Source organism: Clostridium sp. YIM B02569 (genome assembly GCF_022320765.1).
In the GTDB taxonomy this organism is placed as follows: domain Bacteria; phylum Bacillota; class Clostridia; order Clostridiales; family Clostridiaceae; genus Clostridium; species Clostridium beijerinckii.
On sequence record NZ_JAKJJX010000035.1, the window covers coordinates 1 to 57,671 of the forward strand.

Sequence of the window (57,671 nt, forward strand, 5' to 3'; positions counted from 1 at the left end):
ATCAAACTCTCAATAAAAAGTTTAATCTTAGCTTACTCAAATAAAAATTGCTGGTTTACTTAAATGTATTTATGTTATTCTGTTCAATTTTCAAAGACCAATTTTTCCTTCTAAATCCTGTTATTATAAGACTTACAAGTTTCTGTCGTTTCTGACAGCTTAGTCAGTATATCATCGCTTTCAGACTTTGTCAACAACCCTTTTTAAAACTTTTCAAACATTTTTTCTTAGATGTTTTATTAGCTTTAAGTTATTGAATTTTATAATCTTCAGCAACGAATTAAATCATACCATCGCTATTTAATATTGTCAACATTTTTCACAAAACTTATAATTTTACAATTCAAGTATCTTATAAACTTGAGTTGTTTTTGCTTATATGTCTTAGTGACGTGTTTTATCTTAACATCTTTAATTTAACTTACTTTTTAAATTATTCCCCAATTTTATAAAATTATTTATACTTTTCGCTATCATACTTGAGTATACTAATTTTTACCTATATTGATACACTAGTCTCAGTTGTTACATGATTGAAATAGCCATACTAAACTTTATATCCTGAAAGACGTCTTCATAAATTATATAACAAATAACATTTTAGTTTATAAACAACATCGCTTGCAACTTTAAAAGCTAGTATATTGAAATTTTATTTCCATAAACTATGATCTGATGGAATTAGATTCTATTACTATAACTTAAACTTGAAATTTGTTTTAACCCTGTACTGATTAATATTAATATAACAATCCACGCAATTATTGTAAGAATTCCTTGTATTATTGGAAGATTACTCGTATTACTTATTGGCATATCCCAAACCGCATGTAACGCAACAGCGATAATAAAATATTTAAGAAATTTTATATTTGTTATATATTTAAATTTTAGCCTATTATCTTCCTTTACCATAACTAAAGCAGCTCCATACATTGCTGCCCAGACAATATGACCTCCAAATGCTAAAATTCCTCTAGTATATATTATCCTCATCATTGTAGGTATTTGAAATCCATAAGCAAACGCATATCCAGCCGTTTCAAAAACTGCAAATCCTGCCCCCACTGCTGCACCTAGCAAAAGCCCATTTAAAATATATTTTTCCTTACTTCCTCTTAAAAAATACGCAACAACAATGAATTTAGCAGATTCTTCAATAATTCCTATCATTATTGATCCAATGTAATCTACATTTCTAACATACACTACTCTACTTAGAATCATTGTTATTAACAAAGAAAAAACACCTCCAAAAAAGAATATTTTTACTACATCAAATATATTAATATTTCTTGGAGCATTTACCTCCCAAAAGAAAATAAGTAATGAAAACGGAATTATCAAAGCACCTATAAATATAATTCCTGGATAAGCTAATATATTCTCGAAAATTTTTAACAGCGCTACTAATCCAGCAAAAGTTATTGCAAATAGAAAAAAAACTCTTGAAAACAGCCAAGGCTTAGGCCACTTTGAACATATCTCGCCTTCCTTAGGAGATGTTTTTGCTGTTCCGCAAATAAATGTATTTTCTCTCTCTTCTGGTGTGTGCTTTTTAAATACATTAACAACTAGATCTCTCAATCTTAATTCTACTTTCCCGCTTCCTCCCGCTATTTTGTTTAACTCGCTCAAAAAACTATCATTTCCATTATTAGTTTCTTCTTTAGCTCTTATATAATTTTCATCACTATCAAGATTTAGTCCGCATGAACTACAAGACTTTGAATTATTGGCAGTTTTTTTCTTGCAATTTGGACATTCCTTAGTGTTTTTTTCCATACATCTATCCTCCTTCAATCTGGTTCTAATTATTTTTCCCAATATTTTTTTTGTAATTCAAATTTTCTGATTACATACCCAACCTATCCCCTAATAAGTATAAAAATAATTTCTACATCCTTTAACACTTGCTAAATATCATAAATTAATTAATTCATTTTTTATGAATTAATTTATAACTCACCCATAAATTCTTTGTTACATAGAAATTTAATTATTTCTAGTATATATACTCTTCATTATTTCCTTCGCATGTAACTATTTTTTCGATAATTTCTCCCTCTACAAGATCTATATTCGTCTTTCCTATATATCCAAATTTACATTTATTAAGCTTAATAAAATCCATAGCTCTATGAAACGTCGAATGATTCATATATTGGGTATAAAAAAATATGTAATCAGCTGTATTTAAAATTCTTATATCAAAGTTTTCGTTGAAACCATTTAACATTCTTATTTCTGGATATTTTATTCTGAATCGCCTTCTCCATTCCTTATCTCCGCCAATTATAATAATTTTTTTGCTGATAGTATATTTCTCTAATCTTTTGTTAGAATCCGAAATTCTGTGATTAGTATCAGAATTAAACTCATATTCTTTTAAATATTCTAAATCCAATTTTAAAATCTTTTCTTCATTTAATTTGTTCTCAAGAATTCTAATTTGATCTTCCTTCTTCTTTATTTCTAATTTATATATGCTATCTAGCTTGCTTAATTCAGACTTCAATCTCTTTTCATACATTAACTTTTCCTTGTTAAAATAATCAAGTTTATTTTTTAAGCTAATGTTTTCTTTTTTAACTTCAATCATCTGCTCCTCTAATATGCTTAATTTATAGCTACTTGACTCCTCCATATTATTAAAATATAAGTTTCTTGCCTTCTTATACTCATTAATAAGTGATTGCATAAATATTCCACTAATAATAGAAAATAAAATTATGTCTGAGTCTTCATTTTTTACTATCCTCACATAAGGCAGTATAATTTTCTCAATACAAATAAATTGCGAGTCTTCAAACATACTCTCTATATTAATCCCATTCATTATAAACAAATCCTCTAAAATTTCTCCTAACTTTCTAACACCTTCATTATTATGTCTCAAGATATCTTTAAAATTATATATCTTCCCAAACTTTTGCTTTATTAGCAACTTAACTTCCTTTATTTTATTCTTATAATTTTCAATCTCCATTTCAATATTTCGATTTATAAAATTTTTAGATTCAAACTCCTCAATATCGTTTAGAATAGAAATTACGAACCCTTGATCTACTATTTCTGGTGAAATATAAATAGCAAAATATAGATATACTGCCGCATCAAATTTTGCTTCTATATTTCTAGTTATTAAATCCATTTTCATGTACCTATTTTTCAATATTTTCTTATCATGCTTTTTTACAGCATTATATATAATTGGATAATGCTTTCTAAGAACTTTAATAATTTTGCTTCTTACTGTACTATCCGTTTCCCCTTCTATAAGTACCCCAACAATCCTACGTGAATATATTTCTTGTTCAATATTTGCTTGCTTTATAGTAGTATAGTTTATACAAGTGTCATTTATAGCCGCATTATAATATTTCAATCTATCCTCATAATATATTTTATCAATATCTTTTCTCATTTCTTTGCTTCTCGTTAGACTTATACTTATATTAGCAAATATATAATTTCTTATAATGTTACTATCAATATTTAAATGTTCAGAAATAATTTTTGAAAAAGAATTTACATTTATCTTTCTATTATTACGTACTTCAATATCCACTATTTTTTCCCCCTGCATTTAATACTGAATCTAGAATCTAAATCCTAATACCCATCATAATTATTTATTACCACAATATAATCACTTTCTCCAATCTTTGAAAACTGAAAATTAAGATTCAATTTTGTTAAATCTTCCTCTAACCAATTTGGAATATGACTGCAGGCTATTATTAGTTCATTAAAATTTCTTTTATTTAGAAATGGCTTCAAAGCTTGCTTAGACGTAATACCTATATTATCCTTCTGCAAATTCTTAAGATTTAATATATAACGCCCACATTCCCCATTACCTAATGAGATAATAAATTGCCTATTATTACTTATATCTGAATGATTTATAAATTTACTTACTTTCTCCTCCTCTTTTTCCTGTTCTAATATATACTCCAAAAAACATATTGGATTTCCATCCATATTCCACAAACTCAATCCCATTTTATCTAATGTAGTATGCACTAAATCCGAAAAATTCTTAGCAACGAAAACTTTGCATTTTCCTAGTTCCTGCGCAATATTTAAAACTTCTAAATAAATTTCTTTACTATCCTTTGTATAACAAAATTCAAATACTAATTCTTTAACCACTCTCCATTCATTTCCATGCTTTGAAAAAACCTTAATAAATTTGGTTTTCTCATATTCAGTAACCTCTCCAAAATCATTTACACAAACTGCTATTTCATTAACCATAAATACCTCCATATTTATAACTTGATTTCTGTAAATTCTTTTGTAATAAATTTTATTTTTAGTTACAAAAGAATTTGATCTTTTTAATTAACAGAAAGAACAAAATCGCAGGCGACTGTGGAGCCTGAGATTTTTTCACGCATCTGCCTTTTCGAACGCATGTGAGAAAAATTTGGCAGGCGAATAAGATTTCTTTTTTATTCTTTTTAAAATACAAGAACTAATCAATCAACTTTTTTTAAATTATCCACAAATTTTATTGGAATATAATTTTCTCAAGGAATAAAAAAAGCCTAATTCATATACTTTTTTAGTATAAAAATTAGACTTCATAGCCATTTTGAAAGAATTAATTTATCTTTATTTTTTACAGCTTTGATTTAGATAGCTATTTAATAACATTATTATATATTTTAAAATTACATTTTTCAATAAGCCTTTGCTATTATTTAATCTAGTAAAAATAGACCTTTTATATTTTAAGGATTTAAACTATACATAACTCAATTCAACATATCTTGAATATAAGCTTCCTGGAATTATTTCTTTATATATATCCTTTAATCCTGAATAAATTGCCAAATCATCAAGATCTACATTACATAAACACATAATGCAATAATCTATATCAAATAATTTACAATAAATATCTGTCATTCTCATCCCGTTTCTTTTATAAAAGTCAATTCTTCTTTTCCTAATAATTTTCTCGCTTTCATTAGGTCCGCATTCTACTCTCTCTACTTCTACTATAATTCCATCATAATTTCTAAAATGCTCCTGTAGTATATTTAAAAATTCACTTCCAATTCCTTCATCTCTATGTTCTTTACATACCGCATAGTAATCAATTAACAAATATGATTTTGATGAAGCTAAAAGTGCGTATGCTAGAAGTTCATTATTATTATACAAACCTATACATATGTAATTTTTTCTTTTATTAAGTTTCTGTATTACATCAAGAGGCTTTAATTCCCCATACGGAAAATCTTTTATCATATGTTCATTATAGATAATTTCAATATCTTCATTATTTAGTTCTTTTAGATTCATTTTCGTTCATCCTATCATTATCTTATTTTCTCAAAACTATTTCTCTAATTATAACATATTTTTTCTATTCTCAAATTCTTACTATTCAAAAAAATAATTACAATATGAACCACTTGTGGTAATATATAATTATTTCAAAAAGGATGGTGTTATTATGAAAACTGGAATTGAATTGATAAAAGATATTGATGAATGTATTTTAGAAAAGGGAGATGTTGCGTTCTGGTGGCTTGGACAGTTGGGATATGCTATTAAGATAGCTGAAACTACTATCTATTTAGATGCATTTCTATCTGATTGGCCTAATAGAAATATTCCTCCACTATTAAAGCCAGAGGAAATTGTAAATGCAGATTTTATAATTGGCACTCATGATCATTCTGACCATATTGATCGAGATGTATGGCACCAATTATCTATTAGTTCGCCCAGCGCAAAATTTGTAGTTCCAAAGCTTCTTATCACTGAGCTTTCAGATGACTTAAAAATACCTAAAAATAGATTTATAGGTCTGGATGATGGATTATCCTTTTCAGAAAAAGATTTAAAAATATCCGCAATTCCTTCAGCTCATGAGTTCTTAGATCAAGATTCGTCTGGGCATTATCCATACTTAGGTTATATAATTGAGGGAAATGGATGTACTGTATACCATTCTGGTGATACCTGTATGTATGATGGTATCTTCTCAAAATTAAGGCAGTGGGATAACTTTGACATTATGTTTCTTCCTATCAATGGGCGAGATGCTAAAAGATATAGGGAAAATTTAATAGGAAATATAACTTATCAAGAAGCAGTTGATTTAGCTGGAACTATTAGGCCGAATTGGGTCGTTCCAGGGCACTATGAAATGTTTGATGATAATAGCGAAAATCCTATATTGTTCTATGATTATCTTAATGCAAAATATCCTGGAATTAAATGCTGGATTGGAGACCATGGTGAGATGGTTAAAATAAGTAAAGCAAATAGATGAGCAAATAGCCTCACTAATTTTCTAAATAGCGATAAACAATTAGTATATATCCCAACAATTATTATTAATTAATTGCTGGGATATAATTTTTTGTCATATAAAACCTAGTGAATCTATTGTAAATTCAAAAATATCCTTATTACTTCATACTTAATCTTAAACAATAATATTAACAGGTTCGTTCTTAATAAAAGCTTCTATATTATTTGCTAATAAATTTATAAGCCTTTGCCTAGACTCAAAACATTTCCAACCTATATGTGGAGTAAGAATGACATTTTCCATGTTAAAAAGTGGATTATTTAATTCTGGAGGTTCTGGATCTTGAACGTCAAGTGCTGCACCTGCAATCTTTTTATTATTCAAAGCTTCAATTAAATCAGTTTCCTTTATAATGGCTCCTCTAGATGTATTTATAATAAATGATGACGGTTTCATAAGATCTAATCTAGACTTATCAATAAGATACCTTGTTTCTGTTGTAAGTGGACAATGTATTGTAACAAAATCACTTTCTTTTAAAAGTTCTTCAAGACTGACAAATTTGATATTTGAATCTCCTAAATCTTTATAGCTTCTACTGTATACAAGTATTTTCATCCCCAATGCTTTAGCCACATTTATGACTTGTATTCCTATAGATCCAGCGCCTATAATTCCAAGTGTTTTATTTTGTATTTCTATATGAGGAACCTGAAGATATTTAGTAAAATTACTGTAATTTTTATTTTCAATCATTCTTTGCTGTTGCGCTAATGATGAACTTAAATTTAGAATAAATGTAATTACTAGTTGTGCAACCGCTTCGCTGCTGTATCCTGGTACATTGCATACAGATATACCTTTTTCTCTTGCTGCTATAATGTCAATATTATTATATCCAGTACCAGCCTCACAAATTAATTTAACACTGGATGGAAACTTTTCTATTAACTCCTTGTTAATTGTAAGTTCCTTTGTAATTACAATATTTTGTTCTTTTACCCGTTCTAAGATTTTATCATTGCTGCTATCTTCATATTTAGTCACTTTACCTAAATTATCTAGCGATGAAAAATCAAGTTGTCCATCAAAGTTTATTCTGCTTGCATTAAGAAACACAATTTTATTCATTTTATCCTCCTACTTCTCTTTTTCACTTTTTATAGCGTGAAAGTATTAAGTAATATTACTCTACAATATTATAACATTTTAAATGTTAACTTTATCCTATTAATTAAAATTTAATAATATTTCATCTCTCTTAAAAAATAGATGTTTTTTCTGCGTTTTTTATTTCAAGAATTAACATAAATATTTCGATAAATCTATTCATTCTAAATTTTTATTAGCTAAGAACTTTTAATAATAAAAAACATATTCATAGGGAAATATATTTTTGGAGGTGATCATTATGCAAATAAAAGATGTAATGTCAAAAGATATAGTGAGTTTAAATTCAGAAGATTCTATTGAAAGAGCTGCTCAAATGATGAGACAATTTGACGTGGGCGCAATACCTGTTTGTGATAACTCAAACAAATTAGTTGGAATGATTACAGATAGAGATATTGCTTTGGATTGCGTAGCATCAGGTGCAAGTGCAGACCAACAAAAGATATGTGATTATATGACTTCAAATCCTGTTACAGGAAGTCCTGATATGGATGTTCATGATGCAGTAAGACTAATGAGCAGACATCAAATAAGAAGATTACCTATTGTAGAAAATAACAGTGTTATCGGTATCGTTTCTCTTGGTGATATTTCACAAGAACCAAATCTACAGGATAATGCTGAGGTTGCTCTTAAAAATATTTCAGAACCTGGAACAAACAATCATATATAAATGTTATATCAGTAAAAAATAGTACAATTATACTTTTTTTAATTGTAAATATAAAAACAATTTCATGATGTTTATGCCATGAAATTGTTTTTATTTAATGTTATAAAAATTAATTATTATCAATATCTAATATTGTCTTCAACAAAACATTTGCACCCTTTAAACAGTTTTCAAGTGGTGTAAATTCTTTTTCGCAATGACTGTGCCCCTTTTCACTTGGAACAAAGATCATTGTAGTTGGAATGATATCTGTAATAAATTGTGCATCATGTCCCGGACCACTATACATTCTTTTTGTTGAATATCCAAATTCTTTTGCATTTTTTTCAACATAATCTACAAAGTCAGAATAAAAATGAACTGTATTTCTTGACCAAGCTTTTTCATAACTTGTTTCACATTTTTCAACAACTTTAGGAATAGCCTTAATTATTTCAAGAACTTGATTAATTACTTCTGGATCTTGATGCCTTGCATCCAAAGTGAATTTAACATAATCAGGAATTACTGTATGGATATTTGGATGGGCTGAAATCTTTCCTGTTGTATATACTAGCTTACTATCAAGCTTGTCTAGTTCATCATGAAGATATTGAATAGTTTTTACAGCCGCATATAGAGCATCTTTTCTATATTTCATTGGAGTTGTTCCAGCATGATCTGCTTGACCTTTAAATGTAAATTCATAATTTATCATTCCACAAACACCTTCAACTACCCCTATATCAATTTTTTCATCTTCTAAAACAGGTCCTTGTTCAACATGTAATTCAACTAGTGCCCTGTATTTTTCTGGATTCATTCGATTTTCTATTTTTCCCATATATCCACTAGCTTCTAATGCTTCCTTAAATGTAACTCCTTCAGTATCCTTAGATGCTAACATAACATCTTTATCAAATTTTCCTGTAATAACACCTGATGACATCATTGCTGGTTCAAAGCGTGCTCCTTCTTCATTAGTCCATATAACAACTGTGATTGGATGTTTATGAGCTATTTTTTCAGTTACTATAGTTTCTGCAACTTCTAATCCAGTAAGAACTCCCAAAATACCATCATAATTACCACCTTGTTTAACTGAATCAGCATGAGATCCCATCATAATAGCAGGTAACTTTTCCTCTCCAGGAATGGTTGCGTATATGTTCGCCATATCGTCGGTTTTTATTTCCATACCAAGTGCTTTACATCTTTTGCAAAATTCTTCTCTTGCTTCTAAAGCAGCAGGTGATAAAGACAACCTTGTGATTCCTCCTTTACCTGTATCTCCGAATTTACTAAATGTTGTGATTTTGTCTTGAAGCCTTTCTTTATTACAAGTTAACATATGAATATCCCCCTTTAAATTTAGTATAGTAATTATTTTTTCACTCTCTTTCCTGGTTCTACTGCTCTTACAGGACATACAGTACTGCATAATTGACAGCCTACACATTTATCTACTAACAAGATTGGCATTCTTGTATTTATGTCCACCTTAATTGCTTGATGCCCACCATCATAACATGATAAGTAACATCGTCCACATCCTATGCACTTTTGCCTATCAAACCTTGGATAACAAATACTGTCTCTATCAAGTTTATCTGTTGGCACAATATTAGGTAAAGCACTACCAACAATTTCAGATATATTTTTATATCCTTGTGAACTTAAGTACAATTTCATCCCATTAATTAAATCATCGATAATTCTATAGCCATATTGCATTACAGACGTTGTTATTTGCAAATTTTCACATCCTAAGGCCATAAATTCAGCTGCATCTTTCCATGTTTCGATACCGCCCATCCCACTTATTGGCGCATCTTTTAGTTCTTCACGAGCTTTCATATCATGAATAAAGCGTAAAGCAATTGGTTTTACTGCTTTTCCTGAGTATCCTCCTACACTAGTCTTACCTTCAACATTAGGTTCTGATTCAAAGCTTTCTAAGTTTAGATTCATAATACTCTTAATTGTATTAATTGCTGCAATACCTGTTGCTCCTGCCTCCATTGCAGCCATTGCTGGTATTTCCATATTTCCAATATTAGGTGTCATCTTTGCAAGTATAGGTAAATTTGTTCCCTTTCTAGTGGCTTTAGTATATAGTGCTACCAAATCTGGATTTTGTCCAACATCTGAACCTACGCCTTTACTAGTCATATGAGGGCATGAGAAATTACATTCAATAATATCTGCTCCTGCCTCTGTCATTAGCTTGGCCAATTTAGTCCATTCTTCTTCGTTTTGCCCCATGATTGATGCAACAATAATTTTGCTTGGATAGTCTTTTTTCAATCTTTTTAAAAATTCTATATTCTCTTCCAATGTGTGATCCGAAATCTGCTCTATATTTTTAAAGCCAACAAATGGAACACTTTCTTTACTTAAAGCAGTAAACCTCGGTGAAACTTCTTTTGGTACAAACATACCAATAGTCTTAAATGCTACACCTGCCCAGCCCATTTCAAATGCTTTAGCTACCATTTCATAATTGCTTCCAACTACTGATGATGAAAGGAAAAATGGATTTTCACACTTCACCCCACAGAAGTCTATTGCTAAATCAACTTCATTTTCTTTAACTCTAGATTCAGTTGATATTGCTTTCATAACTTTGTCAATTGGTACTGATTCATTAATTTTTCCTTTTAAGCAAGCCTTCTTACATGGCTTTTCTTCACATGTGTCACAAGGAAGTAGATTGGGCAGTTTATTTACTGCCCCAGCCTTATTTTCAAACCTTAAAGAACGGATAATAGTATCCACTTCAAGGGAGTGGGGACAAACTTTGCGACAAGGTGCTTCATCACACAACAAACACCCTGACACATATTCATTTGTTGAAATATCTTTATAAAATAAACTACTCATTTCCATTCCTCCTAAATTATCGCTTATCTGATGTTTAGCCACTATAACTATCATTATTCTTAATCTGTAGATAACAGTATCACAATCCTAGATAACTTGAACTACAGTCCAGGCACTAAATATCACCTAAGCCAAGTTCCTATTTACTTTCTTCCTACTCGTTTCACAAATTGTCCAAATCCTGCTTTTCCAACGAATTCACCATTATCATAAACTAAATTCCCACGCACATAGGTTTGAACTGGATATCCATGAAGAGTTTTTCCTTCCCAAATTGTATGATCATAATCTGAATGCATATTCTCTACCGAAATTGTGAAGTCTTTATTTGGATCATAAATTACAATGTCTGCATCTTTTCCAACTGTTAGAGAACCTTTTTCTGTACATCCAAATATTTTAGCTGGATTAAATGAACATAATTCTACCGCTCTATTAAAAGTTATTTTTCCTTCATTTGCTGCTGAAAGCATATATGGATATAAATTTTCTACACCTGCACACCCATTTGGAATCTTCGTAAAATCATCTTTCCCCCAGTCCTTTTCATAGCTTTGGAATGGGCAGTGATCTGTAGCTACAGTATCAATATCTCCTGATTTAATAGCTTTCCAAAGTGCATCTTGACTTTCTTGCCCTTTCATTGGTGGTGAACATACAAAATTTCTGCCATCTTCTCTTTTATAAACATCGCACGTAAATTCCAAATATTGTGGGCATGTTTCAACATATATATCATGACCTTCTCTTTTGGCTTCAATAGCAGTTTCTAATCCTTCCTTGTCTGCCATATGAACTAAATATAGTGGGGCTCCTATGGATTTAGCTAAATGCACTGCCCTTTTATCTGCCTCAGCTTCAACAAATTCTGGTCTGCTTAAGTAGTGATACCATGCTGAAGTTTTTCCTTCTTTTAAGAAGTTTTCAATATTTAAATCAATCAAATCGGGATTTTCAGCATGGATGTTTGTCATCGCCCCAGTTTCTTTAGCCTTCAATAGTATTTTCACTAAAGTCGCATCATCCACCATCATGCCTTCTTTTTTATAAACTAAGAAACATTTAAAACTAGGTACTCCATATTCAACTGCATCTTCAAATTCATCTAAGATAGTTCCTTCATTTAAATCAGTTATGATACAATGAAATGCATAATCTACGCACGCCTCTGGATCACACATTTCTTTTCTGGTTTCAATAGTTTCAATTATTCCGTTGCCTTTTCTTTGCATTGGATAATCAAATACTGTTGTAACACCTCCGCAAGCAGCTGCCCGTGTTCCGGCAAGATAGCTATCAGCTGAAACAGTCCCTCCAAACGGCATAGCTAAATGAGTATGTGCGTCTATGGCCCCTGGTAATATTAACTTACCTTTAGCATCTACAACACTTGCACCTTCTTCTGAAAAACCTGTTCCAATCGCTACAATCTTTCCATCTTTTACAGCAAGGTCAGCTGCATAAGATTCTAATGGTGTTACAATAGTTCCATTCTTAATAATTAAATCCATAAGTATTCTCCTCCCATTTATATATATCCTTAATATCTAAATAACTAATTTAGTTAATAATTTTCTCTTTCATACTTCTGCTTTTTGTTGTACTTTTGACTTAAGCCTATTAATGTATTTGGATTTTTAACAAATTATTTATTTTGTGATAAATTACTTTCTTAAATAAAATTTTTGTTATATAAATTTTAAGATGATTCTGTGTGGATTTAACCACACATGAATCAATTTTTATCATATTATTTTGTTGCTTCTTCCCAATACTTTGAAGTGAATGTTGTATCGTCTACCACTGGAGTTTTAGCTAAATCTTTATTATAAAGTTTTAAGAAATCCCCTGTTTGCTTAATTGCATTCATATCTATTTGTCCAATTTTTGAAGTATCAAATCCTTGAGGTGCTACAAGTTTAGCAACTTCTTTCGCCATATAAACTTGGTGATCTAATGAAACTGATTTATCTACATCATAAACTGTTTTTCCTGCTGCTTCTGGATCTTGGACTGCATCTTTCCACCCCTTTATAGATGCCTTTAAGAAACGAACTAATAAATCTTTATTCTTACCTGCCCATTCAGAGTTTACAAATAAACAATCTTCCATCATTGCAACACTTTCATTGTTCATATCAATTACATTTAAATCCTCTTTCTTCATGCCGCCTTCAAGTAATAAACCAAATTCGTTATAAGTCATTGCTGATGCTGCATCAACTGATCCTTCTTTTAATTGATCCATTGTAAAGTCTTGTTGTACAAGTTTTAGGTCTTTTTCTTTATCTAAATTGTATTTTGAAAGTAGTGCAAGAAGTTCATATTCATTGCCACCAAACCAGTTACCTACTTTCTTACCAGCTAAATCTTTTGGCGAATTAATACCTTTTTCTTTTTTGGATACTAATAACATACCTGATTTTTGAAATACTTGAGCGATTTCTTGTAAATCATACCCTTGAGCTTGGTAAGTCATTAAACTTGAAACCCAAGTTACCCCTATATTGGCTACACCATTATAAACATTTTGTTCTGGAATAATGTCACTTCCTCCTGGAAGAATTTGAATATCTATTCCTTCATCTTTATAGTACCCTTTTGCTGCTGCTACGTAATATCCCATAAATTGTGATTGCGGAAGCCATTTTAATTGAAGTGTTACTTTTTCTAACTCCCCATCCTTCTTTGTAGTATCCTCTGATTTAGTTGCATCTTTCGCTGTTGTTTCTGATGTTTTTGATCCACATCCTATAAGCATCGTCCCCATCATTAATACAGCTAACCCTAAAGCTAATAACTTCTTTTTCATAATAAATTCCTCCTTATTAAATAAATATTATTTATCTTATACATGCCATCTGTGTGTTCTCTTGAAGTTCTAAGAGATATCGGTGACTTTCAACTTTGCTTATAAAGCAAATAGTATATTAGGTTGAACTAAACTTTTCTATTTTAAAGTTGGTATTATCTTTGTGACGCATGCCATTTTATGGTTCTACGTTCTATTAATAAAATAATTAAGTATAAAACAATCCCAACTAATGCTGCCATTACTATATAGGACCACCCCATGGCCATCATTCCTTTTCTTAAATTATCTTTAATTCCAAAACCAATACCTGAAGTTGATGCTGCAAAGTATTCACTTATCATAGCCGCCATTATTGCTGCTGCCACATTAATTTTTAATGCAGTTAAAACACTCGGAAGACAATTAGGTAAACGAAGCTTGAAAAATATAATTTTTTCTGGTGCTGCATATGACTCTAATAAATCTTTTGCAAATGGTTTTAAATCATTTAATCCCCTATAGGAGTTAATTGCCATAGCTGCCATACATACAACCGTTACAACACCAACTTTTTGTGCAAAACCACTTGTAAACCAACGATTCATAATGGGCGATAATGCAACTATTGGAATTGCATTAAATGCTGCTATTACACTAAGTCCTGTATATCCCCACTTTGGAAACTGCGTAGCTATCACTGCGACAATAAATCCAATTATGCATCCTAAAGCAAGTCCTACCAATGCCCCTGAAACTGTAATCATCGTGTCAGTTAGAGCTTTAGAAAAATTGTCACTTAAAGTTTTAATAATTTGTGATGGTACTGGTAATTGAAAGGGCTTAAAACCTAATGCATCATGAATGATACCAACTTGCCATGCGATTATTATTAATATCCCAAAACCTAAAGGCCATAAAACATTTTTAATTTTTTCATTCATAAAATTACCTCCCTATGTAGTCTGCTTTCTCCAAGGCATACAAATTTTTTCGAATAGTATTACTATAAAATAACTCAAAATCCCCATTAAAGCGCTGGTAACTACTGATCCCCAGAATACATCTTTTGTTCCTGAGTATAACGAGTATAAAAGTTTCACTCCAATTCCGCCGCTTGAACCTAACATGTCAACTAATATAGATGCTGTTATTGACATTGGTGCCGCTATTTTTAAACCAGCAAATAAATATGGCATTGAATATGGAATCATAAGCTTATAATATATGCTTTTCTTTTTTGCAGCATATGAGTATAGCAATTCTTTTTTATCGCTTTCTACACTATTTAATCCGCTAAGCATATTTACTGAAACTGGGAAAAATGTGATATATGCTGCAATTACTATCCTAGAAGTATTCATATCCCTGACTAAAGTAAAGATTATAGGAGCTAACCCGAGTACAGGTATCATTTGTGATATTATTAAATAAGGTAATGATATTTTTTCTGCTATTTTCGATAAACTCATAATTATTGCTAAAACAAATCCTATTGCAGCTCCAAGTGCAAACCCAAATACAGCTCTTGAAAAAGTAAGTCCAGCCGCGCTCATTAAATCAGTGAAATTTTCTGCTATTGATATGATGACACTATGTGGATAAGGAAGTTTTGCTCCAGCCATTGGATCATGCATCACTCGTTCTAGAAAGAAAGCTACTAATTCCCAAGCTATAAAAATTCCTATAGCCCAAACTAGATTAACTTTATATTTCTCTTTCCTGCTAATCATAATCATACCCCCTCAAAACTATTTCTTATTTTGGTTATATAATCATAAAATTGTTTTGACTGTTTTGACTCCATATTTCTTGGTCTTGGTATGTCAATATCAATCACAGCAGAAACACGTCCTGGATGTGGAGATAAAACCACAACTTTATCCGATAAAAATACTGCTTCTGAAATATTATGGGTTACAAAAACTACTGTCTTTTTGGTCTTTGTCCATATTTCTAAAAGATCTTCATGAAGCTTTTCACGTGTAAATTCATCTAAAGCTGAGAATGGTTCATCCATAAGAAGTATTTCCGGATTAATGGCTAATGCTCTTGCTATACCAACCCTTTGCTGCATCCCTCCACTTAATTCATAAGGATAATGCGTACCAAAGTTAGTAAGTCCAACTAGATCAAGCATTTCCGTAACTCTTGAAGTACGATCCTGCTTCTTCATTCCTAGAAGCTCCATTGGCATACAAACATTTCTTCTTACTGTTCTCCAATCGTATAGAACTGGATTCTGAAATACTATGCCATATTTCTTTTGAAGTCTTATTTCTCTTGGGCTTTGTCCTCGTACTATCACTTTTCCTGAAGAAGGTTGCAATAGATCAGCTATAATACGAAGTAATGTTGTCTTTCCACAACCAGAAGGACCTAGTAATGAAATAAATTCTCCTTCTTTGATTTCTAAATTAACATTCTTAAGCGCTGTTACTGGTTCTCCACCATTCTTATCTTGGTAAACCATACTTAAATCTTCAATTTTAATTTCTACTTTTTCTTCTTTCGTCCTAAAAACATTTCTGCTTTCAAATTCTGTATCTATTTCATTTAACATACTCATTGATTTACGCCTCCTTTTAAACAAAAAACGGTACAAAACTATTTGTTTTGCACCGTTGCAATCACTTCATATTCACCATAACTTACTGTATATAATTAATAAGTCTTCCTTTTTAACTTCTTTTATAGTATTTGATGGACTTCCACTGTTCATGGCATCTTGCGCCATCTTATCTACGACTTTATTGAATTCTTCTTTATTAATTCCATACTCTTTTAAAGTTGGTATTTCACATATGTTACATAACTCTGTTAATTTTTCTAGAAAAGCTTCTGCTGCTTCCTTATCACTTTTCTTATCGTCTGCTGCATTAATTGCTCTACCTATTTCACCAAAACGTTCATAGCTTCCATCTAAAACATAAGATAAGCATTCCTTTATAAGCATAGCATTTGAAATTCCGTGAGCAACATGAAAATTAGCTCCAATTGGTCTGCTCATGCCATGTACCAAGGTAACTGAAGAATTATTTATACATACGCCAGCTTCATATGCAGCAATAGCCATTTCTTCTCTAGCCTTTTTATTTTCACCATCTTTATAAACCAATGGCAAAAACTCAAAAATTCTTTTGATTGCAGATAATGCAAAGGTATCTGTTAAGGAATTTGCTTTTCTTGATGTATAAGCTTCTACCGCATGAGTTAGGGCATCCATTCCTGTTGCCGCTGTTACGCTTTTAGGTGATGTCATTGAGAATTTGGAATCAATCACTGCCAAATCAGGTAGTAATGCTTCTCCCTTTAGAAGCATTTTTATATTCCTCTTTGAATCTGTAATAACCGTAAATTTGGTAGCTTCTGAACCTGTCCCTGCTGTAGTTGGAATCAAAACCAATGGTGGAAAATCTCCTTCAATTGTTTTTCCCATGTAATCAGATATTGAACCTTCTAATTTTGTCATAGCAGCAATTGCTTTACCGCTATCTAATGGACTCCCTCCTCCGATGGCAATACAGAAATCACATTCAGCATTTTTATAAACTTTTACGCCACTTTCAATCATTATATCAGTAGGCTCTCCAATGATATCATTGAAAATTTCATATCCAATTCCCCAATTATTTAAACAGTCTGTCAAAACTTTAACTGTTCCAATTCTAGTTACATTTTTTCCAGATACAATAAATGCTTTTTTTCCAAAGGATTTTATCAAATTTTCACTTGATTCTAATGCATTATCTCCAATAATCGTACGTCCTGGTAAACTAAATTCATATGCCATTTTCTCACCTCATCTAGATAAATTGTTTGTCTACAATTCCAAGTACTTCGTCTAATTTAGCTAGTTCCTCTTCTAACTGCTCCTTTGTAATTATTAATGGAGGAGCAACAAGTATCATGTTCTCATGAGTATATGTCATAAACTTTCTTTCCTTTAATAATCCTAGAATTTTCCCCATAACTCCTTCCGGATCCTTTCCATATGGTACTAAGGGTTCCTTGCTTCCTTTATCCTTTACTAATTCTACTGCTGAAAATAATCCAATATATCTCACATCTCCAACTGATGGGTGAAAAGCTTTCATCTCTTCTAGTTTTTCACCAAGTACACTACCTACTTCGTTAACATTTTTTAGTATACCTGCTTCTTCATAATAGTTTATACACGCTACACCTGCTGCACACGCTAGGGGATGTCCACTATAAGTTAGTCCGCAAGATAATAAATTATCATCAAAGTAAGCTGCTATTTCTTTACTTACTACAACTCCACCAAGTTGAACATATCCACAAGTAACACCTTTTGCAAAAGTTACTATATCTGGTTTTACATCAAAATTCTCAAAACCAAACATTCTACCTGTTCTGCCCCAGCCTGTCATAACTTCATCACAAATCATTAAGATTTTAAATTCATCACATAAAGCTCTAACTCCTGGAAGATATCCTCTTGGCGGAATGATAACTCCATTTGAACCTGTTATAGTCTCTAAAACTATTGCAGCTACGCTATCAGGTCCTTCATAAATTATTTGTTCTCTTAGCTTGGCCAAGTAATATTTTGTTGCGGCTTCTTCTGATTCGAATTCTATTGGTTCTCTATAAATATATGGATCAAAGAATTTTACGAACCCTGGAATACCAGGTTCTAATTGATATCTTCTAGGTTCACCAGTTAAATTACCAGCACCAAACGAAGATCCGTGGTAACTTCTATAACGACTGAACACCTTTGTCTTACCTGTAAACATTCTTGCTATCTTTACAGCATTCTCATTTGATTCTGCACCTGCATTTGTAAAAAATACCTTCCCCATATTATCAGGCATTAATTCAATGATCTTCTTTGCAAGCTTGGCTCTAGATTCAGCTCCATAAGATGGCCCTACAAAACAATATTTATCTACTTGTTCTTTTATTGCATCTCCAATCGCTTTATTTCCAAAACCTAAATTCATATTAACAAGTTGTGACGACATATCTGAATATCTATTTCCATCATAATCCCAAAAGTAAATACCATCAGCTTTTTCAACTGAAATAGGATTTAAATTTCTTTGTTTGCTCCATGATTGTAAATTATATTCTTTTAAAGTACTCCTAATTTCTTCACCATTCATCTTTATACACTCCCTCATATACATTTAATATTTTCCTCAAATAAAAAAACGGAACTTATTCAAGTGAACAAGCTCCGTTGCTGTTATCTCTATTAAATTCGTTTTTTCTTTAAGTTGTTTTTATTATATACTAGTAAAACTGTTATATCAATGAATAAGTGACTAAATTTATTTGTGCAACTGCACATTTAGGCACATTAATATAAATAACAAGTCCCAAGTTGCCTACATAACATCCTTCACAAAAAAACCTAAATAAAATCGTAGTTTTTCTTCTAGATTTGATGGATTATATCCAGTAATCTTTTCAATCTTTTTAAGCTGATTATTTACTGTATTCCTATGAATATATTGTTTTTCAGCAACAAGACTTTGACTACCGTTGTTCTGTAAAAACATATATAAGAAGCTCATTAAATCAGTATTATTTTCCTTATCATATTTTTCTAACTTACCTAGAGTATCATTGTAATATTCTTTAAGCACTTCTTTATCCTTAGCATTTAAAAGCAATTTATGAATATCTAATTTATCATAAAACACCATTTCTTTGCCTTGTTTTTTGGCCATCGTCATTGCAGTGAAAGCATTATTAAAATTCTCCGCCTGCATTTTAATACCTGCTTTATTTTCACTTATTCCCATATGAACCTTCCATGAAGGTTCATTCCAATTCTTAAAAAAAGTATCAACAAAATTAGTGACATCGTAATTTCCATAATTCACAAGAGCCAGAACCCAAGAATCTTTATATGAAAATGAAATATATAATTCATGAATACTTCTAGCTAATCTTTCTGAATACATTTTAATTTTATTCATATCAAATTCTAATTGATTGTCTTCTTTGTGTTCAAAGGACATGACTATAAAGCAGAAATGACTGTCTCTCAAATACCCATATCTCTCCATCTGCAAAATTAATGTTTCTATATCACCTGTTTTAAATATAATATTCTTAATCGTACTTGCTATACTTATTTCTACTTGCTCACTTTGCATTATTCGATAACATATATTCCGTGTTAAATCTACCATTCTTGTTTCCCATGGAATAGTATAAAGAGGCATTTTTATTTGGTCACAATATTCTATAACATCGTTAGGTATTGACTTGGTGTATGGCCCAATATTTACAACAAAAGCGCTTGCCCGAGCAGCATATAGCTTTTTTGTATATTCTAACAACCATCCATCGCCATCATTTAGAATGCCTGATGTAAGGACAACTTCATTTCCATGAAGAAATTCACTCACCTCATCATTTTCAATAATATGTACCCATTCCACTAGATTATTAAGACCTTTCTGTCCTGCTAGCAGTTTCATTTGATACAAAACGGCCCCATTTCCAAATAATTTCCCTACAGTAATTGACATATTATCACCCCAATTTTATATAAAACTATAAGAGTTTTATGCCTATTATATCATAATTTTATTTTAATTAAATTTTATTAAATAATACAAAAACTTATTTATATTATTTATTTATAAACAGAAACTTAATAAAGTTAAGTTGGTTTTACAATTAGTACTATTTACTATAAAATAATTCGGATGTATTCTGCATAAAAAAATTCTAACCATATTACTTAAAGCAATAAATAAAGAGGCACTTTGATAAAAATCAAAATACCTCTTTATTTTATTGCTTTACTTATTATTAATTGACTTTAAATATTCTTTAACACTTGGCGATATTCCTATAATATATACGCTAAAGATATACACTACCATTAAAATAGTAATCATTATATTAGGCGAAATCATAATTGCTGCAACTGCCGCTAGAATGACAATTATAAGCAAAATTATCATTATAATCTTAGCCCATGCTTTTCCTTTAAATATAAAATATAAGAGAATAGCTTCTACTACAGTCCTAGTTAGTCCTGAAATTATTCCTATGTTTCCTTGCATAAAATAGCTAAATGCAGTTGTAACTATACTTACAGCTAATATTGCTATTACCATGGATAAAAATAGCTTTTTTCCTTTTTCTACACTTTTCATAATATCCTCCATAACAATGTATTAAACCAATTAGATATAACGTTTTAATTAAATAAGTTATCTCTCTTTATTTAGGACGTAATTATCATTAATAATTCCTTATTTATTTTTACTTAATATTGCGTTATTATTCCTTAAAAATAAATCTTTATGTACATTACCATATTTTATATTTATTATAACATGAATTCATAGAATTTATATTCTTATTTTCATTCATAATTATTGGGAAGCTAATAAAAGCTCCCCAAATTTAATATTTTTAATTATAGAAACTTAGTTTTTACATTGCTTTGAAAATACATTTGTTAGATTTAGTTTTTTAACTCTTGATCTTATTTCATCATTATCTATGCTATACAATCCTAAATCTTTCATCCTTTCAAAATATTCTGCTCCTGAAAATGTATATCTTTCACTCATTTTTCCTTCCTTAACTTTGTCATTTGCATATGCAATAATATCACCTGTAGCAAGCTCTCTTGGCAATTCTAATAAAGGCTTTTTCTCCAAATATTGAACTGCATTATAACCTGCTAAAGCCCCTGTAGTCATAGCCTCAGTATGACCTACAAAGAATCCACTTTTTTCACCTCCACAAAATAAATTTTCAACGCCATTTACTTGCATTGAATTATTTCTAGGCGCAGCACATAAATATCTAATTGAATTACCATTACCTCCAACTAGTGGATCTATATAAACTACATTTTCCAATCCTTTTATTTTCCTTAATTTATCTAGTGGATAGTGAGATGTCATAAGCTTTACGCGTCCTGTATCTAATAATATAATATTCTCTGCAAATTCTAAAGTCGCATATTGCTGACATACCTTTTGTTCTAACTTTTCTAAATGTACATCTTCCTTAGGTATAGGAATAACTACAACTCCATTTTTCTCTAATTCTTTTATTATGTCTTTTGATAAAGATTCTCTAGGAAATTCACAAGACCCGCTCATTGCACCCTTCATTCCATTTGCTCTTTCTCCTACTAAGTCATTTACTCCTGCTCTACTGCTTATACTAACTCTTGCTCCAAAGCTAGGACATCTTAATGTACACATGACGCATCCATTTCCATACTTCACACAATTAGGCATTGATCCTGTTGAGCCTGTAGTTTCTACAAATACATCTCCAGTTATAATATCTTTATTAAATAATACCAATGATTTTATTTTATTGCCTTCCATATTTACATCTGTTATTCTACTTTGCAAAAATATTTTAACTCCACATTCTATTAAATATCTTCGGACAATTGGTTCAGCTTTACCTATATCACATAGCCATGCATGTTTGTGTTCTGGGAAATCTATATTCTTATGAATTGCTATTGAATCCATAATTCTTATGAAATCACCTGCACCAAGATTTATCAGCTCTTCTGCAGCAGTATATCTTCCATTATTCCTCATTATCCCACCAACATTTCCTACTCCAAGTAGCAAGTCAGTTCTCTCATATAACTCAACTTCTGCACCTAATTTTACTGCTTCTAATGCGGCAGAGCACCCTGCCCATCCTCCACCTATAATTATAACCTTCATTTTATTCTCCTTTAAAATAGTTATCTATTATATATGTATTCAATTTTTTGTCTAAGTTGAGTCTTATCATGTTTACTGATCAAATTCTCTAAAAATTTATCACCACTTATTAACATATAAAAAAAGCCAAAAAGCTGATCTTGTCTGCTTTTTGGCTCTTTAAAAATTTATAACTCTGACTATAATTCCTTAAATAATTTTTATCTAGCCATTATATAAATTTTTTTCATGTCTTCCATATTAAGTTTTTGGAATTCCCCTATGGTTCTAGTATCTTTGAAGCTACATTTATAAGCTAGTTCATCAATTTGATCATCTGTCAAATTAACTCCAAGTTCTTTTATTGATATTGGCATATCAATAGAATGATAAAAACTTTCCATTGCTTCTATTCCCTCTAATACAACTTTTTCTGGATTATAAAAGTCATTGGTTATTCCCATTACGTTTACAGAGAATTGTACAAAACGGCTTATATTACTTTTATACACATACCTAGCCCAGCTTCCCCAAACTGCTGCCAAACCAGCTCCGTGGGCAACATCAAACACACCTCCAAGTTCATGTTCTAATTGATGACATGACCAATCGCCAACTGAACCACATCCAGTTAAATCATTATGCGAAAGACTTCCTGCCCACATTACTTCAGCACGTGCATTATAATCTTTTGGATTTTTCATTAATATTTTTACATTATGAATCACTGTTCTCATTAATCCTTCGCTAATTCTATCTGTTATCTCCATGCTCTGTTCTTTTGTAAAATAACGTTCCATAGTATGCATTAATATATCAGTAGCTCCACTGGCAGTCTGATATTTAGGTAATGTATAAGTAAGTTCCGGATTCATAATTGCAAATTTACAACGTGCATACTCAGAATTACATCCTCTTTTCAGCCATCCTTCTTCATTTGTAATAACTGATGAATTGCTCATTTCACTTCCTGCAGCTGCAATAGTTAAAACTGCCCCAACAGGTAAGCAGCCAGTTGGAATAACTTTTTTACTATATATATCCCATACATCACACTCATTAGCTATGCCATATCCTATTGCTTTTGCTGAATCAATAACACTGCCTCCTCCAACAGCTAATATAAAATCCACCTTTTCCTTTTTGCACAAATTGATTCCTTCATATACTTTTGAAAGTCTAGGATTAGGTACAACTCCACCTAAGCTAACATAATCGATTTCAGCTTTCTTTAAAGATTCAAAAATTTTATCCAAAAGCCCAGACTTTTTCGCACTGCTTCCACCAAAATGAACTAGGACCTTCTTACAATTTTGATTCTTTATAATAGTGCCGATCTGTTTTTCTGAATCCTTTCCAAAAATCACTCTCGTAGGAGCATAAAATTCAAAATTCTTCATTATTAATGCACTTCCTTATTTCTAATTTAGTATTAAGTTCTTTAATAATATATTACTCCTTCGAGACAGCTCTAAGTCAAGAGAAATATATGAATAAAATTGTAAAATAAAAAACTAACTTCTTGATTGCAAGAGTAAATTCATCTTACAAGAAGTTAGTATCAATTGAATACGTAACCTATCACAGCTTCAAATAAAAATTTATTACTGAACACATATAAGTTAAAATTATATTACTAAACTAAATTTAAGATATTGCATTATAAAAAATACACTCTTAAAGTTTTATATTAAAATAAATGATATTATTTAAAATATTACCAACATTCTAAGTTTTAGATTTTTATCTTTCTATGTAAAGACCTTTAGAGTGTGATGTTATTCATTTCATTTATCATATTGGTGACTAGATCATCCATTCCTATATTCTCTAGCCCACTAGGAACTATAAAATTAGGATCGTCTAACTCTCCACCAGCTTTAGCTATAATTTGTTTTGCTCTTTCGGCATTATTTTCATCTGTATTTACAATCACCTTATAATTTACATCAGCTATTTCTTCAAAACCGCCCATACCGCTTACCATTGGATTTGCAGCTGCCATTGGCCCGTAACCCGAATCAACCGTAGGATTGTCGTTAGATAGTATTAAATTTGCCAAACTATTTGTACTGCTTTCAGTGCCTGGCCTGTTTTGCCCTGGATTATCATTTGTATAATGATCATTTATATCTGCCACAGCATCTTTTATACCTATTTTATTTAATGCTTCTACAGCTTGATTAGCAGCTTTTATACCACTAAAGTAACCTTCTATCTTCATAAAAAATACCTCCTTTTATAATTTTATTCAGTGGTATTTTTTCACTATGTTTAAACTATTATTCCTAAATCTTGAATATCTAAATATCTTTTTTAAATCTTTATACTAAAAAGCAACTGCAGGGTTGCTTCATTTACTTATCCCACAATTGCTTTTTTATAATTACCTATTTATTGGGTTCACATGGATATATATAATTTCCTATGGTACGAACTCTCAATCTTTCTGGATCACATTCTTCATGATCTGGAATTACGAACACTATTTTACGTTCGATAGTTCCACATGCATCACGATCACAAGGATCTTCCTGTGCCATTGTTACAAATCCTTTGAATGCAAGTATTCTATCACAATCATCATATAAAATAGCTGCAATAGCTACTTTTTTGCCTAAGCAAACATTATTGACTTTTATTTTTACTGTTACTAATTTTGCACCATGCTTTTCCAAATTAACTGGTTTTGATTTGATTGTACTACATAATTCGCAGTCATGCTTAGTACACTTACATTTATTTTCATATCTTTCCATTCTATACAACTCCTTGCATATAAACTCAAAATGAAATAAAAGTTACTTATATTGACTTGGTCATTTTAAATTTTTATAGTTACATATATCATTAAAATATATCTTCAACATAAAGAATAAGTTGATATATGTTCTCCAAAATCAAATGAGTATCTTTAAAACGCTTTTAATGCACATATGCAATGCTTTATCAGCAACGAATTTTCAATGAAAATATTTAATGCGCTTCCTATGTTTATAATATATTCTCTAATAAATATTTATGTGAAAGAAAACGACATTTTTTCCTATAAAATAAAATCATCAATTAAAATAAAATGATATTTCCTGTAATAATCTTCTTTTTTCTTTGCTATTATTTGAAAACAAATATAAAATTAGTTATGATATAATAGATATACAACTGTTTTAGGGGGACATATATGATTGGAACATTACTTATAAACAGGTATGAGTTGCTTGAAAAAATAGGTGAAGGTGGCATGGGAATTGTCTATAAAGCAAAATGCCATTTATTAAATAGATTTGTAGCTGTAAAAATATTAAAATCAGAATTAAGCAATAATGAAGAATTTATTCTCAGATTTAAGAGAGAGGCAAATTCAATTGCAAGTTTATCACATCCAAATATAGTAAATATTTATGATATTGGCTCAGAGAATAATATTAATTTTATTGTTATGGAATATATTAATGGTAAAACATTAAAACAAGTATTAAGGGATAATGTACGACTCAGCCCTGATACTACCTTAAATATATCTTTACAAATGGCTGAAGCTTTAATATACGCTCATAAAAATAATATAATTCATAGAGATATAAAGTGCGATAATATTTTAATTTCAGATGATAACATTGCAAAATTAACAGACTTCGGAATTGCAAAACTTCCAAATTCTTCAACAATAACAAATTCAAATAAAATTATAGGCTCAGTACACTACTTTTCACCAGAACAGGCTAAAGGAGGATATGTTGATTTCAGAACTGACATCTATGCTCTTGGTATTGTCATGTATGAAATGATTACTGGAAATGTTCCTTTTAATGGAAAAACGTCTATTTCAGTAGCAATTATGCATATACAAGAACCTGTTATTCCGCCAAAGAATTTTATTGCAGATATACCTGAAAACATTAATTTAGTAATTCTAAAAGCCTTAGAAAAAAATCCAGCCGATAGATTTAAATCAGCCAAAGAATTCGCTAATGTTTTAAGTTCACTAAAAGAAAATCCTAACTTAAAAATAGACTTTAATAACACATTAATAGATGATTCAACTGTCATGATTGATACACATAAAGAAATTGATCCCACTGTGGTTATGAGCAAAGAGCCAATACAAGAAACTGTGCTATTAAAGAGCGTCACTAATAAGTTACATATAAACAACCTAAAAAGTAAATCCAAAAAAGTTATTTTACCAATTGGGGTAATTGCTTTTTGTATTGCTGCCTTTGCCTTAGGTAAGTATTTCTATGGAGGATTATCTAAAAATACAGGATATAAGGATTCTCCTATAAATAGCAGCATTGAAGAAAATACTTTAGGAACCACTAGTAAAGAGAATAATGACAAGTTGCAACCAAGTGAAAAAAGGCAAGTACCACTATTAGTTGGAAAATCTCAAGATACTGCTGAATCTATTATAAATAATAATGAATTTTTACTTGGAAATATCAGTTATGAATACAGCGATAATGTATCAAGCGGCCTAGTTATAAGTCAATCTCCTACTGTTGGCACATCTTATGAAAAAAGTGGAAAGATAGATTTGATTATAAGCCAAGGACAAAAAGTTACTCAACCTGCACCAGAAACGAAAAAAAATAATAGCAATAATAATGGCAATGGTAACGGCAATGGAAATGGAAAAGAAAAAGAGAAAAAGCAAAAAAATAAATGACCAAAGGAAAGTTTATCTCCTTGGTCATTTTTTATTAAAATTGTACTTTATATCCTGATATTAGTAGTTTCACGACAGCGTTATAACTTTTAATTCCTTCTGTTTGGCCACCAGCTTTTAGTATCTTATCATATACATTATCATACAGCTTTGATATTTTACCTCTGTAATTGTTCCAGTATAGTGAATCATTTTTTAATTCTAATTTTACATTATCTGAAAGTTCATTATTTATTCTTTTAAAAGCCTCTTGATTGAAATAATATAAGTCATTCATACAGTAAGAATACGCCATAAGGTATCCACTATATTGGTATTCATAATTTTTAGAGTTAGCGCATGCTAGAAAACTTATATAATTTGCCTCATCTTCACTATTAAAACCTCTTACATGGCTCAATTCATGACAAATTGTACTTGGAACATTCCATCTGGGCATATCATTATTATAATTAGCTTCAAGGGTAAAAGTTGTTTCTCCCTCCAACAATTGATATGACATAAGTTTTGAAAAAACAACTGGCTTTGGATTTGGATAAAAACCTTGCAAAGATGGATAAATTTCTCCTATACGTTCCATACTGATTATTCCTTCTTTTCTTGCATCATAATCTAGCTTTAATAGTCCATCTTCACCCCTTTTTATCTTTCCATCTAATTCATTTAGTCTAACTTTTAGATAATCACAAAGTTCTATTAGTTTTTCTTCTGAATTATCCTGCACTTTTAATCCAGTTAATTCAACAAAATTTGATCTGAATGAGTTTATCCCTAGAGTCATTATATTTAAAAATACAAATGCTGATATATATATAAGCACATTTGAAGTTACTCTGATTATTATTTTTTTTAATGAAAGTTGTTTTGAAAAAAGTAAATATGTATAATTTACTGTTCTTACAAGAATATATATAAGGAAAGCATATAATATTATTTCGTATACTGAAAATGGTATTAATGACAAACATCTTGAAAGCGTATTTACCAATATTGAATAAATATACTTGTAATAGAAATTTGAAAATCCATATATATATCGTGCCATTACAAATAAAAGGATGCTGAATCCAAGTAGTAATCCACTTGTTATAAACTTAGTTTTAATTGATATATTCTTTTTTCTTTTTAGTAAATTTCCCATTCTCAATATTCCTTTCTTACTAAGAAACTAACCTTCTAATATTGTAAATCAGTTCCAATATCATTATAATATCACTTTTTATTTTTACATTCTATACTAAAAAAGGCAGTAAATTTATAAACACAAATTCACTGTCTTTTTATAATTCCTATACATATCTTACAATATTGATTTTGTAAATAAAATTTACTCCTGAAATACTATATAAAAAACCTTCTAAATATAAAGTGCCATATAAGTAGCTTATATGACACTTTACCGACATTAAATCAATTATATATGATTTGCGACTTCATATGCATCCCAGATAGCATACATAATATTTGAAACCTTACGTGCATCTCCTAAAAGATAGATTTCTGGAATCTCAAATTCCAATTCTCTATATAAAGAATTTTCCTCTTTATATCCTACTGAAAGTATTACTGAATCACATTTAATTTTTTCTACTCCATTTTCTGTTTCTATCTCAAGATTTCCATCCTTATAAGCTTTAACTTTTGAATTTACTTTTACTTCAATACCGTTAAATGGTATTAATCTTTCAAGCATTTCACTGTTTGCAGAACACAAAGGACCATTTAGTGCAAGAATCTTATGCAATGCTTCTACTATAGTAACTTTCTTACCCTTCTTAGCTAGATCAAGTGCTAATTCACAGCCAACTAATCCACCACCAACTACTACAGTATTATTACCTGACTCTTTCTTTCCTAATAATACATCTGCTGCTGTAAATACTTTCTCATCATCTCCCAATGAAAATACTTTAGGAGTAGATCCTGTTGCTATTATCACAGAATCTGCCTTATAACTTAGTATTTGTTCTTTTGTAATTTCACTATTTAAATTAACTTCCACATTTAGTTCCTTCAATGCGTTTGCATACCAGTTCGCTAATGCAATATCATCTTCTTTAAAGTCTGGCGAACCTCCTGGTATAAGATTTCCACCTAATCTATCAGTCTTTTCATAAAGTACTGGTTCATGCCCTCTAAGAGCTAAAACTCTTGCAACTTCACAACCTGCAACTCCACCACCAACTATAAGTACTTTTTTCTTTCCTAATATAGGAGTTAATGCATTGTCCTTTTCTTTACATGCTTGTGGATTTACTGCACAGTTAAGCATAGCATAATTTTGAAGACGTCCCATACATCCTTCTTGACATGATATACAAGGTCTAATTGAATTACACTTATTTGCCCTTAATTTATTTACATAATCAGGATCTGCAAGAAGTGGCCTTCCAAGACTCACAATATCACAAGTTCCATTTTCAATTGCCTCAATAGCCATATCAGGATTGTCCATTCTTCCAGCACATATTACTGGAACATCAACAGTTTCTTTCATTAATTTAGCATATGGTCTGTATAACCCCTTTTCTTGATACATTGGTGGGTGACTCCACCACCATGAATCATAAGATCCAACGTCTATATCTAATGAATCATATCCATAGGATACAAGTAACTTAGCAGCTTCAATACCTTCTTCTAAATCTCTTCCTTTTTCAATAAATTCTTCTCCTGGAAGTGCTCCATCTCTTAAATCTTTAATAAAACTCTTTGGAGAATATCTAAGAGTTACAGGGAAATCCTCTCCACATCTATCTTTAATTTCTTCTACTATTTCACGTGCAAATCTAAGTCTATTTTCTAGGCTTCCACCATATTCATCAGTTCTATGATTAAATAATGAAATAGCAAATTGATCTATTAAATAACCTTCATGTACAGCATGAATTTGTACACCATCAAATCCTGCTCTCTTTGCGTTATAAGCCCCATCTCCAAACTTTTTAACTATAGATTTAATTTCATCTATTGTAAGTTCACGACATATTTTATCAAGCCATCTATGTTGAATTGCTGATGGTGCAACTGGTGAATATTCTCCAAGATTAGTAGGAATTGTAACCCTTCCAAATCCACCTGACATTTGTAAAAATACTTTTGCATTATATGCATGTATCCTTTCAGTCATTTCTTTGCTTGTTCTAACAAAATGTACTGGATTATGTGTAGGACATGGAGTACTTGGCATACCATGTTCTTCCACTTCATTATCTACAAAAGTAACTCCAGTGATAATTAGGCCTGTCCCACCTTTAGCTCTTTCAGTATAGTAGTCAATTCCCCTTTGATTAAATCCACCTTCGCTATCAGCTAGTCCAAGTGGTCCCATTGGCGCTAATGCAAAACGATTTTTTATCTCACAGTTACCAATTTTAATAGGTTCAAATAGCTTTTTATACTTATTCATAAATTTCCTCCAATAATGTTTAAACGTTTAATTATCTGATTATCCTAATTCCTTTATTCAACTATATTATAATACTGCAAAAATAAACATGTCAATATTTACATGTTTAACAGTTAATATTTTTCTATTTCACTTTATATTTTACTATGCTAAAATTGTCATTGGATAAACTCAAGCAAATAAGCTACAGAAATATTAGAGGTGCATGTATGAGAACTTTAAAGTATGCTATTTTAGGACTTATTAATAGAAATCCTTTAACCGGATATGATATAACAAAGGAATTTAACTCTGGATTAGTTGAATTTTGGTATGCTAAGCATAGTCAAATATATCCTGAATTAAAGAAATTAACCGATGAGGGGTTAATTTCATACGAGACTGTTATACAAGGAGAAAAGTTAGAAAAAAAGTTATATACTATAACTGAAAAAGGGCGGAAGTCATTGCAGAAATGGCTTTCAAAAGACGATCCTTTAGAGCCAACCCCAAAAGATATTTTTAAACTTAAAGCTTATTTTTGTGATGAGATGGATCACGATACTTTAGTAAAGCAGTTTAAAAATGCACTAACCAAACACATTGAAAGATTGGAATACCTTGAAAATTCAATGGATGAGCTTTTAAAGACAAAAGACATTTTAACAGTATCCTCTTCAGATTTCGGGGGCTATATAATATTGAACGGGGCCATCATGAGGGAAAAATCATACATAGAATGGCTAGAAGATTGTTTAAAAAAGATGCATTTATAGTATACAATTTTCTTGGTAAATTAATCTTTAACTGCTTAGATATAGATAAACAACTTTGAAACTAGATTTATGCGATAACTTATTGAAATCATATATATTTTGATTCCGAAAAGCTATGAAAATATTGCTGAATGTTCTAATCAGTAGGTTGTATCCTCTTTACAAAAATAAATTAGAAATTTAATTTATTTTTGTCAATAAATTAGAATTATTTTTTTAATGTGAAAAAGACTATATAATAAAATATCGTAAGGAGGATCACAAAAATGAAAAACTCTAAATCAAAAAGCTTATATATATTAGTAATAATATTGTTTATAGTAATCATATCTGCATTTTCTTTTTTCAGACATTCCAATAGTAATCCGCCCAAAGGCAATAGTGATTTATCAAATAACGAAAGCCAAGACCCTTCATACTATAAAAGTCTATATGGCACTTGGACTATTGAAAAGCATATACCTTCCAATATAAAAACTGCTCTAAGTGAGTCTACTATTTCTCTATGTATAGGTCAAAAGTTTACTATAGAGAAAGATAAGATTTCCTCAATTTACGGAGCTGTATCTGATCCAACTATTAATGAAGGAACAATTACAGCTACAGAATTTTATAACACTTATAATGATACTTTCAAAAATCTTGGTATTTCAGGTGATAAAATTAAATATATAAAAATAACTGAGCCTGAAAAGACAACTCATTCTGCAACTCTTTTTATTACCGATGATGAAAAAGTCTATGCTCTATTAGGTGGAGCACTTTTTGAATTAAAGAAACAGTGAAAAAGCTAAAAAGATAACTAAATTAATACTAGTTATCTTCTTAGCTTTCTTATTATTTATTTCCTTGATTTCTCCATGAAGTAACATATTCATCTAAAATTTTATGAAGTGCCTCTCCAATCCTTGAATATGCATCATCATTAAGATTAGCCAGAGATATTCTAATTGACCACTCTGGTCCTTTAAAGCCTCCACCACTTAATAGAACTATAGCTGATTCCTCAGCTAATTTGTATAAAATATCTACCGGCTTATAGTTAATTTGAAGATATTCACCAAATTCACTTCCATAATAGCAAGTAGCCCATTCTAATAAATCAAATTCTGTATAATATGCAGCATCATACGGATCTTCTCTTAAATCTAATCCGAGGCCATTAAACAAAAGCTTTTGTCTTCGTTTGCAAATATCTTTGGTTTGTTTTTTATATATGTTTTCTTCGTCTAATAGATCAAACGCACAAAAGAAGGCCATTTGAACTTGCTGTGGAGTTGATAATCCTGCCGTGTGATTAAGAGCTACTTGTCGGCTGTCTGCTACAATTCTATCTATAAATTTTATATCATCTGGAGTCGTTGAAAGATCTCCATACCGCTGCCTTAACTCAACCTTTTTATCTTCTGGTAAATTCTTTAATAATTTATCAAAGACATTCTCTGAATAAAGTGATATTGTTCCAAGTCTCCATCCAGTTACTCCAAAATATTTTGAAAAAGAATAAACACCTATCGTATTATATGGCAAGTCTGCCATTAGAGATCTATAATTATTTACAAAAGTACTGTAGACATCATCTGAAATAATCATTAAATTAGGGTTATAATTTTCTACTATATTTATTAACTGCTTAACGCTCTCTGGTTTAATTGCTACAGAAGGGGGATTGCTTGGATTAACAACAAATAGAGCTTTAATACTAGAATCTTTAAGCTTATTAAGCTCTGATTCTGGGTATTGCCAAGTATGGGTTCCATCTTCTGTAAGTTCTGTCGCTTCAATATGTACAATTTCAAAGTTATAACGTGGCAAATGTGGTATTTCCAAATAAGGCGTAAAAACTGGAACCATTAGTCCTATTTTGTCTTCAGGAGCCAGCAATTCATTTGCGATTAAGCTATCGAATATATAACACATTGCTGCAGTAGCCCCTTCAACTGCAAAAATATTAAATCTCCCTACAGGTGGTTTGTTATAACAAAGCTCTGAGACAAGATACTCATGAACAATTTTTTCAATATGTATTAGCATCCTATCTGGCACTGGATAATTATCTCCTATAATAGAGTCTGTGAGCTCAAATATCCATGAGTCTGCATCAAAACCTTGATTTTTAATACCATAATCGATTATTCTTCTTAAAAGCTCTATTCCTGGCATCTCTTTGTTTTTGTCTAAAAAGTTATACAATCTCTCAGCTATCCCCTCTTTTTTAGGCATACCAGCTAAATCGCCATCATTCCAAACTCTTCTTGTTTCTTCTACTGCAAAAATTCCAAAAGTGAAAAAAGCTTCCCTAGGTGTTGCAGCAGTCCAGTTAGGATTACCTCTTCCTGCATTTAATAACGTACGGGCGCTCTTTTTTCTTTGCCCCTCAGCTAAATTTATTAATTCATTCTTGAATTCAAATGGACTTATTTTACCATAAACTTTTTCTATTTCTTGACGCTGAACATTTTTAATACTCATAAATAGTACTCCTTACTCAAGTTATATGAACATATTTGTTATTATTGTTCAACAAGTTACGATAATTTATTCCTAACTGATCATACAACTTTTTAGAAGAATATTTTTTCAAATACCGAAAAATTATCAAATATGCACTTAAATTCCCACGAAAATGTCTCTTGAATATAAGCTTTAAAGATGTTATTATTATTTCACGGCAATGAAAATGCTTGTCATTATAAGTAATTTTCGTGCTAGATGGGGAGCTAGCGGTGCCCTGTAACCTGCAATCCGCTATAGCAGGATTGAATTCTCATTATAGGCTTTAATCCATTTGGTCAGTCTAATACAAGTGGTGTTGAGAATCGGGTCCCATGCAGCAGAAACTCGTGAATTCCGTCAGATCTGGAAGGAAGCAGCGGTAAATGATAACTTCTGAGTGCCGTGGATAAACCTAGTTTGAGCTAACTATATTAGTAGCGCAAGTATGTTAATTGTCAACAATGAGTGCACGTTTCCTTGATTATTAATTCTGAGATATTCGTTAAGCTCTTATTTTGAACCTACAAATTAAATTCGGGAGTTTAATATTTAGATGATGAAATGTACTTTTGAGTGAATCCTTTTACGGTTTTAAAAGCGATTGAGGCATCTGTGAAAACACCCACCTATCGAGAGATAGGCGTCAAAATTAGAGTACCGATATTTTGGATCTTATTTTAGAGATTTAAAGCCAATGCTTAATAACACTAAGCATTGGCTTTTTGATTTCTTGCAAATAAACGAGGTTCTATCCATGATTCTCTATCTTAATAAGTTTTAAAACTGATGATAAACCAATTAGAATAAAAAATGCAACTGCTAAAAAGCATGATATCATGATAACAACGCCTTCCCATCCGTATAAAGACCAAAACGTTCCTCCAGCAGTTCCACCAACGCTTGAACCAACATAATAAAATAATAAATAAAGAGATGACGCCTGAGCCTTATCATGAGTTGCTATTTTGCCAATCCAACTACTAATTATTGAGTGTCCTGCAAAAAAACCAAATGTTAAAAGAGCTATTCCAATAATCTTTAGCAAAAGACTTACATTTAATGTAATGCTTATCCCAAATAACATTATAAAAATTGAAATGCATAACATTATATATTGTCCATGTTTATCTGCTAGACGTCCCATAAATGTTGAACTAAATGTTCCTACTATATATATTACAAAAATAAAGCTCACTAAGGTTTGGCTCAAATTGTATGGTCGTTCAATTAATTGAAAACCTATAAAATTATATAACGAAACAAAACTTCCCATAATTAAAAATCCAATACAATATAAGCAAAGAAGATTAGGATTCTTTAAATGATTAAAACTTGATTTAATTAAATTTTTAATTTCAAATGATCTAGCCTCGAAATGCTTTGATAAAGGCAGCTTTCTCCAAAACAAAAAACTTGAAATAAGTCCTAAAATACCTATAACTGCTAACGCTAATCTCCAGTTAAAAAAATCATTAATTACCCCTATAATAATACGTCCACTCATTCCGCCTATAGAATTACCACTTATATATAATCCCATTACTAATCCTAAACTTGATTTGTCAATTTCCTCACTAATATAAGCCATAGCTATTGCAGGTAATCCAGCTAAGACAAATCCTTGCAAACATCGTATTACTAGCATACTGTTAAAATTAGGAACAATAGCCGTCAATACTGCTAGTATTGATGATGCAAAAAGAGAAAAACACATAATTGGCTTTCTCCCAAGAACCTCTGACAATGAACCAAAAATCAACATACTAACAGCCAATGTACATGTTGTAACTGACAGCGATAAACTCGCCATTGTAGGTGATATACCAAATTCCTTAGACAAATAAGGCATTAATGGTTGTGTACAATATAAAATCGCAAATGTATTAAAACCGCCAGCAAATAAAGCAATACTAGCATGGCGAAATTCACGTGTACCTTTTTGAATATAGCTCATAATAATCACTCCATACTTTATTCTATGAAACATGGTTATAATAACCACTATAATTTTAGCACAATGAATTATACGTTTAATTTATAAAAATAGTGTAATATTTTGTATTAGGCCTATGATAACGTTTATAGATGTATATTTCTACACTTTTCATAAAAACATAAACAAGGTAAAAAATATACCTTATTCTTAAAAATGTAACCGTTAAAAATCCATCTATATTCTTCCTATAATTCAGGCCTTGACATTGATGCAATGTGGAGTTTATTATATGATAGATACTATATATAGTATTAAAAATATAAAATATAAGCATGAAAAAGAGGTATTGTATGCATCCAAAAGATTTTAATTATAAAATGCCTGCTGAATGGACTGCTCATGAGCGTACATTCATATCTTGGCCAGTAAAAGATTCAATGTGTCATCCAGATAACTATAAAGATGTTTGTGCTGGATATGCAGAATATATTCAAGCAATTGCTGAATTTGAACCAGTTTCAGTAATTGTTAATCCATATGAATTGGATAATGTAAAAAAACTTTTTAGTGAGTCTAATATAGAACTACTCCCTATTGAACATAGTGATGCATGGCTTAGAGATAATGGCCCTACATTTCTAATTGATGACGAAGGAAATAGAGCAGGTGTAAATTGGAAGTTTAATGCCTGGGGTGAAAAATATGCACCATGGGATTTAGATGATAAAGTAGCTCCGCAAATTTTAGAGCATTACAATATTAAAAAATTTGATGCTCCTTTAATTATGGAAGGAGGTTCTCTTCATACTGATGGTGAGGGGACATTAATTACTACTGAAGAATGTTTGCTAAATCCTAACAGAAATCCTAACCTTACTAGAGAACAAATTGAAACATATTTAAAACAATACTTGAACATAGAAAAAATTATTTGGCTTAAGAACGGACTAGATGGTGATGAAACTGACGGCCATGTTGATAATATAGCCTGCTTTGCTGAACCTACTAAAATAATTATTCAAACTTGTGATGATCCAAATGATGCAAATTACAAAATTACTTTAGAAAATATTGAAATCTTAAAGAATTCAACAGACGCAAAGGGCAGAAAGTTTGAAATTATCCCAATTAATCAGCCACCTAGAGCTGAATACAAAGGAGAAAGGCTAACTCTAAGTTATCTAAACTTTTATTTTGTTAATGATGGTATTATCTTACCTACTTTTGGTGGAAATGCATCAGAAGCAGACAAAATGGCTGAGAAGGTATTAAGTTTAACTTTCCCAAAAAGAAGAATAAGAACTGTAGATGGAATGGCTGTTATTAAAGAAGGCGGTAATGTACATTGCACAACTCAACAAATGCCATTTCCAAGAAACCTAAAAGTACTATAGAAAAATAAGATGAGGTGATAACATGAGAAAAGTTAAAGTTGCAGCTACACAAATGAGCTGTTCTTGTAATATTGATGAAAATATTTCTAAAGCAGAAAAATTCGTAAGAGAAGCAGCTGGAAAAGGTGCTCAAATTATTCTACTTCAAGAATTATTTGAAACTCCATATTTTTGTCAAAAAGAGAAGTCTGATTACTACGTATATGCTACCGAAGTAGCACAAAATAAAGCAATAAATCATTTTAAAGAAATTGCTAAAGAGCTTAAGGTAGTATTACCAATCAGCTTCTATGAAAAGAAGAATTATGCTAGATATAATGCTATAGCGATAATCGATGCTAATGGTGAAATACTTGGAACTTATAGAAAGAGTCACATTCCTGATGGTCCTGGATATGAAGAAAAATTCTACTTTAATCCTGGAGATACCGGATTTAAAGTATGGAATACACGCTACGGAAAAATCGGTGTAGGTATATGTTGGGATCAATGGTATCCTGAAGCTGCTAGATGCATGACTTTAATGGGAGCTGAAATGATATTCTATCCTACTGCTATTGGTTCTGAGCCACAAGACGGTTCTATTGATTCAAAAGACCATTGGCAAGCTTGCATGTTAGGTCATGCTGCTGCAAATTTAGTTCCTGTAATTGCATCAAACCGTGTTGGAGTTGAAGAAGATGAAGATTCTAAAATAACATTTTATGGTTCTTCTTTTATAGCAGGTCCTCAAGGAAATAAACTTGTTGAAGCTAATCGTACAGAAGAAACAGTATTAGTTGCTGAATTTGATTTAGATCAATTGGAGACACAACGTATTGAATGGGGAATATTCAGAGATCGTCGCCCTGATTTATATAAAATAATTACATCATATGATGGAGATTTAATAATTAAATAGCTACTATCTTCATTATTAAATATTAGAATTTTTGAAAAAATAATAAGAGCTAAATACTTTTTAAAGCATTTTAACTCTCCCTCTAAACATTTTTAAAAATTCATTATTTTAAAAGCTATGATTATAAGATATCAAACACTCTTATAACCATAGCTTTTATTTTAATCTTATGATATTTATAATTTGAATTTTCCTTCTCCTCCTTATATCCCTCTTTATTAATATTTTCATAAGCTATTTACCACACATCTTCCGACCTATTGCATTTCATAGCCTTTTATTCTGTCATTAAAAATTGATGCTTTTGTAATTGCTTCTTCGATACAACTCATCTGCAGCCCGATTTTTTCCTATAAATTGTTATATTCTTAAATTGCTTTCTTGTTAAATTTGTATACTTTTTCCTTTATAAATTGTTTTCTTCATACCTTTTTAAATTGTTAAATTTAAATACTTTTTCACTTTTAAATGTAAATATGTTTTAATTCTTATATAGTTTTTACTACTATAGTTCTTTAACTGCTTTCCTTGTAGAAATTAATTTCTCCTCTACTTCTTTTATGTTGTTTCTAATCATCCCAATATATAACATATCTATTACTGCTAATTGAGAAATTCTCGAGCTAATTGCTCCCTCTCTTATGGATTTTTCTACAGCTGGTATACGAATTACTATATCAGAAATATCAGCTATAGTATTATTTACACTAGCCTTTGTTATTGCTATAACTGGAACTTTTCTATGCCTTGCATTTTTTGCACACTTAATGACTTCCTTAGTCTCTCCTGAATATGATATTGCTAGTGCTACATCTCCTTCTTCTAATAATACAGATGAAGTTATTTGAAGGTGAGTATCTGTATTACATATACATCTCTTATTCATCCTGCTTAGTTTATAATAGAAGTCCTGGCCAACAAGCCCTGATACCCCTACGCTAAAAATATAGATATTTTTAGCGCTTATAAGTAATTCTATTGCTTTATCTAAACATTCTTCATCTAGTAAGCTGACCGTTTGTTCCATAATTGAATCTACTGATTGTTTAATTCCATAGATAATATTTTTTGTTCCTAAATCGTTGTCTAAATATTGAAACTGTATAGCTCCTGCTTCCTCTTCTTTGCTAATATTAATAGATAATTTGAGCTTCAATTCATTTAAAGTATTAAACCCTATTTTTTTAGCAAATCTTACTACTGTTGGAGCTGAAGTTTTGGTGGCCTCTGCTATATCTCTTGCAGACATTGATATAATCCTTTCCTTAGTTTCTATTAAATAATCTGCTATTAACTTTTCTCTATCTGTAAAGCTGTCATAATTTTGCTTAATATACTGTAATACATTCATAATCTCACACCTTATCGTACTTGGTTTTACTCTTACAATTATTTTATATTAAAATAAAATCTTTTACCACCATCTATATATTTCAATAGATATAAGTAATCTTTCGCAACTGAAGCTATGACATTTGTTCTAATATCAGCTTTTTGATTTGTTTTAAGAATCTGTAATTCTCCCATATATCTCATATATTTTACATTGTCCAATGTAATATCACCGAAATTCTTGTCTATTGTATTAAATGGTTCTATAGTTTCTCCATTAAGAAGTAATCTACTTTCAGCTGCTCTTATTGCATCTCTAGCCTCATCTATTCTGTGGGTATAAGTTTCTTTTAGCAATTTTAGAGTTATATCATTATAATCTTTTAACTCTATTAGTAGCTCAACTGCATTAGGATCTAATGATGATAAATCTTCTAGTTCTTTTTCACTTGGAAGCGAATCTCCAATGAAAACGCATTGATTTCCTAATGCAAATAAATGGTTAGCAGCTTCTCTTACATTTTTCCCTCTATGATCCTCTAATGTTGGTAATCCATCTTTTAAAGGTGCTCTTCTTCTATTATTCGATTGCACAAAAGCAGAAACTTTAATTCCTCTCTCACTCAAAATAGTATTTTTTTCTTTCATACATTTTTCAGAAATTCCAGTTCCCACCCTTGGATAAAAATTGTGAAGAGCATCTATATTCTCATAGTGTGGTGAATAATTATCTAATCTCTCAAAAAAGCTCTTAGTAATTGTTGATGCATTTAATTGAATTTTAATTCCATAAGGATTTTTGCTCATTCTCGCTATTTCTTCTTCGGTATATCCAAAATCTATTCTAATAGTCTTAACACCCATATTCCCCAATCCTTTTAAATCCATATTCTGTAATTCTAAGAACTTAAAAGTATTAGGTGAGATATCACTTATTATATCCATATTATATTCTTTTGCTAACTTAAAGAATTCTATTATTTCCAACTTTAAAATATCATAATTTGCCTCTGGTATATGAAGGGATGTAAATATCCTTGTAATATTAAGATTATGTGCATCCTTTAACAATTTTATATTTTCTTCTTTAGTATTATCCAATCCAAAATAAACAGAAAATCCATAATTCATAATAATGCCCCTTTGCTAGATTTATATAAAATTAAATAAAAGTTTTTTATAATTCACATATAATGATAATTTATTTATATAGCTACTATAATTTTATTCTCTTATTCATTAACTAAAAAGACCCTTTCGGGTCTTTTTAAAATTATTCAATTGGATCGTCAAAACCTAAAATATTAGTAAATAGATATCCACTTGCATATGATACCAATACTCCTATTAAGAACACTCCAATTTTCCCATTTGCGATTAACAACGCTAAAGGTAATCCTGATACCCCCATGGCAACTGCTCCTACTTTAAATATAGCCATTGCTGCACCACCAACTGCAGCTCCTAAACAAGCTCCAACAAATGGTTTACCAAGTGGTAAAGTTATTCCATATATCAATGGTTCTCCTATTCCTAAAAATCCTGGTACTAATCCATTTTTAGCAATTTTCTTTAGTCTTTCATTTTTTGTTTTTCTTAGTACAGCTATAGTTGCTCCTACCTGCGCCATTCCTGCTGTTGCTAGTATAGGCAATAATACAGTATACCCAACATTCGCTATTAAATCTGCATGTATTGGAGTTAAAGCCTGATGCATCCCTGTCATAACTAATGGTAAAAATAGACCTCCTGATACAGCACCTGATATAACTGCTATAAGAATATTATCTGATGCTATTGTTTTTGCAACTAAGAATCCTATACTATCTGAAATAGCTCCTCCAACTGGTTGAAGGATAAATAGTGCCGCTAATGCTGAAACTGAAAGTGTGACTAATGGAGTAACAAACAAATCTAATACATCTGGTACAACTTTTCTGCATGCTTTTTCAATAAAACATGCTAACACTACTACTAATATTACTGATATAACCCCTCCACGTCCTGGAGTTAATTTTTGTCCAAAAAGAGTTATGTTTGCAAGAGTTGCTGACGAAAGAATTCCACCTAATACTCCACCTAACATTGGCATTTGTGATCCAAATTCTTTTGCTGCATTTACACCAACTAAAACTGATAATATAGAAAATACTCCATTTCCTATAAGCCCTATAATTTGAGCAGCTGTTGTTTTTGTATAAGCATCCTTAAAATACACTCCTGCAATATTATTTATTGCAAGCACAAGGCCACAAGCCACAAATAATGGAATCAAAGGGATGAACACATTTCCTAGTTTTTTAAGAATATTTTTAAATTTAGTATCATTCTTTTCCTTCAATTTAGCCTTTGTTTCAGCTACTGCATCTTCTCCTATAACTACCTTTGTTCCTATAACTTTCTTTACTTCTTCAGTTACTTTATTTACCTTTCCTGGTCCATAAATAACTTGTAGTTGTTCTTTAGTCTTAACTACACCAAGAACTCCTTCTGACTTCTTAATTTCTTCAATATTAGCTTTTGAAAAGTTATTTAATTCAAATCTACAACGTGTCATACAATTAGTAACTGATTTTACGTTATCTTTACCTCCAACTAATTCTACTAATTTTATAGCAATGTCTTTATTTGTCATAAATCCCCTCTCCTTTACTTATTATCTATTTCTTGTAACGCTTTAGCTATATAACCTTTATTTTTGTCTAATTTAATTCTCGCCTCATCTTTATTTAGCTTTGAAAGCATCATAAATATTGCTAGTTTGACATCGTAATCTGTTTTATTTAGTGCTTCTGTTGCCTCTTCCATGTTTATACCTGTTGCTTTACAAACTATTCCTTTAGCTCTTTCAATTAGCTTTTCATTTGTAGCTCTTAAATCTACCATTAGATTTCCATATACTTTTCCAAGCTTAATCATGACACCAGTTGATATCATATTTAATACTAGCTTTTGAGCCGTCCCAGACTTTAGTCTTGTTGAACCTGTTACAACTTCTGGACCAACTACTGGTGCAATTGAAATATAAGCTTCCTTTGCAACATCTGAATTTTCGTTACAAGTCACCGAAACTGTTAACGCACCAATTTGATCAGCATACCTTAATCCTCCTATAACATAAGGGGTTCTTCCAGAGGCTGCAAGTCCTATTATTGTGTCATTCTCTGTTATATTTTTACTCTTTAAATCTTCCACTGCTAATTCTTCTGAATCCTCTGCCCCCTCTTTTGCTCTAAATATAGCTTCTTTCCCCCCAGCTATAATTCCTTGCACTAACTCTTCCGAAACTCCATATGTTGGTGGACATTCTGAGGCATCCAATACACCAAGCCTTCCTGATGTTCCTGCACCTATATAAATTAACCTTCCTCCTCTATGGATTCTTTCAGCTATCATATCTATAGCTTTTGCTATTTTAGGAAGCTCTTTTTCTACAGCGTTTGCTACCTTTTTGTCCTCATCATTCATGATTTTTACCATTTCTAAAGTTGATACTTTATCTATATTTATTGTCGTCTCATTTCTACTTTCAGTTGTTAGATTTTTCAAATTTAAACTCTCCACAATTACCGCCTCCATATAAAACATTTAATTTTGACTACGTTTTCACTTGATATATATATCATATCACCTTTGAAATTTTGTTTCAATATATTTTATAAATAATATTATTTTGTTTCTAAAGTAATATTTAGTTGTATCATATATTCTCTATTTCTGCAGGTTTAACTAGTTTCTTTATAAGATATTGTTATATTAATTCTAAACCTCCTTAATAAAACAACTTAAATTTCTTGTGTAAATACTATTACAAATTATCTATAGACATTAGTCTAAATTATCATAAAAACCTCTTGCATAAGAAATTTAAATATGTTATTATATCTTCACGGCCTAAGAACAAATGATATTAAGTTGTTCAAGCAGGCTTATGTATTGATTATAAATTCTGGAATATTCGTTAAGCTCTTATTTTGAACCTACACTTAAAATACGGGAGTTCAATTATCTAGATGTGGAAATGTACTTTCATATGAGTCCTTTTACGGCTTTGAAGGCGATTGAATCATCTGTGAGAGCACCCACCTATCGAAGGATAGGGGTCAAAATTAGAGTACCGGTATTTTGGATATTATATAAGACATTCTATGCCAATGCTTAATATTAAGCATTGGCTTTTTATTTTCATAAATTAAAACTAAAATAAATGTTTAAAAACTCAAATTAATATCTGCTCTTTTTAGTAATTATTTTTATTATCCTACATATGTGAATATAGCCTCTATATCTGCATTTATAATATTTTCTCCTGCTTCAATAGGGGTAGTATTGCTGGTAGATTTAAGAGTCATTACTAGTGGTGTACTAGTGGTCTCATTTTGTTCATTTATTTGAATTGGTATAATATTTAACTTTACTTTAAGTTGATCAGCTAAAACTCGTGCTTTATTTTGAGCATCTTGTAGAGCTCTTCTTAACGCTTCATAATAATACTTTGTTTCATCTGAGACAATAAAGATAATCCCAGTTAATGAATTTGCACCATTGCTTACTGCAGTATCAATTACTTCACCTACATTATTAATATTACTAATTAAAATCTTCAAATTATTTATTACTTCATATCCTCTAAAAACCTGCTTCCCATTGATGTAATCATAATTTGGACGTATGCTATAATTTTCGGTTTGTATATTCTTAAGAGGTATTCCCAATGCTCTTATACTATTTATAACTTCTTGAGTTATCTTAGCATTCTCCTCCTGCGCGACTTCCAATTGCAAATCTTCAGTTATAACTCCAACGACTATTTCTGCTAAATCTGGTTTTACACTTACCGTTCCTTTTCCAATAACTTTTAGCCTATTAGGTGAACATTCATCATTGTTAAAATCATTTAAACTATAGATACCTCCCTGCCCTAAAGTATGCATCCTATTTTTCCTTTCAAAAAATTAATCATTAATTCATACTATGATAAATCACTTGAAATGTCTCTAAACTATATATATATCAATATAACAATGCTTTATACTTAGAAAAAGCCTTAAATTTATTTAAAATTTAAGGCTCAAATATACTTTACTGAATTCAAAATCTTAAAGAGAATAATGTTTTTCCACAACTTCTCTTGTAAACCCATAATCAATGATGACTGGCTTTCCATCAATCACGCCCCAACTGCTTTTCCTACAAAAATCCCCCAATAATAACCTATAATTTTTCTTTATTTCCTGTAATTCCTGAGTTTTTAAAAATTCATCCTTATTCGATACATTAAAATGCTTCCATACATATAAAATATCACTTATCCTGCTTGCTTTTTCCATTATAAGTAAGCTAAAGTCACTTGAAACTTGTATAACTTTTGCAAATAACTTAGTCTGATCATTATCCGAAATAATATATTCAGCTTTATTTTGTGCTATTCCAGCTTTATTTTTTGCTATCTTCAAAACATATCCATTTCCTAAATCAAATACTTTCCTGCCAGAACCTGAACCAATATATTTATAATACCCTTGTTTTATATTAAGCATAACTTTATCAAAATCAATAGTCATTCTAGCACCTACTCATAACCATATTTTAATCTATTCGAATACTCTACATATTACATTACTCTATTCTATTAAAATTTGTTCTTATTAAACTAAACTTTATTTTTATTAGTGCTCTGCAATTTCTTATATAGATTAAAATAATAAATCAACATTTGAATCTCTAGCAAACCAAGTGCTCAATTAAGAGCATAATATAGAAACTTAATTTCAATATATTATATATACTTATAAAATATTTTGTTAATCCATTGGTTTTATATGAATATATTAAGCACAGTCAATATTGTTAACTATATTTTTATATCGAGTTGACAATCTTAAATATTAATTATATACTTGTCTTGAAATTATTTAATAAATTGGGGCGTGGTAAAATTATATGGAAAAATTAGCAGAAGAAATTATTAACGGAAGACGATTAACTAGATCTGACGATTTAGAATTTTTATTAACTTGTGATTTAAAGAAAATTTGTGATGGTGCTAATAAAATTCGTAAAACACTATGCGGAGAAAGCGTGGACCTTTGTACAATTATTAATGGTCGCAGTGGAAAATGCAGCGAGAACTGTAAGTTTTGTGCTCAATCAAACCACCACAAAACAGAAATTAAAGAATATGATTTTTTAGATCCTAATGTAATTTTAAAAGACTGCAAAAAAAATGAAGCTAATGGTGTACATAGATACTCTATTGTTACAGCAGGAAGAGCTTTAGTTGGGAGCGATTTTGATAAAGCTGTACAAGCATACAAAATGATGAATAAAGAATGTTCTATCAACTTATGTGCATCTCACGGTTTTTTAAGCGAAGAACAATTTGTACTTTTAAAAGAAGCAGGAGTCACAATGTACCATGCAAACATAGAAACTTCTAAAAGAAACTTTCATAATATTTGTACTACTCATTCATATGATGACAAGATTAAAGAAATTAAACTAGCGCAAAATGCAGGTTTAAAAGTTTGTTCCGGTGGTATTATAGGAATGGGTGAAACTTGGTATGACAGAATTGACATGGCTATAAGCTTATCAGAGCTTGGAGTTATATCTATACCAATAAATGTATTAATGCCTATCAAAGGTACTCCATTAGAAAATTTAAAAAGGATTTCTAATGACGATATCTTAAGAACGATTGCAATTTTTCGTTACATAAATCCAACAGCTTATATTCGTATGGCTGCCGGAAGAACTTATTTTGAAGATGGAGGAATAGAAATTTTTCAATCTGGATCTAATGCAACGATAACTGGTGATATGTTAACTACTGTAGGTAACAATACATGCCAAGATAAAATAATGTTGCAAACACTCGGTTTTTCAATTTAAAAAGAATTATAGAAAAGAAATATACTATATAGAGGAGATTTAAAATTATGGAAAATATACGTAGAACTAACGCGCGTCAGTTGACAATAATCGGAATAATGAGTGCTTTTATATGTACAACTGCACCATTTTCAATTCCTATTGGCATAGTACCAATTACATTAACAAATTTAGCGATTTACCTTACTATATATATAATAGGAAAAAAGGAAGGAACAATTAGTTATCTTATTTATCTTCTCATAGGTGCATTGGGATTGCCAGTTTTTTCAGGATTCTCTGGGGGATTTACTAAATTAGCAGGGCCAACAGGTGGATATTTAATTGGATTCGCTTTTATGGCATTTATAAGTGGAATATTCATTGACAAATTTCCTAATAAAATTTTTATGTGCTTTTTAGGTATGCTGATAGGTACACTAGTAACCTACATATTCGGAACAGTATGGCTAGCATATGTTGCACATCTACCATTTAATAAGGCTCTAGCAATTGGTGTTCTTCCATTTATTCCTGGTGACCTTGCAAAGATGGTAGTTGCAGCACTAATAGGGCCTCAGATTAGAAAAAGAATTAAAAGCGCTGGATTATACTAGTTAAAAATATATGTATTAATGAAAAAGGAGCTTCTTTATATTATAAAATTAAAGAAACTCCTTTATATTATAAATCAATTAAATTCACTTCTACTTTTTTCTGACTTCCCTAAATATTCTCTCACTTATCTCTTCAACCTCTTCATTATTCAATCCTTTTCTTTTAATAGCATTAGCAAATATATTTGTCATTTGCTCCCAATCACTAATTTTCTCTGAATGTAATTTTATCTCTTCTAATAACTCATATACCTTTTTATTCATACCATTACTCTCCTCGTCAAATCTACTATATTATTATAACAAAAAAATAAGAATCATAAACAATATTTCTAATGTCCATGATTCTTATTAATTAAACCTCTTTATGAGAAAAGTCTGTAATTATTTTATTATCATCGTCTTCTGTTTTCTTTATTTTACCTAATTTAATCTTAATAGTTAGTGTCATGTCTTTCCTCTTCCTACATACTAATTAACGTGAATAATTAATCTTTATATAAGTGTTATTTATTATTTTATAATTGAACTTCGCTTTTATACTATCAATACTCGATATCTTTTCAATATAATACATATCTGCTAAAGTTAAATCTCTTAACTCTGCAACAAATTCGAATTTAGAACACTTTTCCAAATTATCATTTATAACTTTCATGATTTCATTATGTATCTTCATAGCATATCACCTCTCATATATATATACTTTAAAAAAACTATCTTATTTACTTTTAGCTCTATTATGTTTAATTCCAAAATATAAAAAACCAATCAAAACTAATTAAAAAAATTAATTAGTTTTGATTGGTGGGTTGCATCATTAACTCTAAATTCTCAAGATGCCCAAATACAGAGAATTCTTCATAGTTCCCAATCTTTGTATATTTATGTTACTTTATGTCTTTCTATGTATATATTATAACAATAATATAAGAAAAATCAACATTAAATACAATAATTACCTTACAATATTTATTACATATTTAAAGGGAATTATTAAATTTATAAAAAACTTTTTTTATTGTCCTTAAATATCATATTTAAGTTTATTTTAATATAATGTTTATATTGGATTAACATATTTGTTATAATTTTGTAATAATTATCAGATATAATAGGGAAATAAGATAATTTCTTATTAATTATTTATCCTTCTATATAAAATCGTTTATGGGTAACTTATTACGTATTGTAATAAGTTACCCTTGTTAATTTTATAATTCTCATATAGATAGCCCAACTAAGACCTGATCTTATGCATATAAATCGCCGAAATCATAAATATTTTGATTCCGAAAAGCTATGAAAATATCGCTGAAGATTCTAAGCAGCAGGTTGTGTCCCATCTTAGCATGCTCCAACTTTCAGTTTAACAAGCTAAAATGGAACAACCTACAGCTAAGAACCTTTAACAGCTCATTTTCAAATGTTTTCTTCACAAATAAATATATTTATGATTTCTAGTGAGGATATGAACTTAAAGTTTTAGCAAATTTGTAAATACATTAATCTAATAAGTTGAATTCTTAAATTAGATATCTACATTTCTTTATACAATTTATAATCTTAACTTTAGGTTATTACCAATAACACATCATTTAAATTAATATATCTTTTATAAAAAAACAGCATCCCCCATAATTTTTATAAAAAATTATGTAGAATACTGTTTAATGGATGTTATCATCCTTTGTATTTATGAATACTTGATATTAATACAACTTAGTATTTTCAATATTTTTAAAGTTTTCTACCCATTATCACACCCATGGCTGATGCCATCATAAGTCCCCTAGTCCAGCCACTTGAGTCACCTAAACAATGTAAGCCTTTTATATTAGTTTCGAAATTTTTATCTAAATCAATTCTATTACTGTAGAATTTTATTTCTGGACCATATAATAATGTTTCTCTACTTGCAAATCCTGGGACTACTGTATCCATAGCTTGTATAAAGTTTAGAATATTTGTCATAGTTCTATATGGCATAGCTGATGTTAAGTCTCCTGCTTCTGCATCTGGTAATGTATGTCTAACGTTTGATTCATACAATTCCTTTTCCCAAGTTCTCTTACCATCTAATATATCGCCATATCTTTGAACTAATATTTTTCCATTTCCCAACATATTAACAAGTTCTGCAACCTTCTGCCCATATTCAATTGGTTCATTGAAAGGAGCCGAAAAATTATGTGAACTTAAAATTGCTAAGTTTGTATTATCAGATTTCTTATCTTTATAAGAGTGACCATTAACTATTGCTAAATCATTATCATAATTCTCTTGACTTACAAAACCACCTGGATTTTGGCAGAAAGTCCTAACTTTATCCTTAAATGGCGCTGGATGCCCTATAAGTTTAGATTCGTAAAGTACATTATTTACACTTTCCATTACTTCATTTCTGAGCTCAACTCTAACACCTATATCAACTGGTCCTGCACTATGATTTATCTTGTGCTCAATACACATGTCTTTTAACCAATCAGCACCTTTTCTACCTGTTGCTACAACTACTTTATCTGAAAACATTTCTTCATCATTACTTCTAGTTAATGAATCTGTTATTAATACCCCAGATACTTCATTGTTTCTTATCAAAAGATTTTTAACTGTTGTATCAAATTTAATTTCAACGCCAGCATTTAATAGATGTTTTTGAATCTTCAAATATATCTCTTGAGCTTTTTCAGTTCCTAAGTGTCTTATTGGACAATCTACTAATTTTAATCCACCTTGTATTGCTTTTCTTCTTATTTCTTTAACTGCTTCATTATTTCCTACACCTTCAACTTTAGTATCTGCTCCAAAGTCCAAATAAATTGAATCTGTATAATCTATGTATTCTTGTATCAAATCAGCTCCTGCAAGTTCAGGTAGATCTCCACCTACTTCATAGCTTAAAGATAGCTTTCCGTCTGAAAACGCTCCTGCGCCAGAAAATCCAGTAGTAATATGACAATAAGGTTTGCATGATACACACTTTTTAGTTTTATCTTTTGGACAATGTCTCTTGTCAATACTCTTTCCTGATTCAACTAAAAGGATTTTGGATTGAGGTTTTTGTTTCTTTAGTTCATATGCAGTAAATATTCCTGCTGGACCAGCACCTACTATTATTACATCATAATTCATTCTTATCTCTCCTTGACATTAAATATAATTTTTAAGTAGACACTTATAGTCCTATAGCAATTTACGGTAGCTTGGTAGAAACATCCGACCCTTATTATCAGATTTATATAAGTGAATATTATTAACTTTTTTTCAAAAATAGTTCTTATTACTAGGTAATTTTAGCTTATATATCAATAAAAATCAATAACAAATTATTTTTTTCTTCTTTTTTTTCTCACAAACACGAACATTAACCTAAACACAAAGAATAAAGCTCTCATCTATATGATTGTATTCCCTTATAAAAATTAAAATTTATTGTATTTCAAATTGATAAAAACCACCAAAATCATAAATTGTGATTTTAATGGTTTCTTACATACAAAAATAAAGTTATTATTTTACTATAGATTTTCTTTCTCCAACTGGCAATAATAATCCAGACTTTGATAAAACAGGTCTTATAGCATTATAAATAATACTTACTAATATTACTGATACTACTGCATTAACAAAGGTTGCAAATACACTTATTTTTGCTAAAACTGCTGCCATTTGCTGTGGCTGCCCAAGAATATATTGTTTATAAAAGTATCCAGCTATGGGATCAAAAACAACATTAAAAGCTAATCCTCCAATTGCAGCAATAATAGTCCATTTAGCTATATACTTTTTATCGCTACTTTCATCTATTTTTGCATATTTATGAGCAATTAAACCAGTTATCAAGCCAATACATAACTTTAAAATAAAAGTTTTAGGTGCTCCAATTGCATATGTTGGATCTAGTAGATCTGATATTGTCATGCCTATAGCCCCTGACAATCCGCCATACCATCCTCCTAAAAGTAATGCTGCTAGTACACAAAATGCATTTCCAATGTGAAGCGAAACCGCATCCTCACCAACAGGTATTTTTATCGAAAGAAAAGTAAATGATACAAAGCATAATGCCGCAAGGACACCTGTCTGAATTACTTTTACAATTCTTGAATTCTTATTTTCCATATAATAGTCCCCCTTATTGTATTATTCTATCTTCATAGGAAAATGTTGTGATTATTATAACACTACAAGAGTTCTCTAGCAATTGTATGGGTTCATTTATATTTCACATTGCATCTTTTATTATATGAAAAATAGAGGCTCCCCTAAATCGTAAATTAGCGGAGTCTTATAATCAGAATTCTTTATTTTAATTACAATATATTTATTGAATTTAGCTTACTTCTCAATTGTTAAATAATAAATATTGCAACTATTGTTGTAATGATTAATCCTATAACAACCGGTTTGAGGTTCTTTTTAGCTAATTCAAATGCATCTACACCGCAAATCGCTGCTACTGGTATTAGTGCCCATGGAATTACGGTTCCTCCACCTACCCATATTCCTGCAATTTGTCCTAAAGCTGTTAACGTTGCTACACCACCACCCAAAGCAGTTGAGAATATTTTTGAAATGGATCCTACCAAAGATATTCCTGAAAAACCTGATCCATCTAATCCTGTAATTGCTCCAACCACTGTAAGTGTACCGGCGGAAATAGTTGAGTTTATCGGAACATTATTTGCAAGTGCAGCACCCAAATCATTAACTATTCCGTTTGAGCCTTCGGGAAGTATCTTTCCAAATATATCAGTAAACGCCAAGTCACCTAAATAAAAAAATGCAGCTATTGGTATAACAACTCCAAATATTTTGAAACCAAACTGGAGCCCTTTAACAAGATTATCAGTAATTTTATCTAGGGATTTTTCTTTATAAGCTAGTATTGAAATTAAACTTAGGATAAATATGGCAGTTCCTCCAATGAGCGCTGTTGCATCACCACCTTGTAATTTAGCAATATACATTATAAAAATATCTAATGCAAATAGTACAAGAATTAATAACGCTAAAAACCTTCTTATTTTTTTTGAAGAAATAAGCATTGAAGAACTTGAAATTGATGTTGAACTTTCTATTTCCTCATATTCACTAGGCAGCTCTCCTGATTTAATCTCCTTTCTAAGGAAATAAAATGCAGCCACAGTTGTAACTATTCCCATTGTTAGTTCAAGTGGAATACTCGCAGATATAACCTCAGAAACCGGTATACTTGCTGCATCGGCAGTAAGTTTTGGTGCTGCCTGAATTATATAATCGCTTGACAAAGCTATACCATGTCCAAATAAATTCATTGAAATAGCTACTCCCATAGCTGGAAGTCCAGCTTTCTTAGCAATAGGTAGAAACAATGCCCCTATAAGTGCAACTGCTGGAGATGGCCAGAAAAACCACGATAAAACCATCATAAAAATTCCAATTACCCAATAAGCAATCCAATAATTTTTAATCACTTTTCTAAAAGGAGACACCATCTCATCATTTATTCCAGAGTCCATTAATGTATTACTCATTGCTGTTATTATTGATATTATAAAAATTGTTGGCATCAATTCCTTTGCTGCATAAACAAAACTATTAAATACTCCCATTACAGATTTATAAATTGATTCTGTTCCTGCCAATCCCAGAATAAAAATGCCTAGTATACATAAAAGAGAGATATCTTTCTTCTTCACCATAGCCAATATAATTATAATGATAAAAATAAGATAAATATAGTGAAGCGGTGTTAATACTAAGTTAATCATATATTTCTCCTATAAAAGTTCTTATACTTATAAATTATGTGGGAAATATATGCTTAGTTACTATATATTAAACAATTGTCAACAAATATTTTTTATTTAGCAATTCCTTATTATTTCTATCAGTTATTTATAAATCATCCCAATAAATCTTCTCTGACTTTTCATCTGCTTTTGAATGTTTATCAAACACTTTGACTATTATGGCTGATAACAAAAAGCCAATTACTCCACCTACGATTTGAAAAGTTCTATTAGAAGCCACCTGCATATTTTCACCTATTATTCCGCCTATAAAAGCTCCTATAAATACCAGCATTATTGGCAAAATGAAAATCATGAACGCAGCTAGTATCATACTTGTATTTTTCTTTTTTGTCTTTAAATTTGAGCCATTTTCTAAATCTCTCATAAAATCCCTCGCTTTCATATTAATATGTTTATATAAACGTTTATTAACTTGTTTTACCTGCATGATAATATTTTCAAATTAAAATATATCCCATTCTAATTATATATTTTAATCCCAATACTTGTCTTCTATAATTTCATATTATCACCAATCATTGTAAAAACAAACAATAAAAAATAGACTTGGTGAAATTATTAATTACCAAGTCTATGAAATATTTATATTACAAACAATTATTAATTAAATAAACAAGTTTAGTCCAGAACCTTCTGTTGATCCTAAATATGAAGCAACTCCACCAATTTCAACCCCATCAATAAATTCTTCTTTTTTAATCCCCATTAACTCCATGCTCATAGAACACGCTCCCACCTTAACTCCCATATCTATAGCATTTCTTATTAATGTTTCTAATCTATCAACTTAAAACGCCAAAACTATCTAGGCAACCTTTTTTAAGTTATCCATAAATTTTATTGGAATATAAATTTCTAAAGAATAAAAAAGAGTTGTAAGAAAATCTTACAACTCTTAATAAAATAATATTATCTTCTATTATTTTGTTCCTTCTTAATTCTTCTGCAAGATATACATCTTGTAGGTTCATTAGTAAATCCCTTTTCTTGGTAGAATTCTTGTTCCCCTACAGTGAAAACAAATTCTTCTCCACAATCTCTGCATACTAAAGTCTTATCTGTCATATAAAGTTCCTCCTTTAACTAAAGATTAATATATTGATTCATATAATTCTCTAAAGGAGAAATTTACATATCTATAAAAAACCTTTTATTTCATTTACAATATTCATTATAACATACTTCAGTAAAATAGCAAACTTTTTAACTTAACTTTTTAAATTCATTGAGATATCCAATAACTCAGAAGCCTCATCACTTGTTAAACATTTTGCTTGAGCAATCTCTTCTACTACAATTTTCTTTATATGATTTAGCATTTGTTTTTCACTTGAATTTAAACTATGCCATCTTTTCAATTGTGTTAAATCAAAGATAACTTCAATAAATTCATCAAATGTGCCTGATTTCATTTTTATTTTACTTATATTCCTTCTTTCTTTATAATTAATTTTAGAAAATTTTTCTGCTTCTGTCATAAATCTATCCAAATGTTTTAAACTATTCTCTAATGTTTTAATATCGCTCACTAACCTTATATTGAATGTATTTGCTGCACTAATAGGTAAAGTTAATTTCATGGTATTATTAATTAAGTGTATTATATAACATTTTATTTTCTCACCTTTGAGTTCCTTTTCTTCAATAACATCAATTATTCCTATTCCTTGACTTGGGTATACAACCTTATCTCCTATGTTAAACAAAAAATGACCTCCTCACATGTAATAGAATTAATAAAACTAAATTATATAAAATTTTAATATTGTAATTATCTAGATAATACATATAAAATTAAGCGCTCTAAAAGAGCATTTTAAAATGCCTACTCATCTTATGACCATTGTAGTTATAAAAAGTTTTTACTTTCTAGCATGGTACTTATTTCAAAATATAAATCTAACTTTTAGCATTTTTTATCCGTACCATCATTTCTCTACATAAGTCCTTTTTTTAATTAAATTCTACATATTACCACTCTTTCATAAAATAAGATTTTTATTATCTAAATATATATTATGTAAATTTCGTATAAAGATACATATGTTTTATTAAAAGAAGCAGATTTTTCAATTTATTGTTTTCATATAGTTAATTTTAGAGTATAATAAGTTTGAAAAAGGAAAAACTGATGTGTAAAGTACATAAATCATTTTTCCTAAGCTATTATAGTTATTATAATAAATATACAAGTATACGGAGGTCGTAAAATGTTAACATCAGCTAAAGAAATGTTAAACAAAGCTAGACAAGGAAAATATGCAGTTGGTCAATTCAACATCAACAACTTAGAATGGACTAAAGCTGTATTATTAACTGCACAAGAAAATAATTCACCAGTTATCTTAGGTGTATCTGAAGGTGCTGGAAAATATATGACAGGATATAAGACTGTATCTGCAATGGTTAAAGCAATGATCGAAGAATTAAACATTACTGTACCAGTTGCTTTACACTTAGATCACGGCAGCTATGAAGGTGCAAAAAAATGTATCGAAGCTGGATTCTCATCAATCATGTTTGATGGATCTCATTATCCAATAGCTGAAAATATAGAAAAGACTAAAGAATTAGTTGCTATAACTAATGAAAAAGGACTTTCTTTAGAAGCAGAAGTTGGTTCAATTGGTGGAGAAGAAGACGGAGTTATAGGTAAAGGTGAAGTTGCTGATGCAAATGAGTGTAAGCAAATAGCTGAATTAGGAGTTACTATGTTAGCTGCTGGTATTGGAAACATTCATGGAAAATACCCTGCAAACTGGGCTGGATTAGATTTTGAAGCATTAGCTAAAATTGAAGAAGCTGTTGGAACTTCTATGCCATTAGTATTACATGGTGGTACTGGAATTCCTGAAGATATGATAAAGAAAGCTATATCTCTTGGAGTAGCTAAGATCAATGTTAATACTGAATGCCAATTATCATTCCAAGAAGCTACTAGAAAATATATTGAAGCTGGAAAAGATTTAGAAGGAAAAGGATTTGACCCAAGAAAGTTATTAAATCCTGGATTCGAAGCTATCAAAGCTACAGTTAAAGAAAAAATGGAATTATTCGGTTCAGTAAACAGAGCTTAATTTCATTGGATATAAGGAGCACTATATTTAGTGCTCCTTTTTATTTTAAATTAGTATTTCAATCAAATTCCTCTCTGGATCTAAAACAGTGCCTTTATAAATATGTTTTCTAGTATTGATATTGAATCTATAATTACTTTTTCTCTTTTTTTAATATAAAAATTGTCATGTGTGTTTTCAAGTATCCTATTATAGTCATTATCAACTATAAACTTACTTAAAATCTCAATTCTATCATTTCTATTCAATTTATATTTATCCAAAATTCCTACAATATCTCCTATTTCACTATTAAAACTTTTAAGATTAGAACCTCTTTTGATATTTGCTAACCTCGAAATGCAACCTGTATCATTAATAATTTCAATGTTTGATAACCCCTCAATTTTATTTTTCCTTGCCCCATCTTTTAAAATATTTAATATATAAATAAACATTTTTACATCTCCCCAATAAGAATAAAACTCAAATTTAATTATACGTTTACATTGAATAAAATTCAAGATTAATATAAAATTTATTAACTGTATTTTAAATATTACTTCTACATCTATATTTGTTTTTCCTTCCATTTTCTTATTTTTTTCTATTTTAATTTAACTTATGCTGAATTTTAGTATTAATATATGCAAATAAATATATAATAATATATAATAGATATTTTTGCAATTTGGAGGTGTCTTAATGAATAATAAATATAATGATTTATTCGATGAGTTAGTTAAATCATATTACAATGGTAATTTTGATGAAACTCTTAAACGTATTATGGTATGTCACAAAAAGTCTCCACAAGAAACTTTTGAGATTATTAGATCGTTGTGTGGAGTTGATATGGAGTTCGATAATAATTATGTATATAATCTAAAAAAAGCAATTACAGAATATACAGTTAATACAAGATTAATTGAAAAACTTAAAGGCTGTGATGAATCATGTCCTAGAAATGAAGACGGTAAATTTAGCTGTCAGGTTGCTTGTCCTTTTGATGCCATTCTTTATGATGAAGAAGAAAGATCAACATACATAGATAACGATAAATGTCTAAATTGTGGTGTATGCGTGGATTCATGTAAGCATGGATTAATATTAGATAAAGTTTATTTTCTTCCCGTTTTAGATTTAATGCAGAACAATAAAAAAGTCTTTGCTGCAGTTGCTCCTGCTATTAGCGGGCAATTTGGTACTGAGGTCACTATGGATCAAATCAGGGCTGCTCTTATAAAAATAGGTTTTACTGATATGATCGAAGTTGCCTTTGCAGCAGACGTATTAACAATAAAAGAAGCTGTTGAATTTGATAAACATGTGAATGGGCCTAAAGACTTGATGATTACTTCATGCTGCTGCCCTATTTGGATAGGAATGCTTAGAAAAGTTTACAAGGAACTTGTTCCTGATTTATCCCCATCGGTTTCACCTATGGTTGCTGCTGCACGAATGATAAAAAGTCTTGATTCCGATGCAAAAGTAGTTTTTATAGGTCCATGTATTGCAAAAAAAGCTGAAGCTAAAGATAAGGATTTAAACGATGCAGTAGATTTTGTATTAACATTTCAAGAGCTTGACGAAGTATTCAGAACTTTAGACATAAAGCCTGGTGATTTGGATGGTGTACCATCTGTTGAGTACGCTTCTAGAGGCGGAAGATTATACGCCCGCAGTGGTGGCGTTTCAATTGCTGTATCAGAAACAGTTGAAGAACTTTTCCCTGAAAAGCACAAGTATTTTAAAGCTGCAAAAGCCTCTGGAGTAAAAGATTGCAAAGAACTTCTTGAAAACGCTCTAAATAGAAATGTTGATGCAAACTTCTTAGAAGGAATGGGATGCGTTGGCGGATGCGTTGGTGGTCCTAAAGCAATAATTCCTACAGAACAAGGTAAGGAATCAGCCGATAAATTTGCTTATGATTCACCTATAAAGGTTCCAGTTCATAGTAAAGTACTTGATG

Annotated in this window: 50 protein-coding genes, 2 other RNA genes, 1 pseudogene and 2 riboswitches (1 of these 55 running past the window's edge); of the genes and pseudogenes, 13 read left to right on the plus strand and 40 right to left on the minus strand. The window is 30.3% G+C overall.

Going from position 1 to position 57,671, the window contains the following annotated elements:
• Positions 1-681: 681 nt before the first annotated feature.
• The 4 genes from L3B96_RS24030 to L3B96_RS24045 form a co-directional block, all read right to left on the minus strand.
• Positions 682-1,785 (minus strand): PrsW family glutamic-type intramembrane protease, encoded by a 1,104-nt coding sequence (locus L3B96_RS24030; RefSeq protein WP_238948771.1) that lies wholly within the window; start codon positions 1,783-1,785, stop codon positions 682-684.
• A 220-nt stretch (positions 1,786-2,005) separates the two neighbouring features.
• Entirely contained in the window at positions 2,006-3,571 is a 1,566-nt protein-coding gene (locus L3B96_RS24035) for a hypothetical protein (protein WP_238948772.1), read from the minus strand.
• Positions 3,572-3,615: 44 nt separating this feature from the next.
• Positions 3,616-4,263 (minus strand): Fe-only nitrogenase accessory AnfO family protein, encoded by a 648-nt coding sequence (locus tag L3B96_RS24040; RefSeq protein ID WP_238948773.1) that lies wholly within the window; start codon positions 4,261-4,263, stop codon positions 3,616-3,618.
• A gap of 492 nt (positions 4,264-4,755) precedes the next feature.
• Complete coding sequence (locus tag L3B96_RS24045; protein WP_238948774.1) at positions 4,756-5,319, minus strand: GNAT family N-acetyltransferase; 564 nt, start codon at positions 5,317-5,319, stop codon at positions 4,756-4,758.
• 154 nt (positions 5,320-5,473) lie between these two features.
• Here L3B96_RS24045 and L3B96_RS24050 point away from each other — a divergent pair, with 154 nt between their 5' ends.
• Positions 5,474-6,298 (plus strand): MBL fold metallo-hydrolase, encoded by an 825-nt coding sequence (locus tag L3B96_RS24050; protein ID WP_238948775.1) that lies wholly within the window; start codon positions 5,474-5,476, stop codon positions 6,296-6,298.
• A 156-nt stretch (positions 6,299-6,454) separates the two neighbouring features.
• On the opposite strand, the gene L3B96_RS24055 is transcribed toward L3B96_RS24050, so the two are convergent.
• On the minus strand, positions 6,455-7,411 hold the full coding sequence (locus L3B96_RS24055) for an NAD(P)-dependent oxidoreductase (RefSeq protein ID WP_238948776.1): 957 nt from the start codon (positions 7,409-7,411) through the stop codon (positions 6,455-6,457).
• Positions 7,412-7,691: 280 nt separating this feature from the next.
• Here L3B96_RS24055 and L3B96_RS24060 point away from each other — a divergent pair, with 280 nt between their 5' ends.
• Entirely contained in the window at positions 7,692-8,126 is a 435-nt protein-coding gene (locus tag L3B96_RS24060) for a CBS domain-containing protein (RefSeq protein WP_012058176.1), read from the plus strand.
• Positions 8,127-8,235: 109 nt separating this feature from the next.
• On the opposite strand, the gene L3B96_RS24065 is transcribed toward L3B96_RS24060, so the two are convergent.
• The 15 genes from L3B96_RS24065 to L3B96_RS24135 form a co-directional block, all read right to left on the minus strand.
• A complete protein-coding gene (locus tag L3B96_RS24065; protein WP_017209570.1) occupies positions 8,236-9,456 on the minus strand; it encodes a Zn-dependent hydrolase in 1,221 nt (406 codons plus the stop codon).
• A gap of 32 nt (positions 9,457-9,488) precedes the next feature.
• Complete coding sequence (preA, locus tag L3B96_RS24070) at positions 9,489-10,988, minus strand: NAD-dependent dihydropyrimidine dehydrogenase subunit PreA (protein WP_238948777.1); 1,500 nt, start codon at positions 10,986-10,988, stop codon at positions 9,489-9,491.
• 143 nt (positions 10,989-11,131) lie between these two features.
• A complete protein-coding gene (gene hydA, locus L3B96_RS24075) occupies positions 11,132-12,499 on the minus strand; it encodes a dihydropyrimidinase (RefSeq protein WP_238948778.1) in 1,368 nt (455 codons plus the stop codon).
• 239 nt (positions 12,500-12,738) lie between these two features.
• A complete protein-coding gene (locus L3B96_RS24080) occupies positions 12,739-13,800 on the minus strand; it encodes an ABC transporter substrate-binding protein (RefSeq protein ID WP_012058172.1) in 1,062 nt (353 codons plus the stop codon).
• A gap of 155 nt (positions 13,801-13,955) precedes the next feature.
• Complete coding sequence (locus L3B96_RS24085) at positions 13,956-14,723, minus strand: ABC transporter permease subunit (protein ID WP_012058171.1); 768 nt, start codon at positions 14,721-14,723, stop codon at positions 13,956-13,958.
• A 12-nt stretch (positions 14,724-14,735) separates the two neighbouring features.
• Positions 14,736-15,512 carry an ABC transporter permease gene (locus L3B96_RS24090; protein ID WP_238948779.1) on the minus strand — a complete coding sequence of 259 codons (777 nt, stop codon included), beginning with the start codon at positions 15,510-15,512 and terminating at the stop codon, positions 14,736-14,738.
• A gap of 2 nt (positions 15,513-15,514) precedes the next feature.
• A complete protein-coding gene (locus L3B96_RS24095) occupies positions 15,515-16,348 on the minus strand; it encodes an ABC transporter ATP-binding protein (protein ID WP_077844120.1) in 834 nt (277 codons plus the stop codon).
• A gap of 72 nt (positions 16,349-16,420) precedes the next feature.
• Positions 16,421-17,572: an iron-containing alcohol dehydrogenase gene (locus L3B96_RS24100; RefSeq protein WP_238948780.1), complete on the minus strand. Its 1,152-nt coding sequence runs from the start codon at positions 17,570-17,572 to the stop codon at positions 16,421-16,423.
• Between the two features lie 13 nt (positions 17,573-17,585).
• Positions 17,586-18,911, minus strand: coding sequence for an aminotransferase class III-fold pyridoxal phosphate-dependent enzyme (locus tag L3B96_RS24105; protein WP_238948781.1), 1,326 nt, complete (start codon positions 18,909-18,911; stop codon positions 17,586-17,588).
• Between the two features lie 225 nt (positions 18,912-19,136).
• Positions 19,137-20,291, minus strand: coding sequence for a PucR family transcriptional regulator ligand-binding domain-containing protein (locus L3B96_RS24110; protein WP_238948782.1), 1,155 nt, complete (start codon positions 20,289-20,291; stop codon positions 19,137-19,139).
• A gap of 276 nt (positions 20,292-20,567) precedes the next feature.
• Positions 20,568-20,927, minus strand: coding sequence for a hypothetical protein (locus L3B96_RS24115; RefSeq protein ID WP_171788441.1), 360 nt, complete (start codon positions 20,925-20,927; stop codon positions 20,568-20,570).
• Between the two features lie 276 nt (positions 20,928-21,203).
• Positions 21,204-22,481: an FAD-dependent oxidoreductase gene (locus L3B96_RS24120; protein WP_238900979.1), complete on the minus strand. Its 1,278-nt coding sequence runs from the start codon at positions 22,479-22,481 to the stop codon at positions 21,204-21,206.
• A 200-nt stretch (positions 22,482-22,681) separates the two neighbouring features.
• Entirely contained in the window at positions 22,682-23,860 is a 1,179-nt protein-coding gene (locus L3B96_RS24125) for an iron-containing alcohol dehydrogenase (protein WP_238948783.1), read from the minus strand.
• A 365-nt stretch (positions 23,861-24,225) separates the two neighbouring features.
• Positions 24,226-24,684, minus strand: coding sequence for a hypothetical protein (locus L3B96_RS24130; RefSeq protein ID WP_012058162.1), 459 nt, complete (start codon positions 24,682-24,684; stop codon positions 24,226-24,228).
• 166 nt (positions 24,685-24,850) lie between these two features.
• Positions 24,851-25,219 carry a hypothetical protein gene (locus L3B96_RS24135; RefSeq protein ID WP_012058161.1) on the minus strand — a complete coding sequence of 123 codons (369 nt, stop codon included), beginning with the start codon at positions 25,217-25,219 and terminating at the stop codon, positions 24,851-24,853.
• Positions 25,220-25,641: 422 nt separating this feature from the next.
• On the opposite strand from L3B96_RS24135, the gene pknB reads away from it, so the two are divergent.
• Positions 25,642-27,129 carry a Stk1 family PASTA domain-containing Ser/Thr kinase gene (gene pknB, locus L3B96_RS24140; protein WP_238948784.1) on the plus strand — a complete coding sequence of 496 codons (1,488 nt, stop codon included), beginning with the start codon at positions 25,642-25,644 and terminating at the stop codon, positions 27,127-27,129.
• A gap of 34 nt (positions 27,130-27,163) precedes the next feature.
• Here the strand turns inward: pknB and L3B96_RS24145 are convergent, their stop codons facing one another.
• On the minus strand, positions 27,164-28,270 hold the full coding sequence (locus L3B96_RS24145; RefSeq protein WP_238948785.1) for a DUF3810 domain-containing protein: 1,107 nt from the start codon (positions 28,268-28,270) through the stop codon (positions 27,164-27,166).
• Positions 28,271-28,543: 273 nt separating this feature from the next.
• A complete protein-coding gene (locus L3B96_RS24150; RefSeq protein WP_238948786.1) occupies positions 28,544-30,538 on the minus strand; it encodes an FAD-dependent oxidoreductase in 1,995 nt (664 codons plus the stop codon).
• Between the two features lie 209 nt (positions 30,539-30,747).
• On the opposite strand from L3B96_RS24150, the gene L3B96_RS24155 reads away from it, so the two are divergent.
• Both L3B96_RS24155 and L3B96_RS24160 read left to right on the plus strand, forming a co-directional pair.
• A complete protein-coding gene (locus tag L3B96_RS24155) occupies positions 30,748-31,293 on the plus strand; it encodes a PadR family transcriptional regulator (protein ID WP_041895957.1) in 546 nt (181 codons plus the stop codon).
• Between the two features lie 266 nt (positions 31,294-31,559).
• Positions 31,560-32,078 (plus strand): hypothetical protein, encoded by a 519-nt coding sequence (locus L3B96_RS24160; RefSeq protein WP_238948787.1) that lies wholly within the window; start codon positions 31,560-31,562, stop codon positions 32,076-32,078.
• Positions 32,079-32,130: 52 nt separating this feature from the next.
• On the opposite strand, the gene aspD is transcribed toward L3B96_RS24160, so the two are convergent.
• The gene (gene aspD, locus L3B96_RS24165) at positions 32,131-33,765 is read right to left on the minus strand and encodes an aspartate 4-decarboxylase (protein ID WP_238948788.1); all 1,635 of its coding nucleotides are present in this window, start codon (positions 33,763-33,765) and stop codon (positions 32,131-32,133) included.
• Positions 33,766-33,996: 231 nt separating this feature from the next.
• On the opposite strand from aspD, the gene ffs reads away from it, so the two are divergent.
• Positions 33,997-34,262, plus strand: an RNA gene (gene ffs, locus L3B96_RS24170) — signal recognition particle sRNA large type.
• Between the two features lie 275 nt (positions 34,263-34,537).
• Here ffs and L3B96_RS24175 read toward each other — a convergent pair.
• Positions 34,538-35,743, minus strand: coding sequence for an MFS transporter (locus tag L3B96_RS24175; protein WP_012058154.1), 1,206 nt, complete (start codon positions 35,741-35,743; stop codon positions 34,538-34,540).
• A gap of 332 nt (positions 35,744-36,075) precedes the next feature.
• Between L3B96_RS24175 and L3B96_RS24180 the strand changes: the two genes are divergently transcribed.
• Entirely contained in the window at positions 36,076-37,119 is a 1,044-nt protein-coding gene (locus tag L3B96_RS24180; RefSeq protein ID WP_238948789.1) for an agmatine deiminase family protein, read from the plus strand.
• A gap of 22 nt (positions 37,120-37,141) precedes the next feature.
• Positions 37,142-38,020, plus strand: coding sequence for an N-carbamoylputrescine amidase (aguB, locus tag L3B96_RS24185; protein WP_012058152.1), 879 nt, complete (start codon positions 37,142-37,144; stop codon positions 38,018-38,020).
• Between the two features lie 505 nt (positions 38,021-38,525).
• Here aguB and L3B96_RS24190 read toward each other — a convergent pair.
• The 4 genes from L3B96_RS24190 to murQ form a co-directional block, all read right to left on the minus strand.
• Positions 38,526-39,371, minus strand: coding sequence for a MurR/RpiR family transcriptional regulator (locus L3B96_RS24190; protein ID WP_238948790.1), 846 nt, complete (start codon positions 39,369-39,371; stop codon positions 38,526-38,528).
• 38 nt (positions 39,372-39,409) lie between these two features.
• A complete protein-coding gene (locus L3B96_RS24195) occupies positions 39,410-40,483 on the minus strand; it encodes a MupG family TIM beta-alpha barrel fold protein (RefSeq protein ID WP_171788451.1) in 1,074 nt (357 codons plus the stop codon).
• Positions 40,484-40,625: 142 nt separating this feature from the next.
• Positions 40,626-41,987 carry a PTS transporter subunit EIIC gene (locus tag L3B96_RS24200; RefSeq protein WP_238948791.1) on the minus strand — a complete coding sequence of 454 codons (1,362 nt, stop codon included), beginning with the start codon at positions 41,985-41,987 and terminating at the stop codon, positions 40,626-40,628.
• Between the two features lie 14 nt (positions 41,988-42,001).
• Positions 42,002-42,916, minus strand: coding sequence for an N-acetylmuramic acid 6-phosphate etherase (murQ, locus tag L3B96_RS24205; RefSeq protein WP_012058148.1), 915 nt, complete (start codon positions 42,914-42,916; stop codon positions 42,002-42,004).
• A 379-nt stretch (positions 42,917-43,295) separates the two neighbouring features.
• On the opposite strand from murQ, the gene ssrS reads away from it, so the two are divergent.
• Positions 43,296-43,488, plus strand: a non-coding RNA gene (gene ssrS, locus L3B96_RS24210) — 6S RNA.
• A 120-nt stretch (positions 43,489-43,608) separates the two neighbouring features.
• On the opposite strand, the gene L3B96_RS24215 is transcribed toward ssrS, so the two are convergent.
• Both L3B96_RS24215 and L3B96_RS24220 read right to left on the minus strand, forming a co-directional pair.
• A complete protein-coding gene (locus tag L3B96_RS24215) occupies positions 43,609-44,286 on the minus strand; it encodes an SIMPL domain-containing protein (RefSeq protein WP_012058147.1) in 678 nt (225 codons plus the stop codon).
• Positions 44,287-44,451: 165 nt separating this feature from the next.
• On the minus strand, positions 44,452-44,916 hold the full coding sequence (locus tag L3B96_RS24220) for a hypothetical protein (protein ID WP_012058146.1): 465 nt from the start codon (positions 44,914-44,916) through the stop codon (positions 44,452-44,454).
• Positions 44,917-45,295: 379 nt separating this feature from the next.
• Between L3B96_RS24220 and bioB the strand changes: the two genes are divergently transcribed.
• On the plus strand, positions 45,296-46,246 hold the full coding sequence (gene bioB / locus L3B96_RS24225; protein WP_238948792.1) for a biotin synthase BioB: 951 nt from the start codon (positions 45,296-45,298) through the stop codon (positions 46,244-46,246).
• Between the two features lie 47 nt (positions 46,247-46,293).
• Positions 46,294-46,842 (plus strand): biotin transporter BioY, encoded by a 549-nt coding sequence (locus L3B96_RS24230; protein WP_238948793.1) that lies wholly within the window; start codon positions 46,294-46,296, stop codon positions 46,840-46,842.
• Between the two features lie 90 nt (positions 46,843-46,932).
• Here L3B96_RS24230 and L3B96_RS24235 read toward each other — a convergent pair whose 3' ends face one another.
• From L3B96_RS24235 to L3B96_RS24275, 9 genes and pseudogenes are all read right to left on the minus strand, one after another.
• Positions 46,933-47,106 carry a hypothetical protein gene (locus L3B96_RS24235; RefSeq protein WP_012058143.1) on the minus strand — a complete coding sequence of 58 codons (174 nt, stop codon included), beginning with the start codon at positions 47,104-47,106 and terminating at the stop codon, positions 46,933-46,935.
• Positions 47,107-47,317: 211 nt separating this feature from the next.
• Entirely contained in the window at positions 47,318-47,521 is a 204-nt protein-coding gene (locus L3B96_RS24240) for a hypothetical protein (protein ID WP_012058142.1), read from the minus strand.
• Between the two features lie 118 nt (positions 47,522-47,639).
• A riboswitch (cyclic di-GMP riboswitch) is annotated at positions 47,640-47,723 on the minus strand.
• An 859-nt stretch (positions 47,724-48,582) separates the two neighbouring features.
• Complete coding sequence (locus L3B96_RS24245; RefSeq protein ID WP_238948794.1) at positions 48,583-49,977, minus strand: FAD-dependent protein; 1,395 nt, start codon at positions 49,975-49,977, stop codon at positions 48,583-48,585.
• A 26-nt stretch (positions 49,978-50,003) separates the two neighbouring features.
• A riboswitch (purine riboswitch) is annotated at positions 50,004-50,108 on the minus strand.
• Between the two features lie 247 nt (positions 50,109-50,355).
• A complete protein-coding gene (locus tag L3B96_RS24250) occupies positions 50,356-50,967 on the minus strand; it encodes an ECF transporter S component (RefSeq protein ID WP_012058140.1) in 612 nt (203 codons plus the stop codon).
• 230 nt (positions 50,968-51,197) lie between these two features.
• Complete coding sequence (locus L3B96_RS24255) at positions 51,198-52,598, minus strand: hypothetical protein (RefSeq protein ID WP_238948795.1); 1,401 nt, start codon at positions 52,596-52,598, stop codon at positions 51,198-51,200.
• Between the two features lie 127 nt (positions 52,599-52,725).
• Positions 52,726-53,007 (minus strand): SoxR reducing system RseC family protein, encoded by a 282-nt coding sequence (locus L3B96_RS24260; RefSeq protein WP_012058138.1) that lies wholly within the window; start codon positions 53,005-53,007, stop codon positions 52,726-52,728.
• 240 nt (positions 53,008-53,247) lie between these two features.
• Positions 53,248-53,430 (minus strand): annotated as a pseudogene (locus tag L3B96_RS24265) (DsrE/DsrF/DrsH-like family protein); the annotation flags it as partial.
• 122 nt (positions 53,431-53,552) lie between these two features.
• A complete protein-coding gene (locus L3B96_RS24270; protein ID WP_012058137.1) occupies positions 53,553-53,708 on the minus strand; it encodes a zinc-ribbon domain-containing protein in 156 nt (51 codons plus the stop codon).
• A gap of 143 nt (positions 53,709-53,851) precedes the next feature.
• On the minus strand, positions 53,852-54,349 hold the full coding sequence (locus tag L3B96_RS24275; protein WP_012058136.1) for a CarD family transcriptional regulator: 498 nt from the start codon (positions 54,347-54,349) through the stop codon (positions 53,852-53,854).
• 504 nt (positions 54,350-54,853) lie between these two features.
• On the opposite strand from L3B96_RS24275, the gene fba reads away from it, so the two are divergent.
• Positions 54,854-55,720 carry a class II fructose-1,6-bisphosphate aldolase gene (fba, locus tag L3B96_RS24280; RefSeq protein WP_012058135.1) on the plus strand — a complete coding sequence of 289 codons (867 nt, stop codon included), beginning with the start codon at positions 54,854-54,856 and terminating at the stop codon, positions 55,718-55,720.
• Positions 55,721-55,800: 80 nt separating this feature from the next.
• Here fba and L3B96_RS24285 read toward each other — a convergent pair whose 3' ends face one another.
• A complete protein-coding gene (locus L3B96_RS24285) occupies positions 55,801-56,157 on the minus strand; it encodes a hypothetical protein (protein ID WP_065418015.1) in 357 nt (118 codons plus the stop codon).
• 247 nt (positions 56,158-56,404) lie between these two features.
• Here L3B96_RS24285 and L3B96_RS24290 point away from each other — a divergent pair, with 247 nt between their 5' ends.
• A protein-coding gene (locus L3B96_RS24290; protein WP_012058133.1) for a [Fe-Fe] hydrogenase large subunit C-terminal domain-containing protein crosses the window boundary here: on the plus strand, positions 56,405-57,671 show its 5' portion. The gene runs 83 nt beyond the window's last position; 1,267 of the gene's 1,350 nt are visible here — the first part of the coding sequence; it begins with the start codon at positions 56,405-56,407; its stop codon lies off the right edge, out of view.

Excerpts from the sequence above, each read along its gene's own strand:
- L3B96_RS24030 (WP_238948771.1), bottom strand. The coding sequence starts at position 1,785 with ATGGAAAAAAACACTAAGGAATGTCCAAATTGCAAGAAAAAAACTGCC.
- L3B96_RS24040 (WP_238948773.1), bottom strand. The coding sequence starts at position 4,263 with ATGGTTAATGAAATAGCAGTTTGTGTAAATGATTTTGGAGAGGTTACT.
- L3B96_RS24045 (WP_238948774.1), bottom strand. The coding sequence starts at position 5,319 with ATGAATCTAAAAGAACTAAATAATGAAGATATTGAAATTATCTATAAT.
- L3B96_RS24050 (WP_238948775.1), top strand. The coding sequence starts at position 5,474 with ATGAAAACTGGAATTGAATTGATAAAAGATATTGATGAATGTATTTTA.
- L3B96_RS24055 (WP_238948776.1), bottom strand. The coding sequence starts at position 7,411 with ATGAATAAAATTGTGTTTCTTAATGCAAGCAGAATAAACTTTGATGGA.
- L3B96_RS24060 (WP_012058176.1), top strand. The coding sequence starts at position 7,692 with ATGCAAATAAAAGATGTAATGTCAAAAGATATAGTGAGTTTAAATTCA.
- L3B96_RS24065 (WP_017209570.1), bottom strand. The coding sequence starts at position 9,456 with ATGTTAACTTGTAATAAAGAAAGGCTTCAAGACAAAATCACAACATTT.
- preA (WP_238948777.1), bottom strand. The coding sequence starts at position 10,988 with ATGAGTAGTTTATTTTATAAAGATATTTCAACAAATGAATATGTGTCA.
- hydA (WP_238948778.1), bottom strand. The coding sequence starts at position 12,499 with ATGGATTTAATTATTAAGAATGGAACTATTGTAACACCATTAGAATCT.
- L3B96_RS24080 (WP_012058172.1), bottom strand. The coding sequence starts at position 13,800 with ATGAAAAAGAAGTTATTAGCTTTAGGGTTAGCTGTATTAATGATGGGG.
- L3B96_RS24085 (WP_012058171.1), bottom strand. The coding sequence starts at position 14,723 with ATGAATGAAAAAATTAAAAATGTTTTATGGCCTTTAGGTTTTGGGATA.
- L3B96_RS24090 (WP_238948779.1), bottom strand. The coding sequence starts at position 15,512 with ATGATTAGCAGGAAAGAGAAATATAAAGTTAATCTAGTTTGGGCTATA.
- L3B96_RS24095 (WP_077844120.1), bottom strand. The coding sequence starts at position 16,348 with ATGAGTATGTTAAATGAAATAGATACAGAATTTGAAAGCAGAAATGTT.
- L3B96_RS24100 (WP_238948780.1), bottom strand. The coding sequence starts at position 17,572 with ATGGCATATGAATTTAGTTTACCAGGACGTACGATTATTGGAGATAAT.
- L3B96_RS24105 (WP_238948781.1), bottom strand. The coding sequence starts at position 18,911 with ATGAATGGTGAAGAAATTAGGAGTACTTTAAAAGAATATAATTTACAA.
- L3B96_RS24110 (WP_238948782.1), bottom strand. The coding sequence starts at position 20,291 with ATGTCAATTACTGTAGGGAAATTATTTGGAAATGGGGCCGTTTTGTAT.
- L3B96_RS24115 (WP_171788441.1), bottom strand. The coding sequence starts at position 20,927 with ATGAAAAGTGTAGAAAAAGGAAAAAAGCTATTTTTATCCATGGTAATA.
- L3B96_RS24120 (WP_238900979.1), bottom strand. The coding sequence starts at position 22,481 with ATGAAGGTTATAATTATAGGTGGAGGATGGGCAGGGTGCTCTGCCGCA.
- L3B96_RS24125 (WP_238948783.1), bottom strand. The coding sequence starts at position 23,860 with ATGAAGAATTTTGAATTTTATGCTCCTACGAGAGTGATTTTTGGAAAG.
- L3B96_RS24130 (WP_012058162.1), bottom strand. The coding sequence starts at position 24,684 with ATGAAGATAGAAGGTTACTTTAGTGGTATAAAAGCTGCTAATCAAGCT.
- L3B96_RS24135 (WP_012058161.1), bottom strand. The coding sequence starts at position 25,219 with ATGGAAAGATATGAAAATAAATGTAAGTGTACTAAGCATGACTGCGAA.
- pknB (WP_238948784.1), top strand. The coding sequence starts at position 25,642 with ATGATTGGAACATTACTTATAAACAGGTATGAGTTGCTTGAAAAAATA.
- L3B96_RS24145 (WP_238948785.1), bottom strand. The coding sequence starts at position 28,270 with ATGGGAAATTTACTAAAAAGAAAAAAGAATATATCAATTAAAACTAAG.
- L3B96_RS24150 (WP_238948786.1), bottom strand. The coding sequence starts at position 30,538 with ATGAATAAGTATAAAAAGCTATTTGAACCTATTAAAATTGGTAACTGT.
- L3B96_RS24155 (WP_041895957.1), top strand. The coding sequence starts at position 30,748 with ATGAGAACTTTAAAGTATGCTATTTTAGGACTTATTAATAGAAATCCT.
- L3B96_RS24160 (WP_238948787.1), top strand. The coding sequence starts at position 31,560 with ATGAAAAACTCTAAATCAAAAAGCTTATATATATTAGTAATAATATTG.
- aspD (WP_238948788.1), bottom strand. The coding sequence starts at position 33,765 with ATGAGTATTAAAAATGTTCAGCGTCAAGAAATAGAAAAAGTTTATGGT.
- L3B96_RS24175 (WP_012058154.1), bottom strand. The coding sequence starts at position 35,743 with ATGAGCTATATTCAAAAAGGTACACGTGAATTTCGCCATGCTAGTATT.
- L3B96_RS24180 (WP_238948789.1), top strand. The coding sequence starts at position 36,076 with ATGCATCCAAAAGATTTTAATTATAAAATGCCTGCTGAATGGACTGCT.
- aguB (WP_012058152.1), top strand. The coding sequence starts at position 37,142 with ATGAGAAAAGTTAAAGTTGCAGCTACACAAATGAGCTGTTCTTGTAAT.
- L3B96_RS24190 (WP_238948790.1), bottom strand. The coding sequence starts at position 39,371 with ATGAATGTATTACAGTATATTAAGCAAAATTATGACAGCTTTACAGAT.
- L3B96_RS24195 (WP_171788451.1), bottom strand. The coding sequence starts at position 40,483 with ATGAATTATGGATTTTCTGTTTATTTTGGATTGGATAATACTAAAGAA.
- L3B96_RS24200 (WP_238948791.1), bottom strand. The coding sequence starts at position 41,987 with ATGACAAATAAAGACATTGCTATAAAATTAGTAGAATTAGTTGGAGGT.
- L3B96_RS24215 (WP_012058147.1), bottom strand. The coding sequence starts at position 44,286 with ATGCATACTTTAGGGCAGGGAGGTATCTATAGTTTAAATGATTTTAAC.
- L3B96_RS24220 (WP_012058146.1), bottom strand. The coding sequence starts at position 44,916 with ATGACTATTGATTTTGATAAAGTTATGCTTAATATAAAACAAGGGTAT.
- bioB (WP_238948792.1), top strand. The coding sequence starts at position 45,296 with ATGGAAAAATTAGCAGAAGAAATTATTAACGGAAGACGATTAACTAGA.
- L3B96_RS24230 (WP_238948793.1), top strand. The coding sequence starts at position 46,294 with ATGGAAAATATACGTAGAACTAACGCGCGTCAGTTGACAATAATCGGA.
- L3B96_RS24235 (WP_012058143.1), bottom strand. The coding sequence starts at position 47,106 with ATGAATAAAAAGGTATATGAGTTATTAGAAGAGATAAAATTACATTCA.
- L3B96_RS24240 (WP_012058142.1), bottom strand. The coding sequence starts at position 47,521 with ATGAAGATACATAATGAAATCATGAAAGTTATAAATGATAATTTGGAA.
- L3B96_RS24245 (WP_238948794.1), bottom strand. The coding sequence starts at position 49,977 with ATGAATTATGATGTAATAATAGTAGGTGCTGGTCCAGCAGGAATATTT.
- L3B96_RS24250 (WP_012058140.1), bottom strand. The coding sequence starts at position 50,967 with ATGGAAAATAAGAATTCAAGAATTGTAAAAGTAATTCAGACAGGTGTC.
- L3B96_RS24255 (WP_238948795.1), bottom strand. The coding sequence starts at position 52,598 with ATGATTAACTTAGTATTAACACCGCTTCACTATATTTATCTTATTTTT.
- L3B96_RS24260 (WP_012058138.1), bottom strand. The coding sequence starts at position 53,007 with ATGAGAGATTTAGAAAATGGCTCAAATTTAAAGACAAAAAAGAAAAAT.
- L3B96_RS24270 (WP_012058137.1), bottom strand. The coding sequence starts at position 53,708 with ATGACAGATAAGACTTTAGTATGCAGAGATTGTGGAGAAGAATTTGTT.
- fba (WP_012058135.1), top strand. The coding sequence starts at position 54,854 with ATGTTAACATCAGCTAAAGAAATGTTAAACAAAGCTAGACAAGGAAAA.
- L3B96_RS24285 (WP_065418015.1), bottom strand. The coding sequence starts at position 56,157 with ATGTTTATTTATATATTAAATATTTTAAAAGATGGGGCAAGGAAAAAT.